55 protein-coding genes, 1 tRNA gene and 2 pseudogenes (1 of these 58 running past the window's edge) are annotated in these 53,527 nt (G+C 39.6%); 39 read left to right on the forward strand and 19 right to left on the reverse strand.

All coding sequences use genetic code 11. From position 1 onward, the window contains the following. Window positions 1-1,093, reverse strand: partial view of an MFS transporter gene (locus tag NRI27_RS03845; protein WP_371389598.1) — the 5' portion only. Its footprint begins 125 nt before the window's first position; 1,093 of the gene's 1,218 nt are visible here — the first part of the coding sequence; its start codon is at window positions 1,091-1,093; its stop codon lies beyond the left edge, outside the window. A 232-nt stretch (window positions 1,094-1,325) separates the two neighbouring features. On the opposite strand from NRI27_RS03845, the gene NRI27_RS03850 reads away from it, so the two are divergent. Both NRI27_RS03850 and NRI27_RS03855 read left to right on the forward strand, forming a co-directional pair. Further along, on the forward strand, window positions 1,326-1,505 hold the full coding sequence (locus NRI27_RS03850; RefSeq protein ID WP_371389599.1) for a hypothetical protein: 180 nt from the start codon (window positions 1,326-1,328) through the stop codon (window positions 1,503-1,505). 114 nt (window positions 1,506-1,619) lie between these two features. Then, entirely contained in the window at window positions 1,620-2,474 is an 855-nt protein-coding gene (locus NRI27_RS03855; RefSeq protein ID WP_371389600.1) for a YitT family protein, read from the forward strand. A gap of 262 nt (window positions 2,475-2,736) precedes the next feature. Here the strand turns inward: NRI27_RS03855 and NRI27_RS03860 are convergent, their stop codons facing one another. Further along, window positions 2,737-3,120, reverse strand: coding sequence for an SLAP domain-containing protein (locus tag NRI27_RS03860; RefSeq protein WP_371389601.1), 384 nt, complete (start codon window positions 3,118-3,120; stop codon window positions 2,737-2,739). 159 nt (window positions 3,121-3,279) lie between these two features. Here NRI27_RS03860 and ytxJ point away from each other — a divergent pair, with 159 nt between their 5' ends. Then, window positions 3,280-3,606, forward strand: a complete 327-nt coding sequence (ytxJ, locus tag NRI27_RS03865; protein WP_371389602.1) for a bacillithiol system redox-active protein YtxJ — start codon at window positions 3,280-3,282, stop codon at window positions 3,604-3,606. 111 nt (window positions 3,607-3,717) lie between these two features. Here ytxJ and NRI27_RS03870 read toward each other — a convergent pair whose 3' ends face one another. Further along, window positions 3,718-4,698 carry an LCP family protein gene (locus tag NRI27_RS03870; protein ID WP_371389603.1) on the reverse strand — a complete coding sequence of 327 codons (981 nt, stop codon included), beginning with the start codon at window positions 4,696-4,698 and terminating at the stop codon, window positions 3,718-3,720. Between the two features lie 294 nt (window positions 4,699-4,992). On the opposite strand from NRI27_RS03870, the gene NRI27_RS03875 reads away from it, so the two are divergent. Further along, window positions 4,993-5,223, forward strand: a complete 231-nt coding sequence (locus NRI27_RS03875; RefSeq protein WP_371389604.1) for a hypothetical protein — start codon at window positions 4,993-4,995, stop codon at window positions 5,221-5,223. 267 nt (window positions 5,224-5,490) lie between these two features. Here the strand turns inward: NRI27_RS03875 and NRI27_RS03880 are convergent, their stop codons facing one another. Further along, window positions 5,491-5,880 (reverse strand): NUDIX hydrolase, encoded by a 390-nt coding sequence (locus NRI27_RS03880; RefSeq protein WP_371389605.1) that lies wholly within the window; start codon window positions 5,878-5,880, stop codon window positions 5,491-5,493. A 306-nt stretch (window positions 5,881-6,186) separates the two neighbouring features. On the opposite strand from NRI27_RS03880, the gene NRI27_RS03885 reads away from it, so the two are divergent. From NRI27_RS03885 to NRI27_RS03950, 14 genes and pseudogenes are all read left to right on the forward strand, one after another. Then, window positions 6,187-6,384 carry a hypothetical protein gene (locus tag NRI27_RS03885; RefSeq protein WP_371389606.1) on the forward strand — a complete coding sequence of 66 codons (198 nt, stop codon included), beginning with the start codon at window positions 6,187-6,189 and terminating at the stop codon, window positions 6,382-6,384. Between the two features lie 247 nt (window positions 6,385-6,631). Next, window positions 6,632-7,246, forward strand: coding sequence for an MOSC domain-containing protein (locus tag NRI27_RS03890; protein ID WP_371389677.1), 615 nt, complete (start codon window positions 6,632-6,634; stop codon window positions 7,244-7,246). 341 nt (window positions 7,247-7,587) lie between these two features. Next, window positions 7,588-9,390 carry a glutamine--fructose-6-phosphate transaminase (isomerizing) gene (gene glmS / locus NRI27_RS03895; protein ID WP_371389607.1) on the forward strand — a complete coding sequence of 601 codons (1,803 nt, stop codon included), beginning with the start codon at window positions 7,588-7,590 and terminating at the stop codon, window positions 9,388-9,390. Window positions 9,391-9,769: 379 nt separating this feature from the next. Further along, window positions 9,770-10,441 (forward strand): DNA alkylation repair protein, encoded by a 672-nt coding sequence (locus NRI27_RS03900; protein WP_371389608.1) that lies wholly within the window; start codon window positions 9,770-9,772, stop codon window positions 10,439-10,441. A gap of 33 nt (window positions 10,442-10,474) precedes the next feature. Further along, window positions 10,475-10,623: pseudogene (locus NRI27_RS03905) on the forward strand (DUF3658 domain-containing protein); the annotation flags it as partial. Window positions 10,624-11,080: 457 nt separating this feature from the next. Then, window positions 11,081-11,905, forward strand: a complete 825-nt coding sequence (locus NRI27_RS03910) for a GNAT family N-acetyltransferase (RefSeq protein ID WP_371389609.1) — start codon at window positions 11,081-11,083, stop codon at window positions 11,903-11,905. A gap of 82 nt (window positions 11,906-11,987) precedes the next feature. After that, on the forward strand, window positions 11,988-12,143 hold the full coding sequence (locus NRI27_RS03915) for a hypothetical protein (RefSeq protein WP_371389610.1): 156 nt from the start codon (window positions 11,988-11,990) through the stop codon (window positions 12,141-12,143). A 146-nt stretch (window positions 12,144-12,289) separates the two neighbouring features. Then, entirely contained in the window at window positions 12,290-12,742 is a 453-nt protein-coding gene (locus tag NRI27_RS03920) for an NUDIX hydrolase (protein ID WP_371389611.1), read from the forward strand. Between the two features lie 59 nt (window positions 12,743-12,801). Next, window positions 12,802-13,335 (forward strand): GNAT family N-acetyltransferase, encoded by a 534-nt coding sequence (locus NRI27_RS03925; protein ID WP_371389612.1) that lies wholly within the window; start codon window positions 12,802-12,804, stop codon window positions 13,333-13,335. A 31-nt stretch (window positions 13,336-13,366) separates the two neighbouring features. Next, entirely contained in the window at window positions 13,367-13,906 is a 540-nt protein-coding gene (locus NRI27_RS03930) for a helicase (protein ID WP_371389613.1), read from the forward strand. A 130-nt stretch (window positions 13,907-14,036) separates the two neighbouring features. Continuing rightward, the gene (locus NRI27_RS03935) at window positions 14,037-14,684 is read left to right on the forward strand and encodes a hypothetical protein (protein ID WP_371389614.1); all 648 of its coding nucleotides are present in this window, start codon (window positions 14,037-14,039) and stop codon (window positions 14,682-14,684) included. Window positions 14,685-14,946: 262 nt separating this feature from the next. Continuing rightward, complete coding sequence (locus NRI27_RS03940; RefSeq protein WP_371389615.1) at window positions 14,947-16,278, forward strand: S1C family serine protease; 1,332 nt, start codon at window positions 14,947-14,949, stop codon at window positions 16,276-16,278. Window positions 16,279-16,480: 202 nt separating this feature from the next. After that, window positions 16,481-17,254 carry a Cof-type HAD-IIB family hydrolase gene (locus tag NRI27_RS03945; protein ID WP_371389616.1) on the forward strand — a complete coding sequence of 258 codons (774 nt, stop codon included), beginning with the start codon at window positions 16,481-16,483 and terminating at the stop codon, window positions 17,252-17,254. Window positions 17,255-17,374: 120 nt separating this feature from the next. Next, window positions 17,375-17,896 (forward strand): hypothetical protein, encoded by a 522-nt coding sequence (locus NRI27_RS03950; RefSeq protein WP_371389617.1) that lies wholly within the window; start codon window positions 17,375-17,377, stop codon window positions 17,894-17,896. A 51-nt stretch (window positions 17,897-17,947) separates the two neighbouring features. Here the strand turns inward: NRI27_RS03950 and NRI27_RS03955 are convergent, their stop codons facing one another. Further along, window positions 17,948-18,763: a hypothetical protein gene (locus NRI27_RS03955; RefSeq protein ID WP_371389618.1), complete on the reverse strand. Its 816-nt coding sequence runs from the start codon at window positions 18,761-18,763 to the stop codon at window positions 17,948-17,950. A gap of 193 nt (window positions 18,764-18,956) precedes the next feature. On the opposite strand from NRI27_RS03955, the gene NRI27_RS03960 reads away from it, so the two are divergent. Both NRI27_RS03960 and NRI27_RS03965 read left to right on the forward strand, forming a co-directional pair. Beyond that, on the forward strand, window positions 18,957-19,430 hold the full coding sequence (locus NRI27_RS03960) for a GNAT family N-acetyltransferase (protein ID WP_371389619.1): 474 nt from the start codon (window positions 18,957-18,959) through the stop codon (window positions 19,428-19,430). Between the two features lie 43 nt (window positions 19,431-19,473). Further along, window positions 19,474-19,869, forward strand: a complete 396-nt coding sequence (locus NRI27_RS03965; protein WP_371389620.1) for a hypothetical protein — start codon at window positions 19,474-19,476, stop codon at window positions 19,867-19,869. 438 nt (window positions 19,870-20,307) lie between these two features. On the opposite strand, the gene NRI27_RS03970 is transcribed toward NRI27_RS03965, so the two are convergent. Continuing rightward, window positions 20,308-20,598, reverse strand: coding sequence for a DUF2653 family protein (locus NRI27_RS03970; protein ID WP_371389621.1), 291 nt, complete (start codon window positions 20,596-20,598; stop codon window positions 20,308-20,310). Then, on the reverse strand, window positions 20,583-21,038 hold the full coding sequence (locus tag NRI27_RS03975; protein WP_371389622.1) for a hypothetical protein: 456 nt from the start codon (window positions 21,036-21,038) through the stop codon (window positions 20,583-20,585). Before NRI27_RS03975 ends, NRI27_RS03970 begins: the two co-directional genes overlap by 16 nt. 206 nt (window positions 21,039-21,244) lie before the next feature. Between NRI27_RS03975 and NRI27_RS03980 the strand changes: the two genes are divergently transcribed. Continuing rightward, a complete protein-coding gene (locus NRI27_RS03980) occupies window positions 21,245-21,865 on the forward strand; it encodes a DUF421 domain-containing protein (protein ID WP_371389623.1) in 621 nt (206 codons plus the stop codon). A 136-nt stretch (window positions 21,866-22,001) separates the two neighbouring features. Continuing rightward, window positions 22,002-22,841, forward strand: coding sequence for an alpha/beta fold hydrolase (locus NRI27_RS03985; RefSeq protein ID WP_371389624.1), 840 nt, complete (start codon window positions 22,002-22,004; stop codon window positions 22,839-22,841). Between the two features lie 83 nt (window positions 22,842-22,924). Here NRI27_RS03985 and glnA read toward each other — a convergent pair whose 3' ends face one another. Next, on the reverse strand, window positions 22,925-24,259 hold the full coding sequence (glnA, locus tag NRI27_RS03990; protein WP_371389625.1) for a type I glutamate--ammonia ligase: 1,335 nt from the start codon (window positions 24,257-24,259) through the stop codon (window positions 22,925-22,927). 273 nt (window positions 24,260-24,532) lie between these two features. Then, complete coding sequence (locus tag NRI27_RS03995; RefSeq protein WP_317946703.1) at window positions 24,533-24,688, reverse strand: DUF1540 domain-containing protein; 156 nt, start codon at window positions 24,686-24,688, stop codon at window positions 24,533-24,535. Between the two features lie 320 nt (window positions 24,689-25,008). Between NRI27_RS03995 and NRI27_RS04000 the strand changes: the two genes are divergently transcribed. After that, a complete protein-coding gene (locus NRI27_RS04000) occupies window positions 25,009-26,316 on the forward strand; it encodes an alkaline phosphatase family protein (protein ID WP_371389626.1) in 1,308 nt (435 codons plus the stop codon). A 42-nt stretch (window positions 26,317-26,358) separates the two neighbouring features. Here the strand turns inward: NRI27_RS04000 and NRI27_RS04005 are convergent, their stop codons facing one another. Continuing rightward, a complete protein-coding gene (locus tag NRI27_RS04005) occupies window positions 26,359-27,171 on the reverse strand; it encodes a S1C family serine protease (protein WP_371389627.1) in 813 nt (270 codons plus the stop codon). 144 nt (window positions 27,172-27,315) lie between these two features. Here NRI27_RS04005 and NRI27_RS04010 point away from each other — a divergent pair, with 144 nt between their 5' ends. Beyond that, window positions 27,316-27,618 carry a YunC family protein gene (locus NRI27_RS04010; protein WP_317946731.1) on the forward strand — a complete coding sequence of 101 codons (303 nt, stop codon included), beginning with the start codon at window positions 27,316-27,318 and terminating at the stop codon, window positions 27,616-27,618. 658 nt (window positions 27,619-28,276) lie between these two features. On the opposite strand, the gene NRI27_RS04020 is transcribed toward NRI27_RS04010, so the two are convergent. Further along, window positions 28,277-28,453 (reverse strand): hypothetical protein, encoded by a 177-nt coding sequence (locus NRI27_RS04020; RefSeq protein WP_371389628.1) that lies wholly within the window; start codon window positions 28,451-28,453, stop codon window positions 28,277-28,279. A gap of 564 nt (window positions 28,454-29,017) precedes the next feature. Here NRI27_RS04020 and qoxA point away from each other — a divergent pair. The 4 genes from qoxA to qoxD all read left to right on the forward strand — a co-directional run bounded on the left by qoxA (window position 29,018) and on the right by qoxD (window position 32,882). Next, on the forward strand, window positions 29,018-29,902 hold the full coding sequence (gene qoxA, locus NRI27_RS04025) for a cytochrome aa3 quinol oxidase subunit II (RefSeq protein WP_371389629.1): 885 nt from the start codon (window positions 29,018-29,020) through the stop codon (window positions 29,900-29,902). Between the two features lie 155 nt (window positions 29,903-30,057). Then, window positions 30,058-32,016: a cytochrome aa3 quinol oxidase subunit I gene (qoxB, locus tag NRI27_RS04030; protein ID WP_371389630.1), complete on the forward strand. Its 1,959-nt coding sequence runs from the start codon at window positions 30,058-30,060 to the stop codon at window positions 32,014-32,016. Next, the gene (gene qoxC, locus NRI27_RS04035) at window positions 32,003-32,599 is read left to right on the forward strand and encodes a cytochrome aa3 quinol oxidase subunit III (protein WP_317946715.1); all 597 of its coding nucleotides are present in this window, start codon (window positions 32,003-32,005) and stop codon (window positions 32,597-32,599) included. Before qoxB ends, qoxC begins: the two co-directional genes overlap by 14 nt. Window position 32,600: 1 nt before the next feature. Beyond that, window positions 32,601-32,882 carry a cytochrome aa3 quinol oxidase subunit IV gene (gene qoxD / locus NRI27_RS04040; RefSeq protein ID WP_317946717.1) on the forward strand — a complete coding sequence of 94 codons (282 nt, stop codon included), beginning with the start codon at window positions 32,601-32,603 and terminating at the stop codon, window positions 32,880-32,882. Between the two features lie 475 nt (window positions 32,883-33,357). On the opposite strand, the gene NRI27_RS04045 is transcribed toward qoxD, so the two are convergent. Continuing rightward, entirely contained in the window at window positions 33,358-33,711 is a 354-nt protein-coding gene (locus NRI27_RS04045; RefSeq protein WP_371389631.1) for a DUF3899 domain-containing protein, read from the reverse strand. A 256-nt stretch (window positions 33,712-33,967) separates the two neighbouring features. Here NRI27_RS04045 and NRI27_RS04050 point away from each other — a divergent pair, with 256 nt between their 5' ends. From NRI27_RS04050 to NRI27_RS04075, 6 genes are all read left to right on the forward strand, one after another. Beyond that, complete coding sequence (locus tag NRI27_RS04050; RefSeq protein ID WP_371389632.1) at window positions 33,968-35,680, forward strand: peptide ABC transporter substrate-binding protein; 1,713 nt, start codon at window positions 33,968-33,970, stop codon at window positions 35,678-35,680. Window positions 35,681-35,904: 224 nt separating this feature from the next. Then, window positions 35,905-36,837: an oligopeptide ABC transporter permease gene (gene opp3b, locus NRI27_RS04055; protein ID WP_371389633.1), complete on the forward strand. Its 933-nt coding sequence runs from the start codon at window positions 35,905-35,907 to the stop codon at window positions 36,835-36,837. After that, the gene (gene opp3C, locus NRI27_RS04060) at window positions 36,837-37,856 is read left to right on the forward strand and encodes an oligopeptide ABC transporter permease (RefSeq protein WP_317946725.1); all 1,020 of its coding nucleotides are present in this window, start codon (window positions 36,837-36,839) and stop codon (window positions 37,854-37,856) included. Before opp3b ends, opp3C begins: the two co-directional genes overlap by 1 nt. Window positions 37,857-37,872: 16 nt before the next feature. Next, a complete protein-coding gene (locus NRI27_RS04065; protein ID WP_317946727.1) occupies window positions 37,873-38,937 on the forward strand; it encodes an ABC transporter ATP-binding protein in 1,065 nt (354 codons plus the stop codon). Continuing rightward, a complete protein-coding gene (locus NRI27_RS04070; RefSeq protein WP_371389634.1) occupies window positions 38,937-39,857 on the forward strand; it encodes an ABC transporter ATP-binding protein in 921 nt (306 codons plus the stop codon). The genes NRI27_RS04065 and NRI27_RS04070 overlap by 1 nt, the downstream gene beginning before the upstream one ends. Window positions 39,858-40,480: 623 nt before the next feature. After that, window positions 40,481-41,926 carry an alanine/glycine:cation symporter family protein gene (locus tag NRI27_RS04075; RefSeq protein WP_371389635.1) on the forward strand — a complete coding sequence of 482 codons (1,446 nt, stop codon included), beginning with the start codon at window positions 40,481-40,483 and terminating at the stop codon, window positions 41,924-41,926. Between the two features lie 95 nt (window positions 41,927-42,021). Here NRI27_RS04075 and NRI27_RS04080 read toward each other — a convergent pair whose 3' ends face one another. The 4 genes from NRI27_RS04080 to NRI27_RS04095 all read right to left on the reverse strand — a co-directional run bounded on the left by NRI27_RS04080 (window position 42,022) and on the right by NRI27_RS04095 (window position 45,775). Then, window positions 42,022-42,987 carry a polysaccharide deacetylase family protein gene (locus tag NRI27_RS04080; protein ID WP_371389636.1) on the reverse strand — a complete coding sequence of 322 codons (966 nt, stop codon included), beginning with the start codon at window positions 42,985-42,987 and terminating at the stop codon, window positions 42,022-42,024. 164 nt (window positions 42,988-43,151) lie between these two features. Beyond that, entirely contained in the window at window positions 43,152-44,423 is a 1,272-nt protein-coding gene (locus NRI27_RS04085) for an L-lactate MFS transporter (protein ID WP_371389679.1), read from the reverse strand. A gap of 202 nt (window positions 44,424-44,625) precedes the next feature. Then, window positions 44,626-45,417, reverse strand: a complete 792-nt coding sequence (gene fdhD, locus NRI27_RS04090) for a formate dehydrogenase accessory sulfurtransferase FdhD (RefSeq protein WP_371389637.1) — start codon at window positions 45,415-45,417, stop codon at window positions 44,626-44,628. 13 nt (window positions 45,418-45,430) lie between these two features. After that, window positions 45,431-45,775: a Na-translocating system protein MpsC family protein gene (locus NRI27_RS04095; RefSeq protein ID WP_371389638.1), complete on the reverse strand. Its 345-nt coding sequence runs from the start codon at window positions 45,773-45,775 to the stop codon at window positions 45,431-45,433. A gap of 191 nt (window positions 45,776-45,966) precedes the next feature. On the opposite strand from NRI27_RS04095, the gene fdhF reads away from it, so the two are divergent. The 3 genes from fdhF to NRI27_RS04110 all read left to right on the forward strand — a co-directional run bounded on the left by fdhF (window position 45,967) and on the right by NRI27_RS04110 (window position 50,195). After that, entirely contained in the window at window positions 45,967-48,975 is a 3,009-nt protein-coding gene (fdhF, locus tag NRI27_RS04100; RefSeq protein ID WP_371389639.1) for a formate dehydrogenase subunit alpha, read from the forward strand. 5 nt (window positions 48,976-48,980) lie between these two features. Further along, the gene (locus tag NRI27_RS04105) at window positions 48,981-49,463 is read left to right on the forward strand and encodes a helical membrane plugin domain-containing protein (RefSeq protein ID WP_371389640.1); all 483 of its coding nucleotides are present in this window, start codon (window positions 48,981-48,983) and stop codon (window positions 49,461-49,463) included. Window positions 49,464-49,550: 87 nt separating this feature from the next. Next, on the forward strand, window positions 49,551-50,195 hold the full coding sequence (locus tag NRI27_RS04110; RefSeq protein WP_371389641.1) for a YIP1 family protein: 645 nt from the start codon (window positions 49,551-49,553) through the stop codon (window positions 50,193-50,195). Window positions 50,196-50,244: 49 nt separating this feature from the next. Here NRI27_RS04110 and NRI27_RS04115 read toward each other — a convergent pair whose 3' ends face one another. Further along, window positions 50,245-50,412, reverse strand: a complete 168-nt coding sequence (locus NRI27_RS04115; RefSeq protein ID WP_371389642.1) for a hypothetical protein — start codon at window positions 50,410-50,412, stop codon at window positions 50,245-50,247. Between the two features lie 147 nt (window positions 50,413-50,559). On the opposite strand from NRI27_RS04115, the gene NRI27_RS04120 reads away from it, so the two are divergent. Further along, window positions 50,560-50,632: transfer RNA gene (locus NRI27_RS04120), tRNA-Arg, on the forward strand. A gap of 212 nt (window positions 50,633-50,844) precedes the next feature. Here NRI27_RS04120 and NRI27_RS04125 read toward each other — a convergent pair. Further along, window positions 50,845-51,330, reverse strand: coding sequence for a hypothetical protein (locus tag NRI27_RS04125; protein WP_371389643.1), 486 nt, complete (start codon window positions 51,328-51,330; stop codon window positions 50,845-50,847). Between the two features lie 916 nt (window positions 51,331-52,246). On the opposite strand from NRI27_RS04125, the gene NRI27_RS04130 reads away from it, so the two are divergent. Next, window positions 52,247-52,582, forward strand: coding sequence for a hypothetical protein (locus NRI27_RS04130; RefSeq protein WP_317944479.1), 336 nt, complete (start codon window positions 52,247-52,249; stop codon window positions 52,580-52,582). 123 nt (window positions 52,583-52,705) lie between these two features. Here the strand turns inward: NRI27_RS04130 and NRI27_RS04135 are convergent. After that, a pseudogene (locus tag NRI27_RS04135) lies at window positions 52,706-53,337 on the reverse strand (IS1595 family transposase); the annotation flags it as partial. Between the last annotated feature and the right edge of the window lie 190 nt (window positions 53,338-53,527).

Here is a 53,527-nt window from a genome sequence, read left to right on the forward strand (position 1 = left end):
AGAGAATACCAATTTGTGGCGCGATCACGGCCACAACAGAGAGTAATACATTGTAAGTCGTAATACAATACGTCCTTACCGCTTCAGGCGACTGCTCGAGTAGTAAATTGAACAATAACAGAACGATACCTGCCAAGAAAAAGCCTGATGACGTCTGAATAAGCGTTATGTAAAAAAGGTTAGTGGACAGAACCGTAAGAAAGGGCGTTGTAGCCATTCCGATCGCAGCCCAAACAAATACGAGCGTGTTGGACCGTTTTTCTGCCCACTTACGCCATAATGGAAACGATATGAATTGCGCGAGCATACTACCGACTGAAAACATACTAATCCAAAAGATCGTTGCCCCTACAACCCGTACATGATAGATGTTGAAAATACCCCATGCCATTTGCCAACCTAGGTTAAAGACTAGCGCAGCGATCAGGAATGCCACATAATTTTTATGTTTAAAGATCGTCCAATCCATTGCTTTCTTTTTCCCAACGAGTCCGTCTGTTTTAAAAGGCTCTTCCTCATGTTTTAGCAATAAATACACTTCAAGTAAACCGAAACAGAACGCAATACCGAACAATACTTGATAAGCTACGACATTGGCGGAAGCATCTTTCATGATGATGCCTATGCTCAGTGTTGAAATCAATCCGACAATTGTCAGCAATCGGTTTCGATCACTAAAAAATTGTCCACGTCTTGAGTCTTTTACTAAGCTACTAATAAACGTCTGCCAACCAATATTCGCCACCGTATTCGGCAAATTCATGAGTGCTACGATGATGAGGAATAACCAAGCTTGTGCTGGTTGAGAGGGGACGTACACAAGACAGATGATGAGTAAAAACATTAGCCTGGCTATTAATACAGACATCGCTACAAGCTTTTTCTGTAAGTGTGCACGGTTTAACAAGATTGCAGCGGGAATTGTCATTACTAACGCCATGAATGGCGGTAAGGAATTAATGAGACCTACTTGATAATTTGTCGCCCCTAATATTGTCATTGCAAAAATGGGGAAGAAATTGTTTGAGAAATTGACGGCGATCGTAGTTGCCATCCCATGATAAATACTGATCTTTTCATTGTATGTTCGCATTTGCACACCGTGTTTCTGAAAAATTTTTCTACTTCTCAAATCAAAATTATATACCTCTATTACTAGAAAACAAGCTTTTTTCAAAATATCGTTACAGAATCAGTTACAGATAAGTTGTATTTAGGATAAAATAATTTTTTGATTATGATTGATAAATATTCTCAATTGACGTATGATGGTTGTGAGAAAACTTCTCAGTTAAATGCAAGTTGGGATGGAGAGGATGGGCTCGATGTTTCGGATTATGATTTTAGCACTATTTATAGGTTCTATTAGTAGTATGTCTGCAATTTCCCTTTGGAAAGGCTTTGACATGGAAGGAGTAGCAATCGGACTCCTGACCATTACACTTGTATTCGGTATTACGTCGCTTTTCTATGTGAATTATAAAAAACAGTTCATTCATTCTTGAGCACTAGCACAATTGCTAGTGTTTTTCTTTTGTTTTTCAATGGTTTAGGCAAGAATAATTATGGCATTTCGAGTATAATCAAATACTGGCTATTGAGAAGAGTAGGAGGTACTTATGTTTTTTATTGAAGCGAAACGGATTATTGTCGTCATTTTTGGCGCATTATTAATGGCGGTGTCATTGAATTTTTTCCTAATAAATGCAAATGTCTATGCAAGTGGTTTTTCCGGGGCAGCGCAGCTTGTTTCGAGTATTTTAGATGATCAGTTAGGAGTATTTGTGAGTACGGGGATTTTACTGTTCATCTTTAATATTCCCGTATTCATTCTTGGCTGGTTTAAAGTCGGAAGAGGATTTACGATTTATAGCATTGTTTCGGTCGTTTTCACAACGCTTTTCCTTGAACTGTTACCGGTGCTGTCGCTGTCTGATGATATTATCCTCAACGCTGTGTTTGGCGGTGTGATTGCGGGTGTAGGGGTTGGATTATCGCTGAAGCTAGGAGCGTCAACAGGTGGTATGGATATTGTGGCGATGGTGTTATCACGCTTACAAGATAAGCCGATAGGCGTCTACTTCTTGTTACTGAATGGGATTATCATTGTTCTCGCTGGTGTTTTGTATGAACCGGAAAATGCACTTTACACAATGGTTGCGCTATATGTCACCACTTCTGTCATTGATATGTTGCATACACGTCACGAAAAAGTGACAGCTATGATTATTACGCATAAGGCGGATGAACTGCAACAGGCAATCCATGACAAAATGGTGAGAGGTATTACAATTGTTCCTGCGAAAGGTGCTTATTCAAAGGAAGACAAGAACATGTTGTATTTGGTCATTACACGTTATGAGCTCTATGATTTAGAGCAAATTATTAATGAAGTAGATCCGCAAGCATTTACGAATATCGTTCAGACAGTCGGGATTTTCGGTTTCTTTCGAAAAGAAGGCGAGACGGTCTGACCAAATTCCTGATAGTTAAAGGCAGGGGCAATGTTACAAATTGCCTCCTGCCTCAGCCTGTTGACAAACGCTCGCATCCGTTGTTGCTCGTCTAGCTCGTCCGCTCATGAACTATAGTTCTATTCGCGTCTTCGCTCGTCTTCGCGCCTAGGCTGACAAGCGTTTTCAATCAGGCTGAAGAACTTCCTAAGCATTACTAATTTTATTAAAAAGAGTGTAGACAAAGTCATAAATTCACTTTTTCTACACTCTTCTTCTTTTTCTACGTATTCTTAAGAAGGATCGTACAAAAATCGGTATCAAATTCATTTAACAGCATTGAAGCTGCGTTAAATACAAATGACCAAGGAATTGCTTGGTACGCTTGAATTGTTAGATTCTCTTTAAAAGTTTGGCGAGCAATCACTTTGCCGTTTGAATCGAACATTTGTACGTTAAATTGCTGGAGTTCGAGAGGGAATTCACGATTGTTCACGAGAAATACAGTTGCAGAGATACCGCCTTTTTTCTTTTGGATGATCCGAATTGGCGTAATGTAAAATGACGCTTGTTCAAGTTGCATTAACTCAAAAGCACGTTTATAACGGTCTTTTTCTTGATCGTCCACAACTCGTTCCCACACTGGATGAAACGCTAACTTTAGCATATATATCCCACCTATTCTCCTTTATTTTCAATCGCTCCTATTGATTGCTTACAAGTATGCTATAGGAAATATGAAGAAATGTGAACTGAAAAGCAATAAGGTAAGTGAAAATCGATATGCGTGATATACTAGTGGGGGTATGTTGAATGGAGGTTAATTATGCAAAAGATCCAAACGTTAGCAGATTGGAATGAAGTACGGAAACAATCTGAAGAGATGCCTATTTTATTGTTCAAATTTAGTAAAACATGTTTGAGTAGTCTTTCAGCTGTAAAAGAATTGAGATCACTCGATAGCGATATTCAAGTTTACGTAGTCGTTGTGCAATCAGCGAGAATAGTTTCAAATACGATTGCACAGGAGCTTGGGGTAAAACACGAATCCCCGCAAGTCATTCTTATGAAAGGTGGTCGAGGCGTTTGGCAAGCAACACACTATAAAATTAAACGAGGACTAGTGGAGGAAGCAATTGTTACGTATCTTTGACCTCGTTCATAGAGAGAGAATCGAGTGATATGCAAAAAACCACAAAAACCCAAGCATACTGGATTCCTGTGGTTAATTACATTACGTGTTAATTCGGACAAGAAGAACCGATTAATCCACTTTTGGTTCTTCTGTATCTGCTAGATCGTTCTTATCATCTAAAAAGGCATTCAATGCTTCAATGTTTTTGTCGAAATCAAGTTCCAATACTTCCCCGACAATTACACGACGTTCAGTAAATGATTTATCGACAGGAATCCGTAGTGTTTCAATTTTCTCTGATTTATTATCAAGCATGCCTTTCCCGATTGAAAGCATTTTCATCTTATCAAGATTTGTGTCAATGTAGGCATCGGCTGCACCTAGCAATTTTGGTAGTTTTGTTAAACTATGCACGCTGACTGCTTCGTCTTTTAACTTTGAAATAACTTCTTGTTGGCGGGCTACGCGGCCGAAATCATTTTGACTATCATGACGGAAACGAACGTAACCCAATAGTTGGTCTCCATGCAATGTTTGAACACCAGGGTTCAATGTCATGTAAATTCCATGAGACATTGTGTAAGGAATATCCACTTCAATGCCATCTGGAGCTAAAATGTCCACGATTTTCGGAAAGCCTTTAAAGTCAACCATTGCGTAATAGTGTGTGTCTAAACCAAAGTTTTCTTTAATCGTCTGACGGACTAACTCAGGTCCACCTAATGTAAATGCGGAATTCATTTTATGCATCCCGTGACCAGGGATATCCACATAGGTGTCACGCATGATGGATACGAGTTTCATTTTCTTTGTTTCTTGGTTGTAGTTTGCAATCATTAATGTGTCTGAACGGCCATCTTCATCTTTTCGCGCGTCGGAGCCGAGCAATAGAATATTGATCTCGCCAAATTTTGGCTCAGGACCGTCAAAGATTCCGTAGTCCTCATTTTGTTCTTTTAATGTTCCATCATCCGATAATGCAAGCCCTTGGTTATATTGGGTAACCCAGTAAAACACACCTGCGCCAAGTAACAGAACCACAATTCCTATAATAATGCCAAGTTTTTTTCGTTTTTTCGTTTTTCGAATTTCTTGTCTGCTCAAGTGCATCACCACCTCATTTATTAAAATAATTATAGTATACTTAAGCCCGCGTTATCATATCACCTAACTAGCAATTCGGCAAGATAATTATTCCGTATATATAGACGTACGAGTGGCAATAAAGTTCTTGTACAATTACTACTTGCAAAGGAAAAATATTCATCTACCCAATCATTCCCTCGATTGGTTGCTTGAAACCCGTTGGTGCAAATAAATTGATGAATTGTCGAAACACGCTAGTACATGGTCGTTGAGTTTGATACACTAACAATACGTATGAAAGAGAAAAGGAGAAGTGACATGAAAAATCCTGGAATTGCTGCGGTGTTAAGCTTTTTTTGGACAGGTGTAGGACAAATCTACAATGGACAAATATTAAAAGGGCTTATCTTGATTGGTGTGCAGATGGTGAATGCATTATTGATGTTTTTACTAATTGGTTTTATTACCTATCCGATTGTTTGGGTATGGGGAATCTATGATGCCTACAAAACAGCTGAACGATCAAACATGAAGAATAGTCATTTTTAAGGATCAGCGTCTCACGATATTGTGAGGCGTTTTTTATTTGGGTTTTATGATGACGTTTATGTACACCTACTACGGGAATGGAAGGAGTGTTGTCTTTTGACGAGCCAAGAGGGTTCGGGTGCAGTGAAATTGTCAGCTCCTTAATTTCCTTCTCGTTGGTCAGTCAGACATTTATCGTTGACAATTGCCACGTTTTTTCTTCTGCAGCAAGTTTCACTTTTGGTCAAAGTTAAAATGACAGCTCTCGATCTTCAACTATCGTGACCGTTAATTGAATAAAGATTGTATTTTTTCGGCAACTTCCTTTGGTTTAATATCTATGGTGGACAAATCACTTATATCGACCCACATAGGAATGTAGGTCTCACTATTTTCATCGGAAAATTCTTCGCCTTGACCAGTACCAAAGTCGCCACCTACAATATTACCCAAAAAGAAAAATTGCTTACCCTTAAACTCAATTTCAGCAATACAATCATGAACGTCTATTTCAACTCCTAATTCTTCATATGCTTCTCTAATAGTTGCCTGCTCAGGAGTTTCACCTTGTTCTATACCTCCACCTGGAAAGACATAGTAAAGTAAATCGCCCTTTATTCTCTTTATTAATGCTACTTTTTTATTTTCTATAAGAACGACAGAACCTCTATCTCTCATACTAACCACCTCTGTCTCTTAATTACCTGCTAATAAATTCGTAAGTCCTACTCCACTAACTGGCTCGTTAACGAGTATTTCTTAATCCCAGCAACCCGATACTTTTACAATGGCTTTGTTTTTTCGTAGTTCATAAGATCAATCTCATAATTGATTGTTCCAGTTCGCTTGTAATAAATCATTTGAAAGCTTTCCGCCAAACTTGACTTATCAACTTCTGATAATTTTAAGGTTTCCCAGGGTTCAAAAATGTACTTTTTTTGGAAAGACAAAAGTTTCCTTAGGTATATATGAGGAGAGAGTCTATTGAAGCAAGCATCCGATTTACAGGAGCTACTTAGGATTGCTGCTAGATTGGTTGAACACGGTGCAGTTGGACAAACGTACGTGAATCAAACAAATCACTCAACAGAAGAGACGCTGCTGTCAGATGAAGATATAGCTGGCAGACAAGCGTTACAAGTTTTACGTGTTATTCTCCATACAAATTTAGATATAACGTAATTTGACTACATTTTCAATGAGCCAAGTTTGTAACAAGTTTTTTATCGTATTCCCCAAAAAAGTTGTATCCGATGAGGAAATGGTCGTCTCATCTCTTCGTTGTAGAAAGAACACGACTATTGCTTGTGAACAAGGAAAAGTATATTGTTCTTTGGAAGCCATGTTATACTAATTGCAAGAAAATAATAGAAGGGATGGGCAAAGTTTGGCCAACATTATAAAGTTTGCAATTGGATTACCAAAAACGATGAAACACGGTGAAAACAAAGAAACAATTTCAGCGATTTGCAAAGAGCAAGTAGTTGAAGCGTATCTAACAAAAAACGGGTTCCGTGGGGATGGGGTAGCAGACCTTAAACACCATGGCGGGCCAGATCGTGCAGTTTGCATGTATCCTTATGAGCATTATGTCTTGTGGGAACAAGAATTTCAAACAAAACTTCCTGAGGCAACTTTTGGGGAAAATATTACAGTTGGCAACATGTTAGAGAAGGATGTACATATTGGAGATATCTATCAAATTGGGGAAGCGGTCATTCAGATTGCGCAAGGTAGAGTTCCATGCAGCACGATTACGAAACGGACAAATCTTCCTGGGTTGTTAAAGAGGATCGTTGAAACTGGCTACACAGGATATCTGTGCCGTGTCTTAGAGGAAGGTATCGTGAGAAGAGATTCGAAGATTGAATTGATTGAGAGACATCCAGAAGGCGTGTCCATCCTATTTGGCAATGAAGTCTATTTTCATAGACCGAAAGATCTCGACGGCATGCGAAAATTGTTAAGCCTTCCTGAACTCGCCGAAGATTGGAAAGAGACAATACAGAAAAGATTCGATAAATTAAGTAGTACAATACAATAGATTGACAAGAAAAATAGAAGTTTTGTATGATAAACGGGTCGGATTGAGTGTCCGACCCATATACTAAAAGGGGGCCGGTTAATAGGTAAACGGAAAACAATTATAGCGCCAGTGCTGGAGAAATCGGACGACACACATCTTCAGCAGACGAGGTGGAGGAGTATCGAACTGTTCGGCGGATGCCTCCCGATCGACATTGCCCGATTGTAATTTTTGCTTTAAAAACGTTTGAGTGATCAGACGGACAAAGAAGCAAAAAGGCAAAATCATATAAGCAGACAAATGACACTTCTGAATTTTACGAGGTGTGCTTTGTCATTGCTTCAATCGGAGGAATCACTATGTGTGGAATTGTTGGGTATATTGGAACGTCAAACGCGATGGAAATCTTGTTAAAAGGGCTTGAAAAACTAGAATATCGGGGCTATGACTCAGCTGGTTTAGCACTTCAAACTGAAACAGGTGTTCACGTCGTGAAAGAAAAAGGACGCATTGCGGATTTGCGGAATGCAGTTGATTCATCTATCGAAACAAAAATGGGAATCGGTCATACACGGTGGGCGACACACGGGGTACCGGATAAGAAAAATTCACATCCGCATCAGAGTGCTTCAGGCCGATTTACACTTGTTCATAATGGCGTAATTGAAAACTATGTCCAATTGCAGAGAAAGTATTTATCTCATGTACAAATGAAATCTGACACAGATACTGAAGTGATTGTTCAACTAATCGAGAAATTTGTGTTGGACGGCATGATGACAGAAGAAGCATTCCGTCATACGTTAACACTTCTTCATGGATCTTATGCAATTGCAATGCTCGACGAAAACGAACGTGAAACGATTTTCGTTGCCAAAAACAAAAGCCCGTTGTTAGTTGGCGTTGGTGAAGATTGCAATGTCGTTGCGTCAGATGCAATGGCGATGTTGCAAGTGACTGACCAGTTCATTGAGCTGCATGATGAAGAAGTCGTCATCGTTACAAAAGAAGCAATCGAAATCAAAACAGTAGACGGTACAACGATTGAGCGTGCGCCTTATACAGCGATGCTCGATATGAGCGACATCGAAAAAGGGACGTATCCACATTACATGTTAAAAGAAATCGACGAACAACCAGGTGTCATTCGAAATATCATATCGGCCTATACAAATGCTGAAGGTGAATTGTCGATTGATGAAGCGATTGTCAATGCGTTTAAGCAAGCAGATCGTCTGTATATCATCGCAGCCGGTACGAGTTTGCATGCAGGGTTAATCGGTCAGCAATACATGGAGAAAGTGGCAGGCATACCGACTGAAGTCCATATTTCAAGTGAATTCGGTTATAACATGCCGTTGTTATCGAAAAAGCCACTGTTCATGTTCATTACCCAATCAGGGGAAACGGCTGATAGCAGACAAGTGCTCGTGAAAATAAAAGCACTCGGCTATCCGACCATTACAATGACAAACGTCCCTGGCTCCACATTATCACGTGAAGCAGACCATACACTCTTGCTGCATGCAGGTCCTGAAATCGCCGTCGCTTCCACAAAAGCGTACACAGCACAAGTTGCGGTGCTTGCAATTACAGCAGACGTTGTTGCAAAAGCATTTGGTAGATCAGTAGCATTTGATTTGAAACAAGAACTTTCAATCGCAGCAAACGCTATTCAAACGCTTGTCGATTCAAAAGAAGAAATGGAAACAATTGCGAGAGACTTTTTAGCAACTTCACGTAATGCCTTCTTCATCGGACGTAACATGGATTATTACGTTAGTCTAGAAGGTGCGTTGAAGTTAAAAGAGATTTCTTATATCCAAGCTGAAGGCTTTGCAGGCGGCGAATTGAAACATGGAACAATCGCGTTAATTGAAGAAGGTACGCCTGTCATTACGCTCGTCACCCAAAATCAAGTGAGCCTCAACATTCGTGGTAACGTCAAAGAAGTCGTCGCAAGAGGGGCAAACCCTTGCATCCTTTCAATGGAAGGAATGGAGGAAGAAGACGATCGTTTTGTCCTCCCTAAGGTACACGAATTGCTGACACCTTTAGTATCAGTGCTCCCACTGCAACTCATCAGCTACTATGCAGCGTTACATCGTGGTTGTGATGTTGATAAGCCGAGGAATTTGGCGAAGAGTGTAACGGTGGAGTAAAAGAAATTTGTTAGGGTATAAATTTAATATTGTACACTTCTTATCATAAAAAGTCTTCACGAATAAATCAGTGTTACAAAGATCGAAAAGGAATTGGGTAAATAGCCTATTTCCCTTCGATCTTTTTTTACGTGGTGAAGTCGTTTTACGTGAAGTTTAATTGAATTTATCGTATAGGAATAAAACATCTAAAAAGAGTCTGATAATTTATGTGGGATTTTGGTATAATCTTATGAAGGAGATAAAATATGACAAATTTCTATGAGGAAGATAGGATGTAGGACTGGCAGAGGAAAAAAAATTAATGAAAAGACACTGTTAGAAGGAAAAAGATAGTCATGTAAGTCGCGGCAAACCTCAATTATAGGAGCTGTTTAAAATGGATGGACAAAGAGCATCAACAAAAAACCAATACTCTTCAAAAGCAGAAATCATTATCGGTCAGATTAATGCAAACACGAAGCTAGGTGACTTGCGGAAAATTGCGAAGGACATTAAAAAAGATCACGAACTAGCTATGGAACTGTGGTCAACTGAAATGTTTTTGCCTAGGCTATTAGCAATCTTAATTATGGATAAGAAACTTCTTTCGCAAGATGTGCTAAATAGGCTTGTCCAGGATATGCACATACACACATTTGACGAGCGGAATAACTTAATGGATTGGTTAATGGCGAATCAGCTCACTAAAGACAAGAAGAACATCGCATTGATGCAGTCATGGCAAAATAGTCCTTCTGCTCTTCAAAGGCGAACTTATTGGTATTATCAAGCGAGATTAAGATGGACTGGGCAAACACCACCTAATAACACGGCAGACTTGTTATCTGCAATAGAAGCTACGATTGAGCAGGAAGATCCCGAAGTTCAATGGGCTATGAATTTCACTGCAGGCTGGATAGGTGTTTATGATGAAATGTATCGTACACGGTGTATGAAAATTGGTGAGAAAACGGGGCTTTACAAAGATGAAAAAGTAGCAAAAGGCTGTACGCCAAGCTATTTGCCGGCGTTTATTACAATTGAAGTCAACAAGCGAAACAACAATTAGTTACTATAGAAAAAGATGCCGAATGACATTGTGAAATCAGCTAGACTAATCGGCGGGGTATTAGGATATGTAGGTGACTCATTTTAGAATATCGCCTGAAAAAACTGATTGAAGCGGGAGTCTTTGAAGTAGAGGGGAGCCTTAGGGCAATGCGTTATTACAGTGTAAGATTGAAACGTTGAAAGGTAATTAAGAAATTTTATGGTATCTGGGTTGCTTGGTTCTTTTCTTATTTAGTATCTAGTAATGATTAGTACTGTTAGGTTGAAACTTCATTTTATAGTTCATCATTAAATTTTCTTGCGATTTATACAGACCTTGCAGCATTAACAATTTTGAAAAAACTACTAACTAAAAAGGAGACGTAGCTTGAGAAAATTTAATCTCAAAATTTATTGGCTAACAATAACTTTCATCATGATTACTGGTGTTTTTCTTATTGCTGTATTACAAAATAAGGGTTTCTTTTATGCTTATATTCTAATGTGCTTGTTTTGGTTAACCGATTTTATTATTGATAGAAAAATAAGGGGTAAATCTAAGTAGCTCAAGCCACTTTCGTTATCATTAGAAAGTAGAGTGTTTTTATAATTTATTGTATATGTTGTCTTCATTGCAATTTAAGGTGGGTGTAGATAGATGATAGTAGAATTGAAAAAAGAAGAATTTTGGAAGTGTAGAGAATTAGTAAATGAGCATGTTCAAATAGAAGCCATTGCAGTAATTGAATCCATCAATCCGGGACGTATATTTGTCGACGATCAAAAGCATCCGCTAACGGGGCTTATTTGGTTAGGAAATAATGATGGGTTTATCTTTTTTGGAGATGAACAAAACGAGAAATTTAATCGTGAAATTAATGGTTTTATAGACAGTGTAATCGTACCAGAAGCAAGAAAAGTCCAACTTGAGTGGTTTGAAGGTGTTGGTAATCATGAAAGATGGAATGAAGTTATTAAACATGTTTTTGATCACAGGCAATTAGGGAGCTGGGTTCAACGGGTTTACACATTGAAACGTTCCGATTATTATTTGCATTCCGAACCGGTTATTAATGTAGATTATGATGTGATTAAAATAGAAAAGAGTCTCTTTAAAGATGATTTGATCAAGAATATTGATTTTCTAAAAGGAAAATTACTGGAGTTCTGGACTTCGATTGAGGACTTTTTAGATACTGGGATCGGGTATTGTATAATTCATCAAAATGAAGTGGTAAGTATTTGTTTTTCTGGTTTTGTTGTTGGAAATGTTCATTGTATCAATATTGAGACACTAAAGCCTCATCAAGGAAAAAAGTTAGCTCAACTCGTTGCTCATCACTTTGTAAATGAATGCTTGAAGAATAATGCAGTTCCTTATTGGGATTGCATGGAAATGAACAAGCCTTCCGTTGCAGTTGCAGAGAATTTAGGATTTGAAAAAGTGTTTGAATATGTCGGTTATGAATTTTTACTTGAATAAATTAGTGTAGGAACCTAATTTATTTGACGCAATACATACTAGAAAAGTTTAGAAACCCTTAGCTAAAATAGGAGTGAAGCGATTGAAAGATAAAGACAAAGGTGTTTTGTATGCACATATGTTCGTCGGGACGCTTGGACTTATGATAGTAGGTTTAAGTTTACTTCAACAATTTTTTGAAACTAGAAGTTTAGGATCTATACTTGCTTTAATAGGTTTTCCTCTCGTTATGATTTAATTAAATTATATTGAAAGCAAAGCTGGCGTTCCTAAAAAAATAATTATAATCAGATCAATAATTGCTATGCTGTTAATTATAATCTACTATCTTGCGATGATTTACTAGAACATTACCTTATTACTTTAGTCTGTGGAGGGACAGCATTGGAATACTACAAATATTTGAGACAATATGTTGGTCATCAACCGATCATATTACCTGGATCAGTCGTCATTATGATTAATGAGAAGAAAGAAGTTTTATTGCAAAAAAGACGTGATGGCTATTGGGGATTGCCGGGTGGTTTGATGGATTTAGGGGAGAGTTTTGAGGAAGTGGCAAAGCGAGAAGTTTTTGAGGAAACCGGATTAGTCGTTGGGAATCTTAAGTTACTCAGTGTAAACTCTGGAGCAGATTGTTATTTAAAAGTAGCGAATGGGGATGAATTGTATTCCGCAACTGCCATATTTTATACAGAAGACATTCGAGGTGATTTGGTAATTAATTATGAGGAATCAGAGGGGATGGAGTATTTTCCTTTGAATCAGTTACCGGAACAGCTAATTGATAATGACAAACGTTCCATTGAGTATTTTTTAGAAACTGTAAAGTTCTAATACAATAGGGATTAAATGTAGACGAAGTATATCAGACAAACTTCGTTGGAGGTGTAAGAATGATCTATTTTGAAACAGCTAGATTGCGATTCCGTGATTGGAAAGTTACAGATATTATTTCTTTTGCTGAAATGAATGCAGATAACGAAGTGATGAAGCATTTTCCTAAAACATTATCAGCCGATGAATCCAATGAGTTCTATGAAGCCATCGTTGCCAAATTTCATGATTTTGGTTTTGGTTTTTATGCTGTCGAAGAAAAGGAAAGGAACGAGTTTATCGGCTTCATTGGTTTTCATGAGGCGACATTTGAGACGGATTTTACACCTTGTATTGAAATCGGTTGGAGACTGAAAAAGGAAGCGTGGGGAAAAGGGTATGCAACCGAAGGAGCGGAAGCTTGTTTGCATTATGGATTTACCGAGTTAGGGTTTCGTGATGTTTATAGTTTTACAGCTGAAATCAATACACCTTTCCAAAATGTTATGAGAAAGATTGGAATGGATTTTAATACATACTTCGATCATCCTAAACTTCCGATAGAGAGTCCGTTAAAAAGGCATGTTTTGTATCATATCAAACAAAAAAGTTAGGAATGATTTTCAATCGAAAGGAGTGAAGCGAATGGGTGAGACGAGAGACAATGTCTATCCTAATTGCAATGCCATTGTTCGAGTTATTCAAGTAGGGGGTCTTTCCAAAACGCAGCTTCTTGAGAAATTGCAACAACATTCTATTCGTATAAATGAACTAGGAGAGAGGTTGCTTGCTGATAAAAGTTTTACAACTTCAGAGCATTCCTATGAACTGAGAGCTGTTGAACTAACAGTGAGCGAGCTTGGCTTTGCAAACGGAGCTACATTACAACAAATTTACGCTGCAGCCCATAAGCTTGGTTTACAATTGTGTCCCCTCGAACTGGGTCCTCATCTTCGAATAATGTATGTGGATCAGCCGGAAGGATTCATTGGCAAGCCATCACATACTATGCGGGCTCCGTATGGTTCAATTACAATTGCATCAGAAAGTATTTATGAAGACGAAGATTTTCCAAAAGGTTTTTATCTTAGGAAGATAGATGGCGAGTTGTGGTTAAGAGGTTATGTTGCGGATGATGAGCATGTTTGGGAGCATGATGATCGTTTTGTTTTTTTGTCAAACTAGTTATTTACGTTCGTGCGTGGACGGGTTTATATTCCGCTATCTTTTACTTCGAAGAACTCCCCTCCATAGATCTGTGTATCTATTCAATTCTTAATACATATGTTTTACAAAATCTAATTATAAGGGGGGAATGAGACAAGTGAGATACAGATTGATAACGATATGTTTACTTTTTACTCTTATTACTATTCTTCTCGTCAATAGTAAGTATGCCAAAGAAGTGAATATCTTATCGGATCAACCCACTGATCTTACTAGTTATGTTGAAAAATATTCAGATTTAATGCAAGAGATTACAAAAGAGTTGAGAAAAAATCACGTAAAGTTCGTTTTGGATTATGCAATTCTTCCTGATGAAACCATAGATATTTTAATAAAATTGCCAAGAGAGGATATTGAAACTAAAACAAAAGTTGAAATTGAACATCATGTTACTAATGTTTTGCGAGAAAAAGAATTTAACCCAGATCAATTTCATTTGAAAATATCCAGTTATTATGAAACATCTTCGGATGATGAGCGTTCTTCTGTACGATTGAGCTATAATGATTTAATGGGGAATTTAATGCAAGAACTAAAAAAAAGAAATCATTTAACTTTTAGTTTAGAGTACGCCATTACACCTCGACATGTTGAGGTGATTATAAACTTACCAGTTGATAGCACCGAAAATACAAAGCTAGAAGTAGAACAAAGTGCGAATGAAGTTATTAAACGAAACAAATATGCTATTAATGATTTTCAAATAACTATAGTAAGCAAAATCTTAACGAAGTAATCCCATTCATATTACAAGCTCCCATCAATATAAAGGTGGGGGCTATTTGATGCTTACAAGGCTAAGTGTGAAGAGGAGGTTGAAGTCTTGCAAGTGAAACGTTTCAACCTAAAGAGTAGATGAAGCTTATTTGGATTTTATTTAGAACCTTACGATGAACTAAAACATTTTACGAACAAAATACTTGAAACTTGTTGCATCTCTATTCGTATACTAGATATAGTTTGCTGTTCAAGAATCATTTGAGCATAGGAATCAAAGGATGAAGAGAGGTGAAGAAATGTTCTGTAACAAATGTGGTCATCAGAAGGAAGAGGGACATTTCTGTAGCAACTGTGGGACTCCGTTAAATGAAGAACCGAAATCGAAGAAACGGATTTGGGCATGGGTAGGACTAACTGCTTCTGTTGTTTTATTTCTGAGTATTTGTTTTGGATCGTACTTATTAATTCAGCGTACGTTCAGTTCTACTGAACCTCTTACCGGTGCGCAGGAAATCGGTAATGAAACAGTGGAAAAAATCGAGCAGTCAACAACAGGTCATTCTGAGCAAATTGAAACAGACAAAACAGATAAAACCGTTCTTATTAAAGAAGCGATGCCAAAAGTGTTTACAATCTTTACGGAAGAGAGTATTGGTTCAGGTTTCCTTTACCAAAAGGGCGGATATATTATCACGAATGCACATGTTGTTGCAGGCAATCCGGAAGTGGTGATTCGGAATTCGGCTGGTGAGGATTCAACTGGTAAAGTAATTGGCTTATCTGTCGACTCGGATATAGCGTTAGTTCAAGCGACTGATTATTACAATGCTGAACCCTTATCAATTGATAGGAATGAGTCAGATATTGGATTGGAAGTCATAGCACTTGGTAGTCCTCAAGGCTTTGAAAATTCTGCCTCCATCGGGTACCTCACTGGCATCGGAAGAGATATTGAGTTTGGATTTTCGTATACGAATTTGTACCAAGTCGATGCGCAAATTGATCAAGGCAGCAGTGGCGGTCCATTGCTCGATGCATCAACTGGTAAAGTAATTGGCATTAATTCACTCATGTATACGAATCAAAACAGTTTTGCATTTTCGATTCCGATGTATAGCATGATAGACTTGGTCGATTCTTGGATTAGTCGACCGATGACTGATGACGAAATTCATGACGTATTTGCTGTTTATGAGAACTTTGAGTTGTATGCAGATACAGACAATTCCACAACTGAAGAAGAATATTACGATTATACGGATGAATATTTGGCAGAATTTATTATGGAGTTCGGGGACTATTACGAAATGGCTCTCTATGAGAATGATTTCTTCTGGATTGAAGATATGATTTTACCTAAATCTGAAATCTATAGCCAATTGAAAACGTACATTCGTAATTTCTCTGAGCAAGGCTTTCATTATGAATTGGATTCGTTCGATGTCACCTATATCGAATACATGGAGGATGAAGTTGTTGTCTCTACGTATGAAACGTTTTACATGACAAATGCCCAAAATGCGACGAGCTTTATCGAGCAGGAAAAGGAATATACGATTGTCATCGATAAAGAAGGTTATTACCAAATCTCTGATATTTTCGTGTACTAATACACAATTGTTGTCTACGCAATAAACCCCAAAATGGAACGTGTTTTCTTGGAAATAGAGTCCAATTGGGGTTTTTATTTGTATGAATGGAGAAATTCTTTTCGATAGATTGAAAGTATGCTTGATGTTGGGGGATCTTCAAATTACGCTAAATAGAATTTCACTGTAGGAAGTATTCATCATACATTACAAGGAGCCGATCATGACTTATAAAATTGCATTTTTTGATGTTGATGGAACGATTACGAGTTGCGATGACGGTACGATTCCGACGTCTACGAAAGAAGCTATACGAGCATTAAAAGATCAGGGAATTAAGGTAGTCGCAGCAACCGGTCGACCATTGTCCATGTGTCAGAGCATTCAAGACTTAGGGATCGACACGTTTATTACAGCTAATGGTGGTTATGCAAAACATGCGACCGAAGTTATACATAAAATGACGATGGATCAGCAAATTGTCCAACAAGTTTATGATTTTGCGAGAGATAGAGAGCACGGTTTGTCCTTTTATACGGAAGATTATTTCATGAACGGAGTGAGAAATCCGCAGATCTTAAACGCATTAAAGGAAACACTATTCCTTCATGATTATCCTGCTTTTGATGAATTCATTTACCATCAAGAAATTTATCTAATGTGTTTGTTTGCTTCTGATGAAATGGTCGAATCTTATCGTACACATTTTCCTCATTTAACATTTTTACGATGGCATCCGTATGTGGTGAATGTTTTGCAGGAAGACGTATCAAAATCTATAGCGATTCGAAAAGTGCTAGATTACTTTGGCTTAGACAAAACCGAAGCAATTGCCTTTGGTGATGGGGAAAACGATATTGATATGTTAGAATTTGTGGGGTTTGGTGTTGCTATGGGAAATGGGAATGAACGAGTCCAGTCATCTGCTGATTATGTAACAAAAAAGTCCAGCGAAGACGGAATCGAACATGCACTAAAAAACTTGGGCATTTTATAATACTTGGTCGATTTCTTGCACACATCTAAAAAAAACGTTTGAATCAATTGTAATGAATCATGATAATCACACCTATCACATACCCTTATAAGGTATACAGAAAATTAAAAGGTGGCGGTCATGATAGGAAACCCTCAACTATTTGTGTTAGTTTCTCTTGCAGTTATCACCTTACTCATCATTTGGTTAGCGGCTCGGTTTAGAAAGGTTTTACTTCCGATGCAAGGGATGATCATTTCCATGTTTTTTGGCATGAGTGTTAGTTTGACGGTGGGCGTGTTGTTCGGTGTTGCTTATCACGGAAATTTGTTTCACTCTACAATGATAGCGATTGGAATCGGCGTGCTTGCAGGTTCACTTTGTGGTGTTTGGTTTGGACTGTTAGCAATTCTTGAAGGGTTCATGGCTGGCATGATGGGTGGTATGATGGGTGCAATGTTAGGTGCGATGATAAACGTCGAACAATCCGGGATGCTCATTCAGCTTCTGCTTTTAATGACGGTTAGCACGATCTTTATCATCCTTTTACTAAAGACGCCTAGACATGCCACCATCACAACCAAAAGGTGGTTGTTAAAACCTGTTCTGCTCGGGCTTATTGTCCTTGCTTATGCAATTGGTAGTGATGTATTCATTTGGTGATTGGCGAGAAACAATCGGCTAACAAGCTAAAAAAGCTTGCTAGCCGATTGTTCATTTTTCCTCTATAAACAGTTTAACGTCAGAGCCCAATAGATTTTGGAGCTGAGCCATTTTTTCTTCTGCAACTTTAACTGACTGGTATTGGCCTAATTCCATATAAAAACTACTTTCCGTTGTGTTAAAAGGAGTGCCACTTTCACGTAAGTAGCGGATGTCTGCTTTGTCAAAGATATTCTCTTCCATATTGGCCAGTTTACCCCCGAATGAAAAAGCTTCCGTTCTTATTGTATGAATTGCATGATCTTTTTCTTCTTCAGTTAACGGTTGAGCACTGATAACAACTTGTGCGGGATCTGCGTATTCGCGGACTTTATATTGCACAGGGGAGTTGAATACAATCACAAATCGCCAAGCAGAGTCATCGTGTGTGACTACCCAATAAGCATCTGCAATCAATTCACTATCCTTTAAAGCTGTAAAATCTCTAGCGTCAAATGCTCGTACGCCACTCATTGTGAAGGACATTGTGTAAGGGTTTTCTTGTACGTCTACAGTGAAATGAGGGGCATTGAGTTGTGGTTCTTGGATTGTCGCTTCACTTCTTTGCGTAAAATCAATAAGAATATGTTCCGCTTTTTCAACTTGTTCTAATGTAATACGATAAATATTGACGTTATCCGTAATTTCTCCTCCACCGCTCTTCCCATCTTCAAACGAAAGTTCTTTCACTAAATTTCCTTCGACATTCGCATGTCCAATCGATTGTTTAACGGCTACATCATCCTTCTGTGACGATGAGTCTTTAGATTCCACACTACATCCTACACAAAGCAGAAGCGTAAAGAAAACGATCACTATAATTCTCAAAAGAAGCCCCCCTCTTAACTTAGTTACTAGATTTGGAAAACGTTTACTGTTATCATTAGCGTACCTGAATAAATTTAGATAAGCAATTCTTTTTAGTTAAATAGATTGCGGTAGGATGAAAATTTTAAAAATTAAGTTAGTGTTAACGACATTAATAGGCTAATCTCTATAATCATTAACTGGAGGGTATTTAGTGTATATAAATATTGAGAGAGCAAACGTAGATGAGGCTGAAATAATAGTACAAATTTACCGAGATGCTTATTCGGAAAACGAAAATTTAGGGTTTCCAGCAAGTGCATCAAAAGTGAGCGTCAATGAAGTAAAGGAATGGATAAAGAGCACGATTTTACTAATTGCGAAAGAAGTAGAGACAGAAAAGATAATTGGTACTGTAAGACTGAAATATAGTGAAGACTGGAAATGCTATGTACTTGGAAGACTAGCTATAAAAACAAATTATAAAGAAGAAGGTTTTGGAAGGAAACTTATGGAATATTCCGAAGGTGAACTTATTAAAATGAATGAGCATGTAGTAAGATTAACAGTTGCCAAAAACCATCCTTATCTAACTGAAATATATCAAAAAAAGGGATATAAGATAATAGGTGACCGTATACTTGAAAATTTATTCTATGAAGAAATTATAATGGAAAAATCATTTTAGTTTACTTGAGTTAACTAATAAATCGAGTGAGGTGGCTATGAAATTGAAAGAAAAGCGAAATAGAGTTCTGCTTTTTCTGGTGTGTATGATGATTGTTGCAGTACCATTCATTTATAAAGTCGTGATTCAACCAAAAAACGCACTTGAAATGTATCAAATGGTGAAATTTGCGGAGGATTTCAACGAAGTAAGCGGCCATGTGCTAGAAGGATACGAAGGAAATGTATCGGAAGAGTTGTATAATGAGGTGAAAAATACAGATTTGTCTCCAGAGAAAGTTAGGCAATTCACAGTGTTTGAATATGAAAATGAAACGTATTTCATTGAAACATCTCCAGGTACAATGAAATTGAAGGTTTTAGGCTTGGATAAAGTGCCAGAAGAAGTACATGAGTATTTGAAGGATTTGAATGAGGAGATAGAAGTGATACATGAATAAGCAAAAATTCAACGAGTAAACGCTTGAAAATTGCAAAGAGGCTGGGACATAACATGAAAAAACTGCATTATGGCTAATTCGCCGTTGGGCAGTTTTTTATATTTTTCCAATGTTTCTTTTCGAATTCATGAGTGAATCGAAGCGGAAAAAGGCCGACTCCTCGAAAATGCTGACGCATTTCCTTCGTGCGATGCTTATTCGAGGAAGCCTATTCAATGTCCTGCGGGATTGTAGCGCGAATGTTGAGACCCCGCAGGCAAAGCCGTCACGTAGAACGGCTTTTGCGTTGGGAGCAAGGATGCCTTAATTTCTGCAAACTACGCAGAAATACGGCAAATCGAACTCTTCGTTGTTCGATTGGCACAAGCGCGCCCCGCGGAAAGCGTGCCTTTTGGAGCGCAGAGTAACGGTCTATTTAGAGTTTTGTCCCAGCCACATTTAATGAACAGCTGCAATAATTCCTTCTTCTCGATCTAATAGAAGGTTGATGCCTGCTGCGTAGGGGTCTTCATTCAATACGTGTTCAATCCAAAAACGAATCGCTTGGATCATATGAAAAGAGTTGAGAATGTGGACCTGGCCAGCAATATGCACTTCTGCTGAAAAGCCGTCTTCATCGTCATACATTAGTTCGACTTCAACCGTTTCGGGTTGTACGTTATGAGAGTGGCCTTGCTCCATGCAAATTGCATTTACGATATCTTGTTCAGAAATCATCTGGTTTGCCATGGATTCATATCCTCTTTTTGTTTTTTCTTCTCTTTAATCATTACAAAAATCTTGCGTACAACGCCGATGATCAGAACGATTGCCAATACATTGACCATCAATCCAAGAATGGAACCTAACATTCCCATATTGGCAAACAAGCTACCAAACAAAAGTCCTGCAAGTCCACCGACAAACAATCCTTTCATAAGGCCACCTGAAAAGAAGCCGCCTTTTTTCGCCGTATTGCTCGTATTATTTGTGGATTTATTCAGTGAAGACGTATCTTCTTTTTTCTTGTCCACTTGTGGTTTGTTAAAGTTATTCGTCGTATTAAAGTTTTTCTTACCAGACTTGTAGCCTTTCGCTTCAACGGTTGAGACGTCGTCTGTAAAGATGATGTTGCCGATCGGTGACATGATGAGTGTTACAGCAAGTAGCGCCGATACTAGTTTTTTCAATTCATTTCCCTCCATCTGTTTGAGCATCTTATTATTTTTGATGCCGTACATTCATTATAAATGATTTGACGTCTAAACGGTAATCAGACGATTATTCGAGAAGAGATTGTTACATGCAATCGTCATGAAATCTTCACAATGACAAATTGTACATAATCATCTGCGCATTACACAACCTAGTAGTAAACCTATTTGGCGGTGGTACAATGGATTTCAATGTAGTGTGGAAGTCGATACTTATTATCGTCTTTGGCATTCTGCTTATTCGTTTTTCAGGGAGACGCTCAATTTCACAAATGACCATTTCACAAACGGTCATCATGATTTCGATTGGGACGTTATTAATTCAACCTGTGAGCGAAAAAAATCTTTGGGTTACTTTTGTTATCGCGGGCATTTTGATAGCAACGTTACAGGTAATTGAATACATGCAAATGAAATGGGATGTTACGGAAACGTTTTTCACAGGTCGTTCTCAGCTTGTGATTGAAAATGGAGTCCTTCATGAAAAAAACCTTAAAAAGATGAAACTTACGGTTGATAAACTTGAGATGAGATTGCGTCAAAATGGAATTGAGAGAATTGAGGATGTCCAATGGGCAACAATCGAACCAAGCGGGCAATTAGGCTATACACTCAAAGAACATAAAAAATTCGCTACGAAAGAAGATATTGACCAGTTGCGTGCCATGTTAGACGTTCTATTACGCGATAGAATTGGAAAAGAATATGTAGCGCAACACCAAGACCAACTAAATGAGCAAGCAACGTTGTTTTCTGAAATTGAGCAAGGCCATCATCAGAATGAACAGGATCATTTAAAGTAGTACGTCACTTCGGCATTAACCTGTTTTATCCCAAACCTAATTGCTTCCTAAAGTCTTTACTAATTCTTACTAGTTTTGTGAACGTTCTTCGATTACTATAAAAAGTGTAGGTATAATTTGGGTGGGGGGAAATGAAATGTGGAAACAACGATTGATTGACACGGAACGAGGAACCTTTGAAGTATTTGAAAAAGGGGAAGGGGAGCCGCTTGCGGTCACGCATTTATATAGCGAGTATGATGAGCGAGGAAATGCATTCGCGAATCCATTTACAGCACATTATCATGTCTATTTAATTAACCTAAGAGGCGCAGGACACTCTGTCGCTGCTGAAACGGATGCGCAATATAGTATGGAAGAGACGGTGTTAGACTTGGAAGCAATTCGTATTGCGCTAGGTCATAACAAATGGGGAATTGCGGGTCATTCAACCGGTGGAATGTTGGCATTAAAATATGCTGTTAACTATCCTGATTCATTGACAAAAATCATTGCAGGTGGAGCTGCAGCAAGTATTGCATATAGTGCCGACCCGGGAAGTATTTACTGTCGTGAAAATCCTCACTTTCAGCGCATTATTGAAATCATGAATAAGCTAGATACACCTGATGTGCCACTTGAGGAAAGACAAGCGATAAGCAGGGAATGGAATTTGATGTCTTTTTATTCGGAAGAAAAAATGGAAGCAGCGTACAAAAAACCGAACAGTGGTAAAACTGTTGGAGATCGACTCACTTACTTTAGGACGGTAGATTGTAAAACGTTTGACCTTCGTGAACAATTACCATCTGTTCAGCTTCCTGCCTTCATCTATTCGGGTCTTCATGATGCACAATGTCCACACAAATTTGGCATGGAAATCGCTAAGTTATTGCCAAATGCGCGGTTCATGTCTTTTGAAAGAAGTAACCACTATCCTTTTCTAGAAGAGGAAGAAGAATTTGAGCGATTTGTAGAAAGGACCATTCATACATAATCATTTTAAAAAAGGTACTTTGACAGTGTGTTTGTCAAAGTACCTTTTGCATATGTGTTCTTTTTTGAGTTAAATTAATTCTATCAATAAATCTTCATATACCGTTCCAATTCCCATGAGTGGACGGTCGTTCGGAAACTTTCCCACTCGACTTTCTTTGCTTCATAGAAATTTGAATAGATATGGTTGCCAAGCGCCTCTTGTACGACTTTGTTTTCAGACAATGCGATTAAGGCATGATCCAAGTCTGTCGGTAATAGACCAATCCCGTTTTCAGCGATCTCAGCGGGTTTCATCTCATAAATATTTTGGTCAATCGGTTTAGGTGGCTCGAGCTTACGTTTAACCCCATCCAAGCCTGCTGCCAAAATAGTCGCCATTGCAAGATATGGATTTGCAGATGAGTCAACGGAACGGACTTCAATTCGTGTACTCATTCCGCGGGAAGCAGGTATACGGATGAGCGGGCTGCGGTTTTGAGCAGACCAAGCGACGTAACAAGGTGCTTCGTAACCTGGGACGAGACGTTTGTAAGAGTTTACTGTCGGATTTGTAATGGCTGTGAATCCTTGTACGTGTTCCAACACACCCGCTAAGAATTGATAAGCGGTTTCACTTAGTTTTCTTTCCCCGTTTTCCTCAAAAAATAGGTTTTCCTTGTCTTTAAATAGGGATACATTACAATGCATACCTGAACCACTCACGCCGAAAATTGGTTTAGGCATGAACGTTGCGTGCAATCCGTGTTTTCGTGCAATTGTTTTAACAACAAGTTTAAACGTTTGAATGTTATCACAAGCTGTTAACACATCCGCGTATTTAAAATCGATTTCATGTTGCCCTGGTGCACACTCATGATGAGAAGCTTCCACTTCAAAACCAAGCTCTTCTAATTCCAATACGATATCGCGTCTGCAATTCTCACCTAAATCCAACGGTGCTAAGTCGAAATAGCCGCCATTATCATTTAATTCTAAAGTAGGTTGTTGATTGTCATCCAATTTAAATAAGAAGAACTCCGGTTCAGGCCCTAAGTTGAATTCCGTAAAGCCAAGTTCTTTCATTTCATTAATAATTCTTTTTAGATTTCCTCTAGGATCCCCTGGGAATGGTGTGCCATCTGCGAGAGAGACATCGCATATTAACCGAGCAACTTTTCCTTTTCCTGATGGCCATGGGAACACCATCCATGTATTCAAGTCTGGAATTAAATACATATCGGACTCTTCAATACGCACAAATCCATCAATTGAAGAACCGTCAAACATCATTTTATTATCCAGCGCTTTTTCGAGTTGGCTGACTGGAATCTCCACGTTTTTTATCATCCCGAAAATATCGGTAAACTGAAGTCGAATGAAATTAACGTTTTCATCCTTTACAAATTTACGGATATCATCTTTACTAAAATTCCTCATCATACCACTCTCCTTTTTATAATTGTTAGAGCTTTCTCTAACATTTTACTATGATAAATCATAGAGAATACCATTTTCAAGTAGTAATTTCATTTAATTGAAAGAATCCATCCCCAATGCGTAGAATTTATGTAGTAGTGGGAGAGCGATCAGTATCTTTTGGAGTGTTAGGGGAGGAGTTCTCTTTAAACCACCCAAATTTATACGGTGATGAGGAAGTCACCGTATAAATTTCGAGTGCGTTTTCAGCAATCGTGGTGGATTTTGCGTGGCTTAGGCTTCAGGTTTGAAGGTTTTGCAATCTGTGTCTTCACTATCACTGGCCTCTGTACCTGTTTGGTTAACAACGTAAATCACTTCAGCATGACACTTGTTTCCGCTGCCCCAATACGTACAATTGTTTACTTCACATAGTATACGTTGACTCAATTTGAATGCACCTCCTTTTAACGTAGCGTTCCACATTTCGCTCCAAAAAAACCATTCGACTTTTTGGGAACGAAAAAGTATCTGTCCTGGCCGATTAGAAATTTTTGGAGCCGATAGTTAGCGGCAGGGTTAAGTAAATCGATCATCCAGGTTCAGATTAATACTTGAATGTTGATAAATTAAACGTGTAACATGAAGAGAAGATAACGGATTTTTATTGAAAATGAGAAGTGGTCTGTGAAAAAAGAACGCTAGCATGTTGGACTAGATAAGTTTCAGCCAAGTTCATGATTTATTGTACGGAGGGAGGTAGAAGGAATATGCAACGACTGACGGATCATTTAATTGTGTTGTCATTTGATTGTTTATCGTCAAAAGATGTTCCACGCTTACGAGAACTGCCGAATTTCAAACGTTTTTTAAACGGTGCTGCTGTTTGCGACGAAGTGAAAACCATCTATCCATCCACGACGTATCCATGTCATACGTCCATTATTACAGGAAATTATCCGGCTAAACATGGCATTGTTAATAACACAAAACTTCAACCTGGTCGCCTTTCACCTGATTGGTATTGGAAAAGAAAAGAGATAAAAGGGACAACTTTGTACGATGAAGCGAAGAAACGAGGGATGAAGACAGGTGCATTGTTATGGCCTGTGACGGCGAGAGCGAATATTGACTACCATATTCCTGAAATTTTTGCGAACAGGAAATGGCATTCACAAACGGCTGTTTCGCTAGTAAACGGTAGTTTCTACTATACATTGGACATGAACTTTCGATTTGGACATTTGCGAAAAGGAATTCAGCAACCGTGGTTAGATGATTTTGTAACTGCTTCTACTGTTCACACGATTAAAACGAAGAAACCTGATTTATTGCTAGTTCACCTTGTAGATCTTGATGCGCAGAGACATCGTTATGGTTTTTCAGCTGAACAATCTTCTGAAGCGCTTGAGCGTCATGATAAAAGACTTGGTGCTATTTTAGACGCACTTGAAGAAGGCGGGATGATGGAGAGGTCTACAGTCATTGTACTTGGCGATCATAGTTCCCTTGATGTGTCACGGGTCATCAAATTGAATGTGCTTTTGAAGGAAAGTGGTTTCATTCAAGTGAATGACAAAGGGAAGATTTCTTCTTGGCAGGCATTTTGTAAAAGTAATGATGGGGCGGCATCGATTTATTTAAAAGACCCTTCGAATCTTCAAACGAAAGAGCGAATCAGTGCGTTGTTGCACTCGCTACAGATGAATCGAGAAAATGGAATTGAACGCATCTTATCAAGTGATAAGGCATTGGAAGTAGGAGCTGATAACGAAGTTGCGTTTATGCTGGAAGCACGTGAAGGGTTTTATTTCACGGAAGAGATAGATGGACCAGCAATCGTAGAAATTTCACAAGAAGATGTTGTTGCAGGAACATATTGCAAAGCCGTCCATGGATATTCCCCAAACAAATTGAACTATAACACCGTTTTTATAGCCAAGGGAAAAGGAATAATTCCCAATGGCACAATTGAATCGATGAGCTTAGTAGATGAGGGGCCAACATTTGCAAAGTTGTTAGGGATAGATTTAGGGAAGACAGATGGCCGCGTGTTGGATGAAATCATACAACCGTAAATGGTAAAACTCTGGTGACAGGTGACTGCCTATGCCAGAGTTTTAATCATTTGTATATTGATAGTAAAGGTCAATCGGAATGAACAAACCGACTTTTCCGTGTTCCTCATGATCTAACGTAGCAAACACGGTGCCAATTACTTCTCCTTCTTCATTGATCACCGGACTTCCACTATTCCCTCGATAGACGGGAGCTTCCATCATGTAAACTTCTTCAGTCCAATCGTCCAATTTAATGGGCTCGATAATGGATCCTTCATTGACGATCCCTTTAAAGCTTAACGGATTACCTATAAACGTTACGTGTTCTTTTTTGGATAGGTTACTTACTTGGGCCAACGGTAAACTTGGCAAGTTTTCTCCAGCGATCTGTAAGATTGCAAGATCAATATCAGGAATGTCGTCTAAGACCGTTGCTTCAAAACGGCCGGCTTCAGGAAACTTGACATAAATGGATCGGTTTCCTTCTATTACGTGTGAGTTCGTTAGGATTAATCCTTCATCATCAATTGAGAAGCCCGTTCCTTTCCCGTCTTCAGTGATCACAACAACGACGGCTTCCTTCATCTTGGAAACTGCTGGATCAGTAGACAGGGAAGCGGAAGTACGCAAAAATTCGATTGCTGGAATTGAAAAAACTTGAAACAAACCTGCAAATGTACTGATTACCAATACACTGGATAATAACCAAATGAACCATTTCGGGACTTGTCTTTTAGGGGTTGGTTCTTTTTTAGCAAGTGCTTCACGTTGTGCTTCAAGGACGAGTTCATTGAATTCATCTTCTGTCAGTTCGCTTTCTTCAACAGATTCCGTCGATGTGTTAGGTGCCGTCACCTTTTCATCTTCTGACATCGATACATCACTTCCTACCAATTATGTGTCTAGTAGTAGTATACCAAAAAGAACAAGTAAAACGGGTAGTTGGGAAAAGAATCGTCTTGCAATGCACATTTCAAGAATCTTACCCATATGTATAAATGGAAAGGGGAGAGATGGATGGTAACGTTAACGCCGATTATTATTGAGGGACATCCGTTTACAGCGGTGACTGTTTCATTGCCAAAAACTACATTACTAACTGTTTCGAATGAAGTAGGCTATATTATGTGTGGTGCATTAGATGTCGGACTGTTAAATAATGTATTAGCCGATCGGAAAATTGTTTCAGGTAGAGCTGTTGGGGTTAAAACCATTGAACAACTCTTAAAAGCACCTTTAGAATCCGTTACCCATGAAGCGGAGGAACTTGGTATTCATAAAGGGATGATTGGTGAAGAAGCGCTGCTAAAAATGGTTTAAGCGAAAAACCTTAACAGAGTAGTGTTTCATATGAAGCCTCTCTATGCGAGGGGAATATGGATAATCTGAACGCAATTAAACCACGATAACTTTTCTTTTAAAATAGAGATATAGCTGCAATTTTGATTTGCGCTACGAGCGGACGCTTTCCGCGGGCACGGCTTCAGCCGCTTCCCTCGCTGCGCTCAGTCCTGGGTCTTCAGCTCGCGCTGTTCCCGCAGGAGTCGCCGCTCTCCGCTCCAATCAAAGGTGTTTTCTATTAACTGAATGAGGTGATGGTTAAGGATCCGATCCCTGCGCCAGGCAATCAAGGTAAGTGATACTAACGTGGCATATCGCTGTTTCCTAGGCTTAAGCTTTCAAACAGTGGTTCCTTACTTCTCCACGTTAGGGAAGTGAAAACTTTAAAAATGCCTTAATTTCCGCAAAGAACGCAAAAATACGGCAAAGTGAACCCTTCGCTGTTCGCTTGGCTGAGGGCAAGCCCCCCCGGAAAGCGTCTGCTCGGAACGGAGATCAACGTTATATCAGTTATAATGTACATGTTTAAGCAAAAAAAGGTTGGAATCTAGGATTTCCAACCTTTTTGTCTACAATCTGAACCCGTATTGCCATAGAAATTGGCGATACGGGTTTTTTAGATTTATAGAGGCGTTTGTTATTTTTTCGGTTTTGTTTGCTTTTGGGGAGTTGGATTGAAATCGTTTTGCGTTTCAATGCTGCCAAAGAACTCTTCGCCGAATTCAGTGCGATCATTTCTATGACGATTTTGATTCGTTTGGCGGTTGTTTTGCTTTTGACGGTTTTGCTGCTCTTGGTTTTTCTCTTCGCGCATGGATATGTTCACTCCTTCTAATGTTGTTAGGTGAATTTCTGCTTCCCTACAGCCATTAGGATGTCCTCGAACCGAAAAACTATCCCGTAGGTAAGCGATAGCAAAAGATGACAGGTGTAAGAGTTTAACACAGTAAGTAGTAGAACCTTAATGGTTCAACTGGGTGTGTGCTACATACGTAAGCACAAACGATTCCTTATGGATAAATGCTATGAAATCGAGAAAAAGCAACTTTTCGGATTCCAATACTATTTTCACAATAGTTTATTGCTTGGTTAATGACTTGAATAGTAGGGTAAATGAATTGTTATTTAAGAAATTTGATAATCGTAATATTGTATATTAGTCAATATGTTTGATTATAAAAGAAAGGTAAAATGTGTCATATGAACGTTTTGTGTCGTAATTATGCTTATAATGGTGAAGGTTTTGTGACGAGCGCTCCAGATAATTGTTTTTAGCATTTTAATATAATAATATGTAACCTGTGTTATGGTAATTGCCATATAAAATACAAGACATTATTCTTGTAAAACTTATAAAACAATAGAAAGGGGTACACTAATGAAATTGAAATGGACTTTTTTAGGTTTGATAGTTGGTTTACTAGCTGTTTTAACAGGTTGTGAGCCAGTAATGGTTTTAGATCCGAAGGGACCGCAAGCCGACACAATTGCAAATGTTATTTGGATATCGATCGCAACAATGGCGATTGTTGTAATTGTTGTGTTCGCAATGTTGGTGTACATCTTAGTGAAATACCGTGCATCGAAACAGAGTGACAATTATGAACCGCCTCATATCGAAGGGAATCCGATTGTAGAAGGGTTGATAGTCGGTATTCCGATTATCATCATTATTTTCCTTTCAATCGTTACGGTTAAATCGACATATGAAGTTGAAGCGACACCAAAAGGCTACGAAGACCAAGAACCTCTAGTTGTATATGCTTCCTCTTCTGATTGGAAATGGCATTTTAGCTATCCAGAGGAAAATATTGAAACAGTAAACTATTTATACATCCCGACTGACCGTCCGTTAGAATTTAGACTTTATTCATTTGGACCGATTACAAGCTTCTGGATTCCGCAATTAGGTGGACAAAAATATGCGATGTCAGACATGGTAACCACATTACATTTAGCAGCAGAAGTGCCTGGTGAATACATGGGAAGAAACTCAAACTTCAGCGGAAAAGGGTTTGCGGAAAATATTTTTGATGTTGAAGCGATGTCTCCGAAAGAATTTGACGAATGGGTCGAAGAAGTGAAAACAACAGCTGAACCGATCACTGAAGAGAAATTTGAAGAATTATTAGAGCCTGGACATCTTGGTCGAATGACGTTCAGTGGAACGCACTTGGAGTTCTCTCCTGCTCCTGAAGGTCATCACGGACATGGGCATGAAGAGAAGGATTCTGATGAAGAAAGCCATACACATCACGAATAATTCTTTTCCATCTCGTAAGGATGGTTGGAAAAGTGCTTATGTATGTAAACGCAGTGCTTCAATTCTTTAAAAAACAGACTCTTTGTGGAGTTTAAGAATGATAAGTAGATGCCACTAAAATTACGCAACATCTAACTGAAAGGAGTTCTATTCGTATGGATTACTTTGATCGATTTGCCATACCTCATCCAAGTCCAGCGATTTATGCATCCATGGTGGCCATTGGTCTAACGGTGATCGCAATTCTCGTCGGGTTAACCTATTTTAAAAAATGGGGGTATTTATGGCGAGAGTGGTTGACGACAGTTGACCATAAAAAAATTGGTATCATGTACCTTCTTGCTGCCTTGCTTATGTTGTTCCGAGGTGGGGTAGATGCCCTGATGATGCGTGCGCAAACAGCTGTACCTGAAAACACGCTATTGGATGCGCAGCATTATAATGAAGTTTTTACTACGCATGGAGTTGTCATGATCATCTTCATGGCTATGCCGTTCATCTATGCATTGATGAACTTTGTTGTACCGTTACAAATTGGTGCACGAGACGTTGCATTTCCACGTTTGAATGCACTTAGCTTTTGGTTGTTCTTTATGGGTGCGATGCTCTTTAACATTTCATTCGTTATTGGTGGATCACCTGATGCTGGTTGGACGTCGTACTTCCCGCTAGCAGGAAATGATTTCAGCCAATCTGTCGGAACAAACTACTATCTATTATCGATCCAAATTGCTGGTATCGGTACATTGATTTCTGGGATTAACTTCATGGCGACAATTTGGAGCATGCGAGCACCAGGTATGAAGCTAATGAAGATGCCAATGTTCACATGGACGGCTCTTATTACGAATGCGATCGTTGTATTTGCTTTCCCAGTCTTAACGGTAACATTGTTGTTAGGAACAATGGATCGACTATTTGGCACGCACATCTTCTCGATGACTAACGGCGGAATGGACATGCTCTGGGCTAATTTGTTCTGGGTTTGGGGTCATCCTGAAGTATATATCCTTATCTTGCCGGCATTCGGTATATATAGTGAGATCATTTCAACGTTCTCAAGCCGTAATCTTTACGGGTATAAGTCAATGGTTGTTTCAATCGTTGTCATATCGTTCATGTCGTTCTTAGTTTGGATGCACCATTTCTTTACAATGGGGCAAGGGCCGCTATCAAACAGTATTTTCTCAATTACAACAATGGCCATTGCAATTCCTACAGGTATTAAGATCTTTAACTGGTTACTGACAATGCGAAAAGGGAAGATTCGTTTTACTGTACCGATGCTTTATGCAGTTGGATTTATTCCGATTTTCGTAATTGGTGGGGTAACAGGTGTTATGTTAGGGATGGCAAGTGCCGATTATCAATACCATAATACAATGTTCTTAGTGGCGCATTTCCACTATACAATTATTCCGGGCGTAGTCTTTGCGATGCTTGCAGGACTAACGTATTGGTGGCCAAAAATGTTCGGTTACATGCTTAGTGAGAAAATCGGTAAATGGTCGTTCTGGCTCATTGCGATTGGCTTTAACGTAACATTCTTCCCGATGTTCTTCACTGGATTAGACGGACAAGCACGTCGTATGTATACGTACTCTGAAGCATCTGGTTTTGGTCCGCTCAACTTGCTTTCGTTTGCAGGTGCGGTCGTGTTGGCAATCGGTTTTGCAACGCTTGTCTACAATGTGTATTACAGTACACGTTACGCTTCACGTAATATTAGTTCTGATCCTTGGGACGCTCGTACACTTGAATGGGCGACACATAGTCCTGTTCCGCATTATAACTTTGCGAAAACACCAGAAGTGGATTCAATTGAAGCGTTTTGGGATCACAAGAAAAGCGGAAAATCTTTGTTTAAAGACAAAATCGAGAAAATCCATATGCCGAATAGTAGCGGTATGCCGTTTATTATTAGCAGCATCTTCTTTGTGTGGGGATTCTCATTCGTCTTTAGTATGTGGATTCCGTTAATTATTACAACCATTGCGATTTTTGCATGTCTAGCGCACCGTTCGTTCGAAAAAGACGACGGGTACTATATTTCTGTAGAAGAAATAGAAGAAACAGAAAAAAATAGCGAGGTGTTAGTTGATGAAAGTAGATAATTCACTTCCGCTTGAATATAGCACTGGGCAAAATAAGTTAAATATTTTAGGTTTTTGGATTTTCCTTGCTGCTGAAGTTATGCTTTTTGCGACGTTATTTGCGACGTATTTTACACTCGAGCATCGTACAGGTAATGGACCAGCTGGTGCAGAGATTTTTGAACTCACGCCCGTATTGATCGAGACGATTTTGCTCTTAACGAGTAGTTTTACCATCGGTCTAGGTGTGCATGCAATGCGTATTGGAAATAAGAAAGCGATGATGTCTTTCTTTGCAGTCACGTTATTACTCGGACTTGCATTCTTAGGTGTGGAGATTTATGAATTCACACATTACACGCATATTGGAGCTGGCCTTCAAGTGAGTGCGTTCACTGGTATTCTGTTAACAACGTTAGGGACACATGGAGCGCACGTTACGCTTGGTCTGTTCTGGGGCTTGTTCATCATTATGCAAGTGAAGAAGCAAGGATTGACGCCTAAAACGGCGAACAAAGCCTTCATCTTCTCCTTGTACTGGCATTTCTTAGATGTTGTCTGGATTTTCATTTTCAGCTTCATCTATCTGAAAGGAATGATGTGATATGAGCGAATTATTCCCGCGTAAACAAGTAATGGGCTTTGTCTTTTCGCTAGTATTAACTGCAGCTGCACTGACAGTTTACTTCTTTGACTTTTCTTTTGCTGTCGGAATGACTGTCCTTCTAGTCACTGCATTCGTACAAGCCGGCGTACAACTCGTCGTCTTCATGCATGCAGGCGAGACGGAGGATAAACATGCGATTTACATGAACATCTATTATGCAGTTGCAATTGCCCTTGTAACGATCTTAGGTACATTACTCATCTTAGTGTGGGATATGTAATCGTATAGAGGGTAGGGAGCGGATAGAAGCTTCCTAAGAAATGTTGAAAGAGGCTGGACAAAACATAAAAAATGCATGAAGGCAAATTCGCCGGCATGCATTTTTTCTGCTTTTACAATGTTTCTTTTTTATCTTCATAAGTGGATCGGAGCGGAAAAAGGCCGACTCCTCGAAAATGCTGACGCATTTCCTTCGTGCGATGCTTATTCGAAGAAGCTTAGTCAATGTCCTGCGGGATTGTAGCGCGAATGTTGAGACCCCACAGGAAAAGCCGTTACGTTAGAACGGCTTTTGCGAGCAAAAGCGTAGCGTTGGGAGCAAGGATGCCTTAATTTCCGCAAAGTACGCAGAAATACGGCAAATCGAACTCTTCGTTGTTCGATTGGCTCAAGCGCGCCCCGCGGAAAGCGTGCCTTTTGGAGCGCAGAGGAACGGTCTATGTAGAGTTATGTTCCAACCCTTTCACTATACATATTTAGTGCTTTCCGAATGAATAGAAAAACAAAGCGATGAGCATCAAAACGATAATGGGAATGCCAACTTGAAAGAAATAGGCAGCTTTCACTGAGACAACCTCTGATGGAGCGCGCATCGTCTTTAATTCATCTTGAACTTCTTTTCGATACAACACTTTCTTCATACTAGTTGTAAAGAAATCGAAAAATCCTGATTGTAACACTAACACAAGAATGCCGATACATAGGAACGACAATCCTATTGTAAATGAAATATTAATGTAATGGAGAATTGTTATTCTACTGTAGAAGATTAGTGAAAGTAACAAAATTGATAATTGTATTACAATAACATTTATTGCGATTCTCTTCATAATTTAGCCTCTTTCTGTTTTGCTTTTATTATACATTATTATTGTATATTGTAGCATATTGAATTTATAATACCTAGCAACAAAACCTTTGTTTTCAAAGCTTTATTCATATTTATCCTAAATTGTTTGATAAAACATTCTTTTATAATTATATTGTTTCAGAAAAAAAGCATAAAAAATACTTTGACTTCATACATTTTGGTTGTATAATAAAAAGTGATAATTCTTCAGACAATTTCAAAAGGAGGTCAATGCGATGAAAAGAAACAAAATGTTATTGCTATTAGCATTATCATTCGTACTAAGTGTCATTCTTGCGGCATGTGGTTCTGATGATAAAGCGAAAGACAATGCTTCATCTGGCGCAGATGATAACAAAAACACAGAACAAGACACAAAAAGTGAGCCGGACGCAGAGCAAGTTTTAAACTTGATGGAGTCTGCTGCAATCCCTTCTGTTGACTCTGCAATCGTAGAAGACGCAGTAGGATTTAACGTATTGAATAACGTTAACGAAGGTTTATATCGATTGAATTTAGAGAATGTTGCTGAACCTGCGATGGCTGCTGAAGAAGCAGAAGTTAGTGAAGATGGTTTAACGTACACATTCAAAATCCGCGATGCAAAATGGTCGGATGGAACACCTGTAACTGCACATGATTTCGTTTTTGCATGGCAACGTGCAATTGATCCAGCTACAGGGTCACCATATGGTCCATTCATGATGTCTGGAGTTATCAAAAATGCAACTGCAATTAGTGAAGGAACAATGGACAAGTCAGAACTTGGTGTAGTAGCCGAAGACGACAAAACATTAGTCGTTTCACTTGAACGTCCTGTACCATACTTTTTATCTTTAATGTCATTCGGAACTTTCTATCCACAGAAGGAAGAGTTCGTAACAGCTAAAGGTGATGCGTATGCGACAAACTCTGACAGCTTGCTTTACAACGGTCCTTTCGTTCTTACTGAATGGGATGGAACTGGCGATAGCTGGGTGTACAAAAAGAATGAACACTACTGGGATGCTGAGAACGTTACTCTTGAAACAATTAATGTAAACGTTGTCAAAGACTCTGCTACAGCAGTGAAGCTTTACAACGATGGTAAGAAAGATCGTGCTGGCGTATCAGGCGACTTAGCGTTGCAATATGCAAACCATGAGGAAGCTGTTTTACAACCGGACACTGGCGTGTTCTACTTCAAGTTTAACCAAGAGCGTGACGGCAAAGAGACGCCTCTTGCGAACGTAAATATCCGTAAAGCAATTGCGAAAGCCTTCCAAAAAGAAGACTTAGCAGATGTAGTACTTGCAAACGGATCAATGGCTGCAAACTACTTCGTACCGAAAAACTTCGCTTACGATGAAAGCGGAAAAGATTTCCGTGAATTGAGTGGCGATCACCTTGTCTACGATGTAGAAGAAGCAAAAAGCTACTGGAAAAAAGGCTTAGAAGAACTAGGTGTTTCTGAATTAGAATTAGAAATTCTTGGCGGAGATACTGAACTATCTAAGAAAATGGATGAATACTTCAAAGCGCAACTAGAGAAAAATCTTGAAGGTTTAAAAATCACACTTAAAGAAGTACCATTCAGTGTTCGTTTAGAACTTGATACAAACCAAGATTACGACATTCAAGTTTCAGGTTGGAGCCCTGACTTCCAGGATCCGATTTCATTCTTAGACTTGTTCGTAACGGATAGCACAAACAACTTAATGTCATTCTCTAATGCAGAATACGATGAGTTGATTGCAGCGTCGAAAGAAGAACTTGCTTTAGATCCAAAAGCTCGTTTTGAAGCGTTTGCAAAAGCTGAGAAAATCTTATTGGAAGAAGAAGCAGCAATTGCTCCGATTTTCCAACGTGGATTAATCCAACTTGAAAAACCTTACTTCAAAGATCTAGGGATTCACCCATTCGGAGCTGACTATAGCTACAAGTGGGCATATATTTCCGGTAAAGAATAAGGAAACTATTTGTTGAACTAAATAGGAGAGAGTATATGTATGGGCAACCTCGTATACTCTCTTTTTAGTAAAAGGGAATTGATTGAAAGTAAATAAGTAAATGACTTATGAAAATACATCGTTTTTTTCGATTGTAGATAAATGAAGTTGAAATAACTCGATCTGTGCAAAGTAGTAAATCAACTCACGTGTATATGTATAAAAACTATTTTTGGAGGTGCACTGTGCTTAAGTATATTGGAAAGCGACTCATTTATATGTTTCTCACGTTATTCCTCATTGCGACTACGACATTTTTCTTAATGCAAACGCTACCAGGCTCACCAATCGCCTCTTACAGCAAGCTGAATGAACAACAACGGGAGATCGTTGAGAAAAAGTATGGAATTGATAAACCGAAGCCTGTTCAGTATGCAATCTATATGAAAAACCTTGCAAAAGGGGATCTTGGCACGTCATTTGTATTTAAAGGCAAAAGTGTAAACGAACTTTTAGCAGCTCGTGTGAAACCATCATTCATTCTTGGTGCACAAGCGATGGTCTTTGGAACGTTAGCGGGAATTTTATTGGGGATGATCGCTGCACTTAGACAAAACACATTTTGGGATTATGGAAGTACGTTTTTGGCGATTCTAGGAATCTCCATTCCGTCATTCGTATTTGCATCACTTCTTCAATATTGGGTTGCATCTGAATGGCATTTACTACCTGTTGGACTTTGGGAAGATGGATGGAAGTCGAGTATTTTACCGTCAATTTCATTGGCAATGGGGCCGTTAGCTTTGTCGGCACGTTTCATTCGAACGGAAATGATTGAAGTATTAAGTTCTGACTATATTACATTAGCAAAAGCGAAAGGTGCAAACGGTTTTGAAATTGCTTTCAAACATGCTTTCCGTAACGCGCTCATTCCGCTTGTTACGGTTTTAGGGCCAGTAGCAGCTGGATTAGTAACCGGTTCGTTAGTTGTTGAACAGATTTTCGCGATTCCTGGTATCGGAGAACAATTCGTTTCATCTATTATGACGAATGATTTTGCGACAATCATGGGAACAACACTGTTCTTCTCAGCATTACTGATTTTCATCATTTTCATTGTAGATATTCTTTACGGAATCATCGATCCACGAATCCGTTTGTCTGGAGGTAAAGGGTAATGAAAAAAGAACTACAACAATTACCGCCGGAAAAGTTTGAAAGAATTACAATTGACAGCGATTCAGCTGAGCGCATTGCAAAACCTAGTCTAAGCTTTTGGCAAGATGCTTGGTTGCGTTTGCGTAAAAACAAAGGGGCTGTCGTCAGTATCTTTGTTTTGATTTTACTCATTGCCATGGCGTTTGTTGGTCCGTTAGTGAGCGGACATGAAGGGGACGCACAAAATCTTCGACATGCGAACTTGCCACCGAAAATTCCTGGTATCGAGCATCTCGGAATTTTTGACGGACATGGGAAACTTGGTCAAGAAACAGTCGATCTTTATGAACTGAAAAAAGTGGACGAGTACTATTGGTTCGGTACAGATGGACTTGGTCGTGACTTGTTTACTCGTCTATGGGAAGGTACGCAAATCTCCTTGCTCATCGCTTTTGTCGCTGCATTGATTGATATGGTCATTGGTGTGGCTTATGGTGGGATTTCCGGTTATTTTGGTGGTCGTGTAGACGACGTGATGCAGCGTATCGTTGAAATCCTGATTGGTATTCCGACATTAATTGTCGTAATTTTAATGATCCTCATTATGAAACCAGGTATTCTTGCGATTATTATTGCCATCTCCATAACAGGTTGGATAGGGATGTCACGTATCGTCCGTGCGCAAATCCTTAAGTATAAAGGACAGGAATTTGTCCTCGCTTCGAGAACATTAGGAGCAAGTGATGGACGAATTATTACGAAGCATTTATTGCCAAATATCCTTGGGATTGTCATCATTAACACGATGTTCACGATACCGAGCGCGATTTTCTTTGAAGCATTTCTAAGTTTCATCGGTATTGGGTTAGTACCTCCTGATGCATCATTAGGGACGTTAATTAACGACGGCTATAAAGTGATGGAATTCCAACCGTATGTACTATTATTCCCTTCGTTAGTTATTAGTATATTAATGATTGCATTCAACTTAATTGGTGATGGATTACGAGATGCACTTGATCCGAAAATGAAAGATTGATTGGAGGAAAGCCGAGATGAAAACGATATTACAAGTAAAAGACTTGGAGCTTTCCTTCCATACGTTTGCAGGTGAAGTGAAAGCGATTCGAGGAGTCAACTTCGAATTGAAAAAAGGGGAAACGTTAGCGATTGTAGGGGAGTCTGGATCGGGTAAATCCGTTACGACGAAATCTATTATGCGGCTGTTACCTGAAAGTAGCTCTGAATTTAAAAATGGTGAAATCTTGTTTGACGGCAAAGATTTGACGAAGTTGTCAGAGAAAGAAATGCAAAAAATCCGCGGAAAAGACATTTCGATGATTTTCCAAGATCCAATGACCTCCTTGAACCCGACAATGACAATCGGTAAACAAGTGATGGAACCGATTTTAAAGCACCAAAAATTGAGCAAAGCAAAAGCGAAAGAAGTTGTCATCGATTTGCTTCGCATGGTGGGACTTCCTAATCCGGAAGAACGATTCAAAATGTATCCTCACCAATTTTCCGGCGGTCAAAGACAACGTATCGTCATTGCAATTGCACTTGCTTGTAATCCGAAAGTGCTCATTGCGGATGAACCGACGACGGCTTTGGACGTAACAATCCAAGCGCAAATTTTGGAGTTAATGAAAGACATTCAAAACAAAGTCGACACGTCCATCATTTTCATTACACATGATTTAGGTGTCGTGGCGAACGTTGCGGATCGTGTAGCGGTTATGTATGGTGGGAAAATTGTTGAAGTCGGTACGGTGGATGAGATATTTTATAATCCTCAGCATCCTTATACGTGGGGATTGCTCAGTTCCATGCCTTCACTTGAATTATCTGAAGAGAAATTGTATGCCATTCCAGGTACACCACCTGATTTGCTGAACCCGCCAGTAGGGGATGCATTTGCTTTAAGAAGCGAATATGCGTTGCAAATCGATTTAGAAGAAGCGCCACCATTCTTTAAAGTGAGTGACACGCATTATGCGGCAACGTGGTTGTTGCATCCAAATGCACCTGAAGTGGATCCACCAGCAACGATTATTGAGCGTATGAAAACGTTCAAGGGAAGCAAGTATTACAAACAAGCGCATGGAGGTGAGGCATAATGACAGAAAAACTGCTCGAAGTGAAAAACTTGAAACAGTATTTTAACGTAGGGAAGCCTTCTGAAGTGCGTGCGATTGATGGCATCAGTTTTGATATTCGTCGTGGGGAAACATTCGGTTTAGTAGGGGAGTCCGGTTGTGGTAAGTCGACAACTGGAAGAACGATTATTCGACTGTACGATGCAACAGATGGAGAAGTTCTCTATGACGGAGTAAGCGTTCATGGCAATAAATCTAAAGCAGAAGTAAAATCCTTGAATCAAAAAATGCAAATGATTTTCCAAGATCCGTATGCATCCTTGAATCCGCGTATGAAGGTACTCGATATTATCGCAGAAGGCCTGGACGTTCATGGTCTTGTGAAAAATGCGAAAGAACGGAAACAGAAAGTCGTTGAACTATTGGAAACGGTCGGTCTGAATAAGGAACACGCAGACCGCTATCCGCATGAATTTTCTGGTGGACAACGTCAGCGGATTGGGATTGCGAGAGCACTTGCTGTGAATCCTGAATTCATTATTGCCGACGAACCGATTTCTGCACTCGATGTGTCGATTCAAGCACAAGTCGTCAATTTGTTAAAAGACTTGCAAAAAGAAAAAGGCTTAACGTATTTATTCATCGCGCATGACTTGTCGATGGTAAAATACATTTCTGATCGAATCGGTGTTATGTATTTCGGAAAGTTAGTCGAAATGGCACCTGCTGAAGAGTTGTATAAAAACCCAAGACATCCTTATACACAGTCATTGTTGTCGGCGATTCCGCTACCGGACCCGAACTATGAGCGGACACGCGTGAGAAAATCGTACAATCCTGAAGACCATCAATACGGTCCAAACGAAAATGTACAATTTAGGGAAGTTGCACCCGAGCATTTTGTATTATGTTCGGATAAAGAATTTGCTGCGATGCAATGAATTGTGCATGTTGAAAAGTAGAAATATAAAACCAAGTATTCCGATAAAAGGGGTGCTTGGTTTTTGTCGTTTACAGTCGGTCGTGAATTATTAGTAGTGTTAATTAATCGATTGGTAGGATAAGAACATCCAAATTTTCTTGTATTCCTTGATAAACACCGGATTTCCGCTCCAGGCGGACGCGTTCCGCGGGCACGGCTTCAGCCGCTTCCCTCGCTTCGCTCAGTCCAGGGTCTTCAGCTCGCGCTGTTCCCGCAGGAGTCGCCGCCTTCTGCTCCAATCCTGATGAGCGTTTTCTAAGTGAGAAGCAAAATAAGTTGTCGCAACAAACTAGTTGGCTGGAGTGCAGGAGCTGATTCCTCGAATATGCTGCGCATTTCCTTCGTGCGTGTTTATTAGAGGAAGCATATTCAATGTCCTGAGGTGGAATAGCACGAATGTGAGACTCCGCAGGGAAAGCCTTCAAGCAGAAAGGTTTTTGCGAGCAAAAGTGCAGCCTTGGGAGTTTTGTCGTTTACAGTCGGAAAATATAGCGCTTTACTATAATCAGATAATTGTATATTATCAATATAAGATTCATAAGTTAGTCGCAAGATCAGTACGTCATGAAATGGGGGAATTGAATGGAGAACATTGTCAATGGATTGAATGCAATTTTATGGAGTACGCCTGTCATTTACATTCTTCTCGGTGTGGGGCTCGTATTTTCTGTGTTGACTCGATTTTTGCAAGTGCGGCATATTCGAGAAATGGTTAAGCTCATGTTTAAAGGGAAAAGTTCTGCAGCAGGTGTTTCTTCGTTCCAAGCGTTATCGATCGCCTTATCTGGGCGGGTCGGTACAGGGAATATTGCAGGTGTGGCGACAGCAATTTTTTATGGAGGACCAGGAGCGGTCTTTTGGATGTGGGCAATTGCGTTCATCGGTGCATCCAGTGCGTTCGTAGAATCTACGCTTGCGCAAATTTACAAAGTGAAACAAGACGGCCAATATCGTGGAGGCCCTGCGTATTTTATTGAACGTGGCATCGGTTGGAAATGGTTTGGCATGCTGTTTGCCATTGCAGCTTTAATTGCGATGGCAATACTAATGCCAGGGGTGCAATCAAATTCCATCGCTGCAGGAATGGATAATGCATTCAATATACCACCATGGCTCACGGGCATCGTCATTATATCGTTATTAGGTTTTATCATTTTAGGTGGCGTGAAACGAATTGCTTCAACGGCACAAATACTTGTCCCTTTCATGGCGATTGGCTATATGATTTTTTCGATTGTTATAATCGCAATGAATATACAACTTCTTCCTGAAGTAATTGCATTAATTTTTAAAAGTGCTTTTGCGTTAGATTCTGCTTTTGGTGGAATCATCGGGATGGCGATTATGTGGGGAGTTAAACGCGGGGTATTTTCGAATGAAGCAGGTCAAGGGACTGGTGCACATGCAGCGGCGGCGGCTGAGGTTTCCCACCCAGCAAAACAAGGACTCGTGCAAGCATTCTCGGTTTATATTGACACACTCTTCGTTTGTTCTGCAACCGCTTTCATGATTCTCTTTACTGGCATGTATAACACGCAAACGGAAGATGGGAAAGGTTTTATCGTGCATAATTTGGAAGGTGTGGAGCAAGGACCTGGCTATACGCAAGCAGCAGTCGACAGTATTCTACCCGGATTTGGTGCAGGTTTCGTAGCCGTAGCATTATTCTTTTTTGCCTTTACAACGATTATGGCGTATTACTACATTGCAGAAACAAACATCGCTTACTTGTTCCGTAAACAGAATACAAAATCCGTTATGTTCATTTTGAAGATTGTTATCTTAATCGCAACTTTTTGGGGTACCGTTCGAACAGCTGAATTAGCATGGGCCCTTGGTGACGTTGGTCTTGGCATTATGGTATGGTTGAACGTCATAGCAATTGTAATTTTAGCTAGACCAGCATTGCTAGCATTAAAAGATTACGAGCAACAAAAGAAACTGGGGTTGGATCCCGTATTTGATCCTAAAAAGCTCGGGATTAAAAATGCAACATTTTGGGAGAACTATAAAAAAGAAAGTGAGTAAGTTTGCAGAATAGCAATAAAGGAAAAGTGGATTGAACAGAATCAATCACACTTTTCCTTTTATTTTGAGAGTACGTAATGACCTTATCGATATCCTCATGGAATAAAATCGTTTGCAGTTTCGGGTGTTTCCATCCTTTGCTCACTGAGTAGATTAGAAACTGTGCCGATGGATAATCCTTTTTCTTTAATGCGTCGAATCATTTCATCCATCCCTTCGGCAGTCGGTTTTGTTGGATGCATGAGTACCATGGAGCCATTTTCCACTCCATTGACGATTTTATTTACCATAGGAGCCGTTTCAGGTTGCTTCCAGTCAACCGTATCAATTGTCCATAAAACCGTATACATGTCTAACTGGCGAGCAACGTCGACTGTTTGCTGGTTGAAGCTTCCGCTAGGTGGACCGAACCATTTGGGTTTAACACCGATTGTTTCTTGAATGACTTCATTCGTTTTGTGGAGTTCTTCTTTTGTTTTGTCGAGCGACGATTGAGCTAAATCAGGGTGGGTGAAAGCATGGTTGCCAATTTCGTGCCCTTGTGCAAAAATCATTGTTGCCATTTCAGGATTATTTTTTGTCCAACTCCCGTCCAAGAAAAACGTTGCTTTTACTTCATGTGTTTCCAGTGCTTTCAGGATGGGTGGGATAAATTCATTGCCCCATGCGACGTTAATTAAAAAAGCGACCATCGTTTTCTCTGGATTTCCTTTAAAAATGGGGGAGGGCGATAAATCAGCTAGTGTAACAGCAGGTCGTTCTTCTTTATAAATGAGCAACTCTTTATCGAATTGATTCGCAGAAGCCATTTGTTTAAAACTTTGATCGACATCGATGAACAGACCATTGTAACCAGGTATTGCTTTCCATACGCGATCAATGACAGCGTCAATTGGTTGTTCATTATGTGTTTCTGCGTAATCTTTTATCTTCTCGTGTAAGGTTTGTTGATCTTTACTGACAGGAATCGTAAGTTGTTCTGTTGTAGACGGTTTAAAACTTGTTAAGGAGATGAGGAGGCTGCCTAATGTTAAGCAAACTAAAAAGAATAGACGTTTCATATCGTTCTCCCTCTATGAATTTTGCTTTAGGAATGCCCATGTTTGTGCGAAAAATACATATGATAAAAATAAACCAAACTTCAACAAATTCCGTTAAAGTTTGGTCGGGATGATCCTGTGATCGCTTACACTTTTACTTAAGTAGATTGTTCAAAGTTGTGAACTTAAAGATTCTTAACAAGTTGCATACCTTTTGCCGTGATTTCTTTTTGATTCGCTCTCACTCTCTTAATATCCACCTGTATTAAAATCGAAATGATTAACGCGACTGCAAACAACCCGGCAAAAAATAACAGACTGCTTTCGTAACTACCCGTCGTATCTTTCATCCAAGCTGCAAACATCGGACCTGCAATTCCTGCAGCCGACCATGCGGTTAAAATGTATCCATGGATTGCTCCGAGTTGCTTCGTTCCGAATATGTCACCGATGTAAGCAGGGATACAAGCAAATCCTCCGCCGTAACATGTGTAAATGACAGCGAGCATGATTTGGAAAAACAGTGCATTTGTCGTGAAAGGCAATAGAGCAAACAAAATAATCTGGATGGCAAAAAATGTTGTATACGTATGCGGCCTACCAAGATAATCGGAAATAGACGCCCAACCTAATCGACCAGCCCCATTAAAGAGTCCCAACACCCCAACAAGTGCAGCCGCCTGAATCGTTGTCATGCCGATACTTTCGATGGCTAGCGGTTTAGCAGCAGACAAAATGGCAATGCCGCACGTTACGTTAATGAACAACATGAGCCACAAATAATAAAAACGCTTTGTCTTTACAGCTTCGTTTGCTGTGAGCTGTGCTAAATCGGTTTTTGGTTCCACTTTTCCACTCTTAAGTTTTGCATCATATCCTGCTGGCAACCAACCTTCTTCCGGTTTTTCAAGATACAATGAGGAGAGAATCATAATGATAAAATAAGATGCACCGAGAATGTAAAAAGTATTTTGTAGTCCTACAGAAGTAATGAGTGCTTCCATGATCGGACTACTAATTGCCGCGGCAAATCCGAAGCCCATAATAGCTAGTCCCGTTGCAAGTCCGCGTCTATCTGGAAACCACTTTACGAGCGTTGAAACAGGTGCAATATAACCGACCCCTAAGCCGATTCCCCCTAATACACCATAAAAAATATAGAGTAGCGGGAGCGAGCCTGCGCTAACTGCAACACCTGCACCCATGACACCAATCCCAAAACAAATCGCCGCAAACAATCCGGCTTTTCGGGGTCCATACTTCTCCACAAAATGTCCAAGAAATGCTGCAGACAAGCCTAGAAATAGAATTGCTAAGCTGAAGGTCAACTGCACTTGACTTGTGGACCAACCGAATTGTTCAATGAGCGGATTTGTAAAATTACTCCATGCATACACCGATCCGATGGAAATGTGGATCCCGACTGCAGATGCGGCGATCAACCATCTGTTCTTCACTTTTTTACCTTTCAATTGCTAACTCTCCCTTCGGAATGAATCATGTGACATCGTTCGCTCCTGAAGTGTTTGTTTTATGAAAAAATGATACTCTATGAAGTTTGATGTAGAATTCTTGTAGACAGGAGACATAATTCTGTCACATTTCAGACATCGTACCACCAAGAAACTCATTTGTCACGAACAATTTTTAGAGAGTTTTTTATAGTGTGTGAATTCGTTCAGGGTGCGTATACACATTAAATGATTGGCCGCGAATGAAGCCAACTGCTGTAATTCCTAACTCCTCTGCTAGTTGAATTGCAAGTTCAGTCGGTGCGGATTTGGATAAAACAATCTCGCAGCCGATTTTTGCAACTTTCAACAAAATTTCTGAAGAAATGCGGCCGCTGAAGACGATCACTTTGTTACGGACTGAAATTGAATTTTGGATACAATGTCCATAAATCTTATCCAGTGCATTATGTCTTCCAATGTCCATGCGTGTCACCGAAAATCCGTCTGTATCACATAGCGCTGCAATATGCACACCACCTGTTTGATGAAACAAGTCTGCTTGTTCATTTAAAGTTTTCATGAGTTGAAAGCAATGTGCAGGTTGGAGTGTCACTGTTTGTTCAGTCATTTGTTTCGCGGTTAGCGCATCATTAGCGAATACAAATCCTTGTCGACTCATGCCGCAGCAAGAGGTAATATACCGCTTGTTTTGCAGTTGTTCGAAGAAGGGAAAGGTTTTGCTCGTCGTTACATGCACGATGCCAAGAGCTTCATCCACACGAATGTCTTGAATGTCATTGTAATCAATGATGATGCGTTCAGAGGCAAGGAAACCGATGACCATATCCTCAATAAACTCAGGGGTGCAGACGATGGTCAATAATTCTTTGCCATTCAACTTTACTGTAACAGGAAATTCAGTCGCAATCGTGTCTTCTTTCACTTCCCACTGGCCATTTGTAAAGCGCCATATTTGTTGTTTATGTGTCTTTTCCATCGGTTTGCCTCCTTCATTCGATCGTTCTGTCAAATAAAAATACTGAAACGGCAATGTCATCTTCGATTTTAATGTCCGAAAACAGATGGACAAATTTAGCACCTACAACGTCTTCCAAGCCTTCAGGTGGAGACTCCAAATAGACTTCTTGAATCATTTTCGTTCGTGCCATATGGATCATCTCTTTTCCTTCGGTTGTTCGGGCAATGAATTTTTCCGTCGGTGTCAAATTGCCATACAATGTGGAGATGACCATATTGTCGACAAAAATGGTGTGAATGCGATCCGGACCTTTTCCGAATAAATCTTTTCGTAGTTTACGGATGATTGCATTGAAATCATGTACTTGCTTGGACATGAATCGTACTCCTTTTCTAAAATATAGAATACTCACTCAATAAATTGTTAAATGCATTGTATTTTCAAATTATATGGACTATAATACTACTAACGATGATGCTAGAGTACGAACCTGCTGTAGCCTTATCATGTCATTACTTTACATTTGGATCGGTTATTTAGCAAGACCTGCTAGGAGACTCTTCCACCATGACGCAATCCCACCTGCCTATCAGGTGTGTTTTGTCATGGTGGTTTTTATTTTGCAAAGGAGGCGTTAACGTGTTCATTAACATTGATGGCGTCAAGTATCCGTTTACGGAGGGCATGACGATCTTACAAGTAATTAATGCGCTGAAAATCGAACATCCGCAAATTTGTTACTTGCCTGAAGTGGACCCAATCGAAACATGTGACACGTGTATTGTCGAAGTAAACGGAAGCTTGACACGTGCGTGTTCAACAAAAGCTGAACCGGGGATGCACGTGTTGTTAGCATCAACACGAGCGAAAGCTGCACAAACGGAAGCGATGGATCGTATTTTGGAAAATCATTTGTTGTACTGTACGGTGTGCGACAACAACAACGGGAACTGTAAAATACATAACACAGTCGACATGATGGGCATTGAGGAACAGAAGTATCCTTATGAGCCGAAGTGTTCAAAAGACAGTGTGGATTTTACACATCCGTTTTATCGTTACGATCCAAATCAATGCATTGCATGTGGGCAATGTGTAGAGGTTTGTCAAAATTTACAGGTGAATGAAACACTAAGTATGGATTGGGAGAGGGAGCGACCGATCGTACTGTGGGATGGCGGCGCGAAAATCAATGATTCATCCTGCGTAGGGTGCGGTCATTGTGTGACGGTCTGTCCGTGTAATGCCTTAATGGAGAAATCCATGTTAGGAGAAGCCGGTTTCATGACTGGTCTAAAAGACGAAGTGTTGAGTCCGATGATTGAACTTGTCAAAGATGTAGAACCTGGCTATAGCGGTATCATGGCGATATCTGATGCCGAAGCAGCGATGCGTGATACGCGAACAAAGAAAACGAAGACAGTTTGTACGTTCTGTGGTGTCGGTTGTTCATTTGAAGTATGGACGAAAGATCGCAAAATCCTTAAAATACAGCCTGTATCTGAAGCACCTGTTAACGCCATTTCGACGTGTGTGAAAGGGAAATTCGGTTGGGATTTCGTGAACAGCAAAGAGCGGATTACGACACCGTTAATCCGACAAGGCGATTCGTTTGTGGAAGCTACGTGGGAAGAAGCGTTAGATCTAGTAGCTGAACGATTAGGAACCATTCATAAAGAGAATGGCGAAGACAGCATCGGCGTTATTTCTTCGTCAAAGATTACGAATGAAGAGAATTACGTCATTCAAAAACTGGCAAGGCAAGTGTTTAAAACGAATAACGTCGACAACTGTTCACGTTATTGTCAGTCACCCGCAACCGATGGACTTTTCCGGACAGTTGGAATGGGTGGGGATGCCGGTACGATAAAGGATATTGCAAGCGCTGGACTTGTCATCATTATTGGTGCGAATCCTGCAGAAGGTCATCCTGTACTCGCAACTCGTGTGAAACGTGCACATAAATTGCATGGCCAAAAATTGATTGTCGCAGACTTGCGCAAGCACGAAATGGCCGATCGTTCCGATATTTTCATCAGTCCGAAGCAAGGGACTGACCAAGTATGGCTTATGGCTGTAACGAAATACATGATTGACAAAGGCTGGCATGACGCTGCATTCATTCAAGAGAACGTCAATCACTTTGGTGAATTCAAGGAAGTGCTGAAGAAGTACACGCTCGATTTTGCGGAGCATGTAACTGGGGTATCCAAAGAAAAGCTCATCCAAACAGCCGAAATGATTCGCGATGCAGATGGCACGTGCATTTTGTGGGGGATGGGAGTCACGCAAAATACAGGCGGTTCGGATACTTCTGCTGCCATTTCCAACTTGTTACTTGCAACAGGAAACTACCGTAGACCAGGTGCTGGAGCTTATCCGCTTCGAGGGCATAATAATGTGCAAGGTGCTTGTGATATGGGGACGCTGCCAGGATGGTTGCCAGGTTACCAACATGTCACAGACGATACAGCCCGAGCGAAATTTGAGCGTGCATATGGCGTGAAAATTGGGGATCGACCTGGGAAAGATAACATTCAAATGTTGCATGCAGTAGACGAAGGCATTATGAAAGGCATGTACGTCGTCGGGGAGGATATGGCACTTGTGGATTCAAATGCGAATCATGTCCATGATGTGTTATCCAAGTTAGAGTTCTTAGTCGTTCAAGATCTGTTTTTCTCACGGACAGCGCGTTATGCAGATGTTATTTTGCCTGCCGTTCCGTCATTGGAAAAGGACGGAACCTTTACGAATACGGAAAGAAGGGTTCAGCGGTTGTATAAAGCGTTGCCGGAATTAGGGGATGCGAAAGCGGATTGGTGGATCATCCAAGAAGTGGCCAATCGTTTAGGTGCTGACTGGAATTATTCGCATCCAGGAGACATTTTTGCGGAGATGGCAAGTTTGGCGCCGCTTTTCGGCCAAGCGGACTATACAAATCTAGAAGACTGGAACAGCTTTTTCTGGGGAAGCCATGATGGAGCGAGCACGCCACTTTTATATACAGATGGATTCAACTTCCCTGATAAAAAAGCGCGTTTTGCATTGTCCGATTGGGTAGAACCTGTCGTGTATTCCGATGAATTTGACTTGCATATTAACAACGGTAGGCTGTTAGAACATTTCCATGAAGGAAACTTAACGAATAAATCCGCAGGTATTCAAGAAAAAGTACCAGAAATATTCGTTGAAGTGTCACCGCAACTTGCAAAAGAACGAGGTGTCGTCAGTGGATCGATGGTACGACTGATCTCTCCACATGGCGCATTACGATTACCGGCACTCGTTACAGATCGCGTGAAGGACAACGAGTTATTCTTGCCGATGAACTCCGTTGAAAAAGAATCCGCCATTAATTTCTTGACGGGGACAGCAGTAGACCAACGAACGAATACACCCGCTTTCAAACAAGCGAAAGTGAGAATGGAAGTGTTGAAAGAACGAGTGGATAATCCATTGCCTGCAACAAACCACCGAAACAAAAAACGCCATCCGCAAGACGGGGTAGAAGTGGAGCGCAAATGGGCACGACCAGGCTATGCGCATCTTACCGATCACGTGGAGAAAGGGTGAGTTAAATGGCTGCTCCAATTACGAAAATCAAGCGGGTCGAACTGACACCTGAAGAACAGCAACAAGCTAAAATTCAAGAACTACAAGCGGTTATCGCCGAACAACAAGAATCGATGAATAAGATTCTTGAACTGACAGCCGAGTTGGACAAAGCGGGTGTTCTTGATGCGTTAAATGCCATGGTGAAAGCAAAGGATGATATTGCTGGAATCGCGGTGTCACAAGCATCACGCGAACCTGTTACGAATCTATTGAACAATATTATGAACATGACCGGCATTTTAACTGCCATTGACCCTGAAGTGACTGAGAAATTGAAAAAGAGTGTATCAAGAGGAGTGCAAGAAGCGGAGTTATTTGAAGGGAACAATGATAAAGTATCAATCTTTCAGCTAATGACTGCACTTAACGACCCTCACATTAATCGGTCCATTAAATACGGATTGGATTTTCTCAGAGGAATGGGTAAAGGACTGGATGACAACTAATCTCAGTTTTTTATGAAACTATATTACGATCTATTCGTATAACCTAATAGAGTAGTACATATAGTTTCAAAAGAGAGAGGGTATAAAATGGTTACAATTGAACAACAAAATGGAAACGAACAAAAACCGCTTAACATATGGAAATCGGTTTGGCTGCATCCACGGCAAACGGCACGCTATCTTTATGAAAACAAGACAGTCAAGTTTGCACTAATTTTTGCAATGATTTCAGGTGTTTTTAATACGTTAGATCAAGCTTCTGGTAATGATGTCGGAGACTCGATGTCTATAGGTATTATTCTTTTGTTGTCGCTACTATTAGGCCCGATAGGAGGGCTAATATCCTTATACGTCGGTGGCGGTGTTTTCCATCTTCTTTCGAAAATGTTCCGTGGTAGTGGGGATTTTCGTGCAACCATGATGGCGATAACGGTTTCTAACGTCATTCTCATCATGCTGGGTGTCTTGTGGATACCTGATCTGCTCATTATCGGTAACGGGATGTTCATTTCTAATATAGAGTTTTCTGTTTTACAAGCGATATGGCTTATTATTTCGCTCGTCATCACAGCAGTAGTCGCGGTATGGTCAGTAGTGGCTTTAGTAGCTGCGCTTGCAGAATTGCAAGAATTGGCGATCTGGAAAGCAGTTCTTGTCGTCTTGATACCGATTACAGTCATCACGATAATCATAGTATCGATTGCTGCAATGATTCTATTTGCAACTTTCTAATCAAAAAGGAAATAGCCATCCAGCGAAGTATGCGTCCGCTGGATGGCTATTATTTTTGCTTTTTCAGTTTTCGTTGCTCTTCAGCTTTTTGATACGTATCCTTCAGCGCTTCCCGATAATCACCGAGTGTCGCAAACTCGTTAGCAGCCTCAGCCGCCATCTTGTTACGCTTCCGAATCTCGTTGCGCTTCGTTACTTTGCGTTCAACACGATCCATAACTTCACCCCAACTGTCATTTTGCATGTAGTATGGGTTTGTTATTATAAAATATACGTCGGAATAATATGTTGAATGATAATGGGAGTGAAGCAAAGGGATTGCTCCTCGGAAAAACATTTATTATAATAGGAAAGTACTTATGTTGTCTCAGTAGCTCAGGGGATAGAGCAACAGCCTCCTAAGCTGTAGGTCGCAGGTTCGATTCCTGCCTGGGACGTTTCGAAAAAGGTTAGATAGCCCTTTACATCAATGTTTTGATGGGATACGGTGAAAAGTCAAGAATCGAACTCTTGTCATTTATCCCTACTTTAACCCAACGAGAACCTTCTAATCGTATAATTGGAAGGTTTTTTATTTTTGTTTATTGTGCCGGTAAGTACCATACACTCAAAACAAACGCACTAACCATGTCCACTTACTAATCGTTTACTAAATGGGACAAAACCGATATAACGGGATGATGATAAAATACTTTTCATTCTGTTGTTGACAACTTTCCGGTATAGCATCAAAGACAAGAACAATGGTACTATGCTCATTCCCAATAACCCGTTCTAATTCTTTTCGTGGTAGTTGAAAGACTAGCTTTTCCATTATATAGCCGAACCCATTTTGAGGTTGCTCGAACCACCATGCTCTAAAATAATGCGAAATTTCATCCCTTTTCTCCTGAGGTACACTTCCAAAGATGGAATTTATGATTTCATCATATCGACCAATACTATTAAATTGTTTGGACTCTGTGATTATTTGATTCCAAGTATCTGTAATTTTCTTTTTTATCTCTTGGTAAACCTTCTGGTCCACGTTACATTCAATCCCTGGAAATTTCTTTTTTTCAATAATTGCAGCTAAATAGATGAGTAGGTTTAATTCAGTTGAAGAAATGATTGATAAAGTATTTTTTTCATCCATGAAATAACTCTCTTTTCAATATTCTATTCTCAATCAATTGTACCAATTTTTATAGACAGGGAGGGTAATGTTCAGTGGGACCATGTTCTTTATAAAGCTGGATTATTTGAATAAGGAGCTTCTTTAACTCTTGATTCAGAAAAATTACCTTCCTTCAATCCATTTTATTATCTCTATTATATCATATACCGGTATTATTTAGTGAATATTGGGTTAATAGTAGTGTGAAATCCATTTTATTATGTTAGTGAATATAGAAAAACAGGTGCCAGTGCCAGGTTTGAATTCAGTTAATTCACTACAATTGCATTAAAATGAGTGCATAGTGTATCAGTTACTGGGTTTTCATTTGATTACTGTATAATTCATCAAATTAGTTGAATTAACATAGGTGTTTTTTTGTAGGCACAGTCAAATTTTTAAAAAAGGGATTTACACCTTCTTGACGAATAGTGCCAGTGGAGGTGAATTACCATGTAATATGATGTATACCTTAGTTACGGAACCGAGGGAACAGTAAGTCCGACCATTCGAAATGTCGATGAAGTCATGATAACCGAAGATACGTATTTCTTTTATGATAGTGAAGGGGAAATTCTTTTTGCCGCACCAAGAGAGAAAGTAGTGTATATCAAAAAGAAATAAATAGACGCTATCCTTCGGAGGTGCATCGGATGGGTCAAATTCAGTTAATTCACTACAGTATTTAGTTGAGTCCAATTGTGTATCAGTTGCGGGGTTTTCAGTTGATTACAATATAAATATTCCTATTGTTTGAATTAACGTGTATGTTTCTGGCACAGGCACCGTCAAGATTATCCGGTCATACAAGCGATTATTGGGACAGAAGTTTTAATGCAATTACTGTCTATGAAAGTTATCGTATAGTGAAAATGTAAAGTGATGGAGGGAGAGCATGAAGAATAAATTTAACTTAGCGATTATATTCATATTATTAATAGGTGGTATTCTCGTTTTCACCACATATTTTTCATATGCAGAAAACAGTAAATTCTTTAACTTTCCGATACCCAAAAATGTCGAGTTACTCAGTGATAAAGAAGATGTCGCTATGTATAACTGGTCAAAAGCCACAGAAGAGAATGGGATTCCGTTTGTATATGAGATAATAATCAAATTAAAAGGATGGAGCAATGTAGGCAGAGAAGGTGCGTCTACTTCTTATGAAAAAGATGGGCACAGAATTGATTTAATTTCTCAAAAGGACCAGCTAACGTTAATAGCGAAATAATTTATTTGAAACTTCTGACGCAGTAGTTATCGGAAAAGCATAAGTAATGAAAAATGGAAATAAATTCAAACCATACAACCTTTTCACTTTGATAAAAATCTTATCTGTACAGTGTATGATATTAATACGACCCATACAAACAACTTTTGAGACTGTTGCTTTGGTACGGTCTCTGGCAACAAGAACACATACTTGTTTGTGGCTTATTCCTCTAAGTTTAGACTTCCCACCACGCTTACGAGGTTTCCTTTCTGAGATTCCACGTTGACCTTTTTGAAAGTATAGGAAATAGGTCTCGTCAACTTCAACGATACTTTCAAACTGCTTAAAATCCATTCGTGTTAATGAACTTAATAATTTATGTCTCCAATAATATTGAGTAACCCAAGTAACCCCTAGATTTTCAGCAGATTTTCGCAGGGAATAGCCTTTGAACATACAATCAACAAACGTAATCCATACATCACCTTTTCGAGTACGATAAAGAACAGTATTTGTTTATCGGTAAATGTCTTATTACAACACTTACAAGGATAGACTTGGCGACCATTATATTTTCCAAACCTTACAACGTGTTCCGATATACAATGAGGGTATTCAAATCCTTCTTTGAATCGAGGTTCTCTCATTTCATTAATTAGACTACCACCGACAGATGAAGAAGGTTCAACATAGCGTTTAACCCATTGAAACACTCGATCTTCTTCAGTATGTGATAAATTGCCGATATGTTTTGGATAAAATTGTAAATTCATAATTAATTCGACGCTCTGACCAAGCAGAGGACAACAATAATTACAGCATTGCGCTGTGATATTTGTTGTCCTCTTTTTTTACAATAATGAACTTTTAAGTAGTTTGAATGAATGATATAATGGAAATATATTCAATCTCGTTTATGCATAATTACGGAGGGGGAGGCTAAGATGAGGGAATTACCGGAGC

The sequence above is a fragment of the Sporosarcina sp. OR05 genome, assembly GCF_041414805.1.
GTDB lineage: Bacteria > Bacillota > Bacilli > Bacillales_A > Planococcaceae > Sporosarcina > Sporosarcina saromensis.

What these genes read in the sequence shown, in the direction of transcription:
- NRI27_RS03850 (WP_371389599.1), top strand. Translation starts at nt 1,326, where the DNA reads ATGTTTCGGATTATGATTTTAGCACTATTTATAGGTTCTATTAGTAGT.
- NRI27_RS03855 (WP_371389600.1), top strand. Translation starts at nt 1,620, where the DNA reads ATGTTTTTTATTGAAGCGAAACGGATTATTGTCGTCATTTTTGGCGCA.
- NRI27_RS03860 (WP_371389601.1), bottom strand. Translation starts at nt 3,120, where the DNA reads ATGCTAAAGTTAGCGTTTCATCCAGTGTGGGAACGAGTTGTGGACGAT.
- ytxJ (WP_371389602.1), top strand. Translation starts at nt 3,280, where the DNA reads ATGCAAAAGATCCAAACGTTAGCAGATTGGAATGAAGTACGGAAACAA.
- NRI27_RS03870 (WP_371389603.1), bottom strand. Translation starts at nt 4,698, where the DNA reads ATGCACTTGAGCAGACAAGAAATTCGAAAAACGAAAAAACGAAAAAAA.
- NRI27_RS03875 (WP_371389604.1), top strand. Translation starts at nt 4,993, where the DNA reads ATGAAAAATCCTGGAATTGCTGCGGTGTTAAGCTTTTTTTGGACAGGT.
- NRI27_RS03880 (WP_371389605.1), bottom strand. Translation starts at nt 5,880, where the DNA reads ATGAGAGATAGAGGTTCTGTCGTTCTTATAGAAAATAAAAAAGTAGCA.
- NRI27_RS03890 (WP_371389677.1), top strand. Translation starts at nt 6,632, where the DNA reads ATGAAACACGGTGAAAACAAAGAAACAATTTCAGCGATTTGCAAAGAG.
- glmS (WP_371389607.1), top strand. Translation starts at nt 7,588, where the DNA reads ATGTGTGGAATTGTTGGGTATATTGGAACGTCAAACGCGATGGAAATC.
- NRI27_RS03900 (WP_371389608.1), top strand. Translation starts at nt 9,770, where the DNA reads ATGGATGGACAAAGAGCATCAACAAAAAACCAATACTCTTCAAAAGCA.
- NRI27_RS03910 (WP_371389609.1), top strand. Translation starts at nt 11,081, where the DNA reads ATGATAGTAGAATTGAAAAAAGAAGAATTTTGGAAGTGTAGAGAATTA.
- NRI27_RS03925 (WP_371389612.1), top strand. Translation starts at nt 12,802, where the DNA reads ATGATCTATTTTGAAACAGCTAGATTGCGATTCCGTGATTGGAAAGTT.
- NRI27_RS03930 (WP_371389613.1), top strand. Translation starts at nt 13,367, where the DNA reads ATGGGTGAGACGAGAGACAATGTCTATCCTAATTGCAATGCCATTGTT.
- NRI27_RS03935 (WP_371389614.1), top strand. Translation starts at nt 14,037, where the DNA reads ATGAGACAAGTGAGATACAGATTGATAACGATATGTTTACTTTTTACT.
- NRI27_RS03940 (WP_371389615.1), top strand. Translation starts at nt 14,947, where the DNA reads ATGAAGAGAGGTGAAGAAATGTTCTGTAACAAATGTGGTCATCAGAAG.
- NRI27_RS03945 (WP_371389616.1), top strand. Translation starts at nt 16,481, where the DNA reads ATGACTTATAAAATTGCATTTTTTGATGTTGATGGAACGATTACGAGT.
- NRI27_RS03950 (WP_371389617.1), top strand. Translation starts at nt 17,375, where the DNA reads ATGATAGGAAACCCTCAACTATTTGTGTTAGTTTCTCTTGCAGTTATC.
- NRI27_RS03970 (WP_371389621.1), bottom strand. Translation starts at nt 20,598, where the DNA reads ATGGCAAACCAGATGATTTCTGAACAAGATATCGTAAATGCAATTTGC.
- NRI27_RS03980 (WP_371389623.1), top strand. Translation starts at nt 21,245, where the DNA reads ATGGATTTCAATGTAGTGTGGAAGTCGATACTTATTATCGTCTTTGGC.
- NRI27_RS03985 (WP_371389624.1), top strand. Translation starts at nt 22,002, where the DNA reads ATGTGGAAACAACGATTGATTGACACGGAACGAGGAACCTTTGAAGTA.
- glnA (WP_371389625.1), bottom strand. Translation starts at nt 24,259, where the DNA reads ATGAGGAATTTTAGTAAAGATGATATCCGTAAATTTGTAAAGGATGAA.
- NRI27_RS04000 (WP_371389626.1), top strand. Translation starts at nt 25,009, where the DNA reads ATGCAACGACTGACGGATCATTTAATTGTGTTGTCATTTGATTGTTTA.
- NRI27_RS04005 (WP_371389627.1), bottom strand. Translation starts at nt 27,171, where the DNA reads ATGTCAGAAGATGAAAAGGTGACGGCACCTAACACATCGACGGAATCT.
- NRI27_RS04010 (WP_317946731.1), top strand. Translation starts at nt 27,316, where the DNA reads ATGGTAACGTTAACGCCGATTATTATTGAGGGACATCCGTTTACAGCG.
- NRI27_RS04020 (WP_371389628.1), bottom strand. Translation starts at nt 28,453, where the DNA reads ATGCGCGAAGAGAAAAACCAAGAGCAGCAAAACCGTCAAAAGCAAAAC.
- qoxA (WP_371389629.1), top strand. Translation starts at nt 29,018, where the DNA reads ATGAAATTGAAATGGACTTTTTTAGGTTTGATAGTTGGTTTACTAGCT.
- qoxB (WP_371389630.1), top strand. Translation starts at nt 30,058, where the DNA reads ATGGATTACTTTGATCGATTTGCCATACCTCATCCAAGTCCAGCGATT.
- qoxC (WP_317946715.1), top strand. Translation starts at nt 32,003, where the DNA reads ATGAAAGTAGATAATTCACTTCCGCTTGAATATAGCACTGGGCAAAAT.
- qoxD (WP_317946717.1), top strand. Translation starts at nt 32,601, where the DNA reads ATGAGCGAATTATTCCCGCGTAAACAAGTAATGGGCTTTGTCTTTTCG.
- NRI27_RS04045 (WP_371389631.1), bottom strand. Translation starts at nt 33,711, where the DNA reads ATGAAGAGAATCGCAATAAATGTTATTGTAATACAATTATCAATTTTG.
- NRI27_RS04050 (WP_371389632.1), top strand. Translation starts at nt 33,968, where the DNA reads ATGAAAAGAAACAAAATGTTATTGCTATTAGCATTATCATTCGTACTA.
- opp3C (WP_317946725.1), top strand. Translation starts at nt 36,837, where the DNA reads ATGAAAAAAGAACTACAACAATTACCGCCGGAAAAGTTTGAAAGAATT.
- NRI27_RS04065 (WP_317946727.1), top strand. Translation starts at nt 37,873, where the DNA reads ATGAAAACGATATTACAAGTAAAAGACTTGGAGCTTTCCTTCCATACG.
- NRI27_RS04070 (WP_371389634.1), top strand. Translation starts at nt 38,937, where the DNA reads ATGACAGAAAAACTGCTCGAAGTGAAAAACTTGAAACAGTATTTTAAC.
- NRI27_RS04075 (WP_371389635.1), top strand. Translation starts at nt 40,481, where the DNA reads ATGGAGAACATTGTCAATGGATTGAATGCAATTTTATGGAGTACGCCT.
- NRI27_RS04080 (WP_371389636.1), bottom strand. Translation starts at nt 42,987, where the DNA reads ATGAAACGTCTATTCTTTTTAGTTTGCTTAACATTAGGCAGCCTCCTC.
- fdhD (WP_371389637.1), bottom strand. Translation starts at nt 45,417, where the DNA reads ATGGAAAAGACACATAAACAACAAATATGGCGCTTTACAAATGGCCAG.
- NRI27_RS04095 (WP_371389638.1), bottom strand. Translation starts at nt 45,775, where the DNA reads ATGTCCAAGCAAGTACATGATTTCAATGCAATCATCCGTAAACTACGA.
- fdhF (WP_371389639.1), top strand. Translation starts at nt 45,967, where the DNA reads ATGACGCAATCCCACCTGCCTATCAGGTGTGTTTTGTCATGGTGGTTT.
- NRI27_RS04105 (WP_371389640.1), top strand. Translation starts at nt 48,981, where the DNA reads ATGGCTGCTCCAATTACGAAAATCAAGCGGGTCGAACTGACACCTGAA.
- NRI27_RS04110 (WP_371389641.1), top strand. Translation starts at nt 49,551, where the DNA reads ATGGTTACAATTGAACAACAAAATGGAAACGAACAAAAACCGCTTAAC.
- NRI27_RS04115 (WP_371389642.1), bottom strand. Translation starts at nt 50,412, where the DNA reads ATGGATCGTGTTGAACGCAAAGTAACGAAGCGCAACGAGATTCGGAAG.
- NRI27_RS04125 (WP_371389643.1), bottom strand. Translation starts at nt 51,330, where the DNA reads ATGGATGAAAAAAATACTTTATCAATCATTTCTTCAACTGAATTAAAC.
- NRI27_RS04130 (WP_317944479.1), top strand. Translation starts at nt 52,247, where the DNA reads ATGAAGAATAAATTTAACTTAGCGATTATATTCATATTATTAATAGGT.